The organism is Nitrospiraceae bacterium (genome assembly GCA_021373015.1).
Lineage (GTDB): Bacteria > Nitrospirota > Thermodesulfovibrionia > Thermodesulfovibrionales > UBA1546 > JAJFTJ01.
In genome coordinates this window covers 230,686-274,887 of the sequence record JAJFTJ010000014.1, presented here as the reverse complement: position 1 = coordinate 274,887, position 44,202 = coordinate 230,686, and the positions used below count along the sequence as shown (strand labels likewise).

The window sequence follows — 44,202 nt, the reverse complement described above, 5'->3', positions numbered from 1 at the left end:
AACAAAGAAAAAAATCGGAGGCATGTCGAATCCTTCTCTTGAATCAATAATCATGCTGAAGCCTGACCTCGTGGTCATGACAACAGACGGAAATCCAAAAGAAGTTGAAGAAAAACTTAGAGCTTTGAAAATAAAAATATATGTATTCAGAGCAAGGCAGATATCAGAGCTTGCCGACAACATAAGAGATTTGGGCGCTGCAATCGATATGAAAAAAAAGGCTGATTTGCTTGCAAACAACGTAGAGAAATCACTGAATAAATTTAAACCCAGCGCTGTTTACAAAAAGAAAAAGATTCTGTTTATTGTCTGGCCTGAGCCATTAATCGTTGCAGGACCCGGCACTGCAATGGATGATGCTATAAATATTTTTGGGAATACTAATATTGCGTCAGAAGCAAAGATTTCGTATCCTAAATTTTCTATCGAAGAGATAATGCGAAGAGCACCCGACGTAATAATCATTGGCAAGGGACATTCAGATATGAAAAAGATATCATCAACTCTTATTAAAAAACTGAGCAATGTGCCTGCTGTAAAAAATAATAAAGTGTTTTTTGTGAGCGACAGTCTTTACAGATTTGGACCAAGGATAATCAAAGGCATCGAGGAGATGAGCGAATGTCTAAGATAAAACTGTTTGTTCTCATATCAGTTTTGATAATTATATTTTTGTTAGCTGTATTCGCCTCGCCAAGACTGATAAATCCATTGGGCTCTGATGTTGAAAAAGAGATATTCATCTCAATAAGACTGCCTCGCGCATTTGTGGCAATACTGATGGGAATAGCGCTAGGGGCAGCAGGAGCAATCCTTCAGGGAGTTTTAAGAAACCCTCTGGCAGATCCATATATCCTTGGAATATCCAGCAGTGCATCTCTATTTGCAGCGCTGGGCCTCTTAACAGGACTTTACACATTCGGAAGATTCACAATCCCGCTTACAGCGTTCATTGGCGCTTTGGTCGTGAGCATGATAGTAGGCGCATTGGGCTGGAAAGGAAACAGACTCTGGCCTGACAGACTTCTGCTCGCAGGCATAGGAATAAGTTTTCTCTGCCACGCGCTTCTTATGCTCTTGATGAGTGTCTCATCTGACGAAGGTTTAAGAAGAGCAGTGCTGTGGATATTCGGAGATTTATCGATGGCAGACTGGTCACTGATAAGTTATGGGATTTTATTAATATCAGCCGGACTCATCCTGTCTCTGTCAAGGGCAAAGGCATTAAATGCATTGATACTCGGTGACGAGTTTGCGCACAGCCTTGGATTTTCTGTTAGTAAGGAAAGACTTTTGTTTTTCATAGCAATAGCGCTCATGACTGCAGCCTCTGTATCAATGGGAGGAACAATTGGGTTCATCGGACTTCTTGTCCCGCATATAATGAGAAATTTTTTCGGAGCAGACAGCAGGGTCTTGATACCTGCGTCCGCAATCGCAGGCGGCGCATTCCTCTGTTTTTCGGATTTGATAGGCAGATCCATAATGCCTCCTTCAGAAATACCATCAGGGATAATCACTGCTCTGATTGGTTCGCCTTATTTTCTGTATCTCCTAAGGAGGAAAGATGTCCTCAGCGTATAAAAACAGAATACTCGAGCTTGACAATGTCAGCTTCGGTTATCCTCAAGAAAAAAACAAGATAATTCATAACCTCAGCGTCTCAATAGAGACTGGAGAATTCATCGGGATGTTGGGCGCAAACGGTTCTGGAAAATCAACAATTTTGAAGATTGCAAACGGAATATTAAAACCAACTGAGGGCAGTGTTAATCTCTGGAATAAACCTATACAGACTTATAAAAATAAGGACAGGGCAAAGCTCGTGAGTTATCTGCCGCAGATGCTGGATATTAATCTGCCATTCAGGGTTAAAGAGCTTGTGAGCATGGGGCTTTATCCTTATGACATTGCTCCCTCGCTGAGTGTTGACGATGCACTTGAGATGACAGGAATGAAAAACAAATCAGATCTTTATCTGAAAGATCTAAGCGGAGGCGAGACAAGACGGGTATTCATAGCAATGACACTCCTACAGGGTTCAGGACTTCTGCTTCTTGATGAGCCTCTTGCTAATCTTGACATCAAATATCAGATAGAGGTCATCAGACTTCTCAAGGAACTTCAACAGAACAAAGACATATCAATAATAATGGCATTGCATGATATAAACATGGCTTTTGAGTTCGAAAAAATAATGCTGATTAAAAATGGCGGGATACTGGGATTTAGTTCGCCTGAAAATCTGCTCACAACAGAAATGCTAAAAGAGGCTTTTGATGTTGAACTGAAAATAATGAGGAGGAATAACGATGTATCTTTCATCATGGAGCGGAGGTAAAGACAGCTGCCTTGCATATTACAGGGCATTGCAATCAGGTTATAAGATTGCATCGCTTGTGAATTTCATATCAAGGGAATATCAGAGAGTTCGATTTCACGGGATTGACAGAAAACTTATACATGTCCAGTCAGAACTTCTGGGAATCCCTCTCTGCCAGCAGGAAACTTCTCCTGATAATTACGAACCTGCATTCAAAGATGCAGTTAAAAGTTTTAAACCGCAGGGAATAAAAGGCATGGTCTTTGGTGATATTTATGTGAATGAGCACAAAGAATGGGTTGAAAGGGTCTGTTCAGAACTCGGGATTGAGGCAGTGGAACCTTTATGGAAACAGAATACTGAAAACCTTCTAACAGAATTTATTGACAATGGATTTCAGGCTGTTATCGTGAGCGCAAATGCAGAACTGATAGAGAAAAACTGGGTGGGCAAAACTGTTGACAGATATTTCATAAGATATCTCAAGACTAAGACTGATCTCGATATATGCGGTGAGAGAGGCGAATATCACACTTTTGTTACAAGCGGGCCTGTTTTCAACGGAAGGATCGAGATAACAGATAAGGATGTAATAAAAAAAGACGGTTACTGGCTTCTTGATATCAAGGATTACAAGGTCATGAGATGAAAAAAATAATTTTTATCATCGGCGGCGCAAGAAGCGGGAAGAGCAGGTTTGCCCTGGCAGAGGCTTCAAAGATTAAAGGCAGAAGGCTCTACATTGCAACAGCACAAGCCTTTGATGAAGAAATGAAAGAGAGAATCGAGAAGCATAAAAAACATAGGGGAAAAGATTGGGAAACTTATGAAGAGCCATTAGAGATTACTGAGGTAATCAAAACAACAAAAGGCAAATATGATGTATTCCTTATTGACTGTCTGACGCTCTGGCTTTCAAATCTTCTGATGAATAAAAAAAATACAACTACACAAATAGAAAAATTTATCTCATCTCTTTCTGACGTTAAGTATAGTGTGTTTATCGTTTCAAATGAAGTCGGCATGGGCATAGTTCCTGAAAACAAACTTGCAAGACAATTCAGGGATCTTGCAGGAATCCTCAATCAGAAAATAGCAGCAATTGCAGATGAAGTTTATTTAGTGGCAGCAGGAATGCCAATAAAAATAAAGGACAAAAAATAATGACTGAGACGTTGAAAAAAATTAAACCTGTAAATCCTGATTTCTATGCGCTGGCACAGAAGCATCTCGATAATCTGACAAAACCCAAAGGGAGTCTTGGAAGGCTTGAAGAGTTTGCAAGAAATATCGTAGCAATCACAGAAAATCCAATGCCCTCATTCGATAAAAAAGTGATCTTCACATTTGCAGGCGACCACGGTGTTGCAGATGAAGGCGTCTCTGCTTTTCCAAAAGAAGTAACAAAACAGATGGTTTTTAATTTTCTGAATAGCGGAGCAGGAATCAATGTTCTTGCAAAACACGCAGGCGCTGAAGTGGTTGTTGTTGATATAGGAGTTGATTTTGATTTTGGGAATACAGAAGGTCTTACTCAAAAAAAAGTTGTGATGGGAACAAAAAACATGTGTCTTGGTCCTGCAATGACAAGAGAAGAGGCTGAAAAATGCATTCAGGTTGGAATCTACCTTGCAGAGGAATACGCAGGGAAAAGCTACAAGCTCTTTGGCACCGGAGATATGGGAATAGCAAACACAACGCCTTCTGCTGCAATAGCCTCTGTTCTGACAGGAATAACTGTTCAGGAAGTGACTGGAAAAGGCACTGGCATTGATGATGAGATGTTTAAAAACAAGATTCGTGTGATAGAGAAGGCAATAGCCATAAACAATCCTGATGCGAATGATCCGATTGATCTGCTTTCAAAAATCGGAGGCGCTGAGATAGGAGGGATCGCAGGGCTGATAATAGGAGCAGTAGCGCACAGAATCCCTGTTGTTATTGATGGATTTATCTCAACAGCAGGAGCGTTGATCGCATATTCAATCGAACCAAAGATAAGAGATTATATGTTTGCAGCGCATAATTCAGCAGAGCCCGGTCATAAAGCAATGCTCGAAAAGATTGGATTAAAGCCAATCTTGAATCTCGACATGAGACTCGGCGAAGGCACAGGCGCAGCTCTCGCAATGATGATTCTAGAAGCAGGAATCAAGATTTATAAAGAAATGGCAACATTTGAGAATGCAGGCGTATCTGAAAAAACTTCATCAGAAGGTGTTGAGGTATAAATGATAAGACAGTTTTTACTTGCCCTTCAATTTCTAACAATCATTCCTGTAAACATCAGAGGTGATGTTGATGAGAGAACTATGGCGCAAAGTTCTTCATTCTTCTGTGTTGTTGGAATCATACAGGGAATCCTGCTCGTTGCCTTTGATCTTCTGTTTAGCATAATTTTCTCTACGCATCTTGTAAGCGCACTTATCGTACTTTTGCTTGTGCTGACAAACGGAGGATTTCATCTTGATGGGCTTGCAGATACATTCGATGCGCTGGCAGTTAAAGAAGTGAAAGATAAAGATGCTGACAGACAGAAACGTCTTTCAGTAATGAGAGACAGTTCAGCAGGACCAATAGGCGTAATCTCAATCGTATTTGCAATTTTGATTAAATATCTCTCATTGAACAGCCTGGCAAACTTCGTTCCATTCACATATTACTCAACACTTTTCCTTATGCCTGTTATCTCAAAATGGGCAATGACAGTCTCAATTTACACAGGGAGATCAGCAAGAGAAAACGGACTTGGAAATATTTTTATAAACAGAATAACAAAGAAAGAGATAATGATTTCAACTGTAATAATTTTTATTCTCTTCGCATTAATACTGTTTTTCTTTAAGAGCAGTTTTCCTGCAAATCAATATATGTTTTTTGTGTTTTTGATTGCAATTATATATTTAATATGCAGAGCAGCCACAGTTGTTTTTAATAAAAAATTCGGCGGACTCACAGGAGACACTTTAGGCGCAATAAGCGAGATTACAGAAATAATATTTTTATTGGCGGTGATAGCATGGTCACGACTCTTTATCTGGTAAGACACGGAGAAACACAGGGAGCAGAGCAGAAAAAATATAAAGGCACTATCGACGTGCCGCTGTCTGAACACGGGATTGAACAGATTAAAGAATTATCAGCATTTTTAAAAAAAGAACTTAAAATAAAACTCTCATATGTTTATTGCTCTGACCTTGACCGGGCAGTAAAAAGCGCAGAACTCATCGCAAATCCTCATGGATTAAAATCAATTGCCGTGCAGGATTTAAGAGAAAGAAATTTCGGCATATGGGAAGGAATGAGTTTTGAAGAGATAGAAAAAAAATATCCTGCTGAATTCAAGGCATGGGCGGAAAATCCGCTCAAACACTCTCCTCCGCAGGGAGAAAGCACGTCTGAGGTAAAAGATAGAGTGCTGGGAGCACTGGACAACATTCTTAAAAAACACACAGGTGAGAATATTGCAATTGTAGCGCATGGCGGCGTAAATAGGATAATACTGTGTCATGCATTGGGTATGCCGCTAGAAAATATTTTCAGGATTGAACAGGATTTTGCAGCTCTGAATATAATTGAATTCTGGGACAAGTTCCCTCTTGTGAAAACTATAAATTTTAAGATTTTTATATAAAAAAAGGAGACTTTTTTGAGATTCTCTCTATCAATTATTTTAATCGGATTACTTGTTTCAACAGCAGCAGCAGAAGAAAAGATAAAGTTAAGGGAAGTTGTTGTTACTGCGACACGAATAGAGGAATCAGTCGAGGATGTTGCACAGGACGTCACTGTTGTAACAAAAAAAGAGATTGCGGCTAAAAGCTGCACAAGCGTAACTGATGTAATAGGCGGTGTAATGGGCGTTAATCTTTTTGAATACGGGAACCGCGGCTCTTCTTCAAGCATAAGGCTGAGGGGGTCAACATCAGAGCAGGTTCTTATTTTAATTGACGGGAAGCGTCTTAATAAACCGGGTGATGGTGTGGTTGATCTAAGCACAGTAAACATACCTCTGGAGAATATCGAGAGGATAGAGATATTAAGGGGCGCATCATCAGCATTATACGGCGCTGATGCAATGGGAGGCGTAATAAACATCATAACAAAGATACCTGACGAGCCCATAACAAAACTAATAACATCATATGGAAGATTTGTTACAAAGAACATAAAGTTAAGCACATCGCAGAAAATCAAGGATACTGGATTCTACATATCTGCATTCAAGGACAGATCTGATGGTTTCAGGACAAATTCAAAATATGACCTCGATGGAGTTGATACGAAAATCTCGCATGAATTTTCGAAAGACATCCGGATAGATTTAAATTTTGATTATAGCCATAAAAATGCTGAACAACCCGGTTCAATAACATGGCCTACCCCCGATGCTTCTCAGACCGACGAGAACTTTCAGGCAGGATTGAATTTAAAAATCAAAGACACATTATTAAAGCTCTACCGCCACACCTCAAGGATTCGTTACATAAATCCTGGGAGTGAAGACAACACACACAAAAATTATATTGACGGCATTGACCTCCAGCACACATTATCCATCGGCTCATCAAATCTCTTAACAGCAGGGGTTGAGTTTATCGAAGAAAAGCTTGACAGCACTGACAACATCACTCCTTCAAATTCTGTTGGGAAACACAGCAGAACAAGAAAAGGATTTTTACTGCAGGATGAGATCTCAATATTCGAAAAATCAATTCTCACATTCGGCGCAAGATATGATGAGATAGGTTCTGAGAACAAACTGAGCCCTAAATCGTCTTTGTTAATAAAACTGCCAATGCAGATAAACATAACACTGTCAGCAGGAAAGGGATTCAGGGTTCCGACAATGAATTCTCTTTACTGGCCTGATACTGGATGGGCTGCAGGCAATCCAAATCTCAAGCCTGAAGAATCAACTGAATATGAGGCAGGCATCCAGAAATTTTTTGGAGATGCTGGAAATATAAAACTTGTTGGTTTTGTGAAAAAATCAGAGAACCTGATTGAGTGGCAGGAAGTAACCCCAGGCAGATGGGTTCCTATGAATGTCTCCAAGGCTGAGACAAGAGGCATAGAAGCAGAAGGAAAATTCAAACTCAACAAATACGCAGACATAGGATTGAGCTATATGTATCTCGACCCTGAAAATATAACAACAGGCGAAAAGATCAGGTTCAGCACAAGACACCAGATAAAAGGAAGCACATCTTTGCGCCCATGGAAAGACTTTACATTCTCGATGGAGGGGAGATATGTAAAAAATTATGTTGTTCAGGCAGGAGATGCAAAATGTTATTTTGTGCTTGATGGAAAGATCAGCAAGAAGATAAAAATATACGATAAACTTAAAGGAGAGCTGTTCATCATAGGCAAAAATATCCTCGACAAACAATATCAGACAGTGACTGATTATCCGATGATGCCAAGGCAATTTACAGGCGGATTAGGGTTTGAATTCTGATGGAATTCAGGAAAAGCATCTTTATATCTCTGCTTGTTCACATCATGCTTGTTGGCTCTGCGCTTTCTTTTGCAAGCATGATAGGCAGCATATCGAGAGACAGCAATTCGATAATTACTGTCTCTCTTTTCAGTGAGACTGGAGATACTCTGAATGCACATTCAAAAAAAATGTCTATAGAAAAAAATATTGCCAGAAAAAAAAATGAGACAATATCCTCTCCTGAGAAAGAAACTGCTTTTTTAAACGATTTTTCTGCTCAGGTTCCAGAAGGATACTCAGAAAAAAATAAACCTATATCAGAATATATCCAATCTTCAAAATCAGGCACTACAGCCCATAACATAAGCGCTGCTGCTGTCAACACAGAACAAAACACGACAGGGGAATACATTAAGGGTATTTACAACTCGATACTAAGCGCTATTGAAAAAGCAAAGATATACCCATTCATTGCAAGGAAGAAAAAACTTGAGGGCACTGTTGTGGCAGAATTCATTATTAACAGAAACGGATTCCCTGAGAGGATAGTAATAAAGAAAAGTTCAGGCCATGAACTTCTGGATACTGCAGCAATGAACATAATTAAAAAAGCAGCTCCGCTTCCAAGAACAGAGCAAAATATTTTAGTGCCGATAACATTCTCTCTGACAGATACGAATAAATTACCTTAAAAATTTTTCAGACCCTGATTCCTACATGCAGTCTTTTGTTTATTATCTTAAAAGGCAGCTTCGAAAGAGGCGCTGGCGGAGGACCACCCAGTACTTTTCCTTCGGAATCATATCTGCCGCCGTGACATGGGCAGATAAATTCTTTTTTGCTTTCATACCAATTTACATGACAGCCTAAATGTGAACATACAGGGGAAAATATAACCATGCCTTTCTTTGTAATCGAGATGAATATCTGGATGCTCTGTTCAATATTGTTACTGGTGTAGTTTACTATTATTGGTTTTACGCCTTCTTTTGGAATCTCATCTTCATTAAGCAAATCAAAAAACTTCACTCTGCCTCTAGAAAATTTTGTAGGCAGAAAATAGAATAAAAAAGAGATAAGACTGCCGCCAAGTATGATAAAAAAAATCTTTACTGATTTTTTTAAGAAATCTCTTCTTTCCACTTAAAATTTTCTTATTTTGAATTAAGAAGTTCTCTGAGTTCCTTGCCAACCTTGAAATGAAGAACTCTTTTTGAAGGAACATCTACCGCCTCTCCTGTTTTAGGGTTTCTTGCTTTTCTTGCTCCGCGTGCCTTTAGTCTGAAATTTCCGAATCCTCTTATCTCTACTTTGTCGCCTTTTTGCAGAGCGTCCTTAATGCTGTCAAAAACCGTTTCTATCACAATTTCCGTCTGCTTTCTTGTAAGCCCCTCAACCTTTTCAGCAACCTTATCAATTAGAACTGATCGAGTCATAATAAGACCTCCATAAATTAAGCTAAAACTAAATTAATATCGTATAAAATAAAAATCAAGCATTTATTTGCCGTTATCTGCCCATACCTCTATTGCAATTTCCGGACACATCTGAGCGCACGAAGCGCAGCCGGTGCATTTATCCATATCTTTTGGGAATGCGGAGAAATAACCCATCTTATTAAATTTCTCCTCAATGGCTATAACACCTTTAGGACATGCAATAACACAGAATTTGCATCCCTTGCAGAGTTCTCTGTTTATCGAAATTTTCCCATTCATTATTTATATCTGTCCTTTCATTTATTTACTTTACCAGTCATTGACGATCTCCAAGCAGTTCGCCTGCATGTTTTAATGATACATCTGTTATCTTTCCGCTTAGCATTCTTGCTATCTCAGACTTTCGTTCATTATCTTTGAGTTCTTTTACCCTTACCTGCACCCTGTCTTTTTTCTGCTCTTTCTCAGTCATAAGGTGAAAATCTCCTGCGGATGCAATCTGAGGCAGATGCGTTATACATATAATTTGATGTGTTCTGGCAAGGTCTTTTAATTTTATTGCAACGCTTTCTGCAGTTCTGCCGCCGATACCAGCATCAATCTCATCAAATATCAAAACTGGGATGCTGTCAACATCTGCAAGCACGCTTTTTATAGAAAGCATTACTCTGGAGAGTTCTCCTCCTGAGGCAACTTTTGATAAGGGTTTTAACGGTTCGCCCGGATTTGCCGAGAACAAAAATTCAACAGCGTCAATTCCGCTTGATGTCAATGCCGCCTCCTTTATATCAACCTTGAATCCTGCTTTTTCAAATGCAAGCGCTTTCAGTATTTTTGTAACCGCCTTGCTTATTTCGTCTGCTGTATTTTTTCTTTTCTCAGACAAATCTTTTGCGATGCTTAGAAGCTTGTCTTCTTTTTCCTTCAGTTCTTTTTCCAGAACATCAATTCTCTCATCACTGTTTGTTAAGGTTGAAAGTTCTTTCTCTGCATCATCTTTATACTTTAGTATCTGCTCAGCGTTGTTCCCGTATTTTTTCTCCAGCTTCTTTATGGTCTCAAGCCTTTCATCAACACTCTCAAGTTTTTTCGGATCAAGATTATATTTATCCCTGTAACTTCTGAGAGAAATTGATGCGTCCTCCAGCATTGCAAGCGAAGAATCAAGTGTGCTGAGTGTATCATTAATGCTTGAATCTATCGAAGACATATCCCTGATTTTTGAGGTTACTGAAGATAGTTTTTCGATGCATGCGCCTTCTGATTCATACAGGACAGCATAAGCGCTTTCAGTAAGTTCATTCAATCTGCTCAAGTTTGCAAGTATCGTTCTCTCTTCCTCGAGTGATTCTTTTTCTCCTATTTTAAGGGCTGCTGATTCAATTTCATTTATCTGAAAATTAAGAAGATCAATTTTGTGGGCGCGTTCTTTAACATTTGACTTCAATTCATCCAGTTCTTTTTTGAGTGATTGAACCTCAAAAAACATTGCTTCGATCTGAGACCTTTGATTCTCAAGTTTTCCATAGAAATCAAGAAGTGTTCTCTGGCTCTCTGTTGAGAGAAGACTCTGGTGTTCATGCTGCCCGTGCATATCAACCATTGATCTTCCGAAGTTATAAAGGCTTTGAATGTTTACGATAGTGTCATTTATGTATGCCTTGCTCTTGCCTGTGCTTGAGAGACTTCTCCTGAGAATAACGCCGTCTTCATGCTCTATTCCCATCCCGCTGAGAAGCTGATTATTTGAGATTTCAAAATATGCCTCGACAGCTCCATCGGATTTGCCTGTTCTTATCATGTCTGTCTGGGCTCTTTCGCCAAGAGCAAGCCCAAGTGCATCGATAATTATAGATTTACCAGCGCCTGTCTCTCCTGTAAGCACATTAAGCCCTGCCTCGAATCTTATTGAGAGGTCATCGATAATAGCTAGATTTTTTATCCTGAGTTCCTTAAGCATTGTGCAAAAAAAGAAATTTAAATTAGAAAATGATTTTAAAACTAAAAAGTCTCAAAAGTCACTTATTTTATAAAGCTTGAAAGTTCCCTAGCATTATTAGGCGCATTTCCATTTGTAATATTGTTGAAATAGATCATAACATCCCTTCCATTTTTTACAAACCTATTTATCATTCTTGCATCCTTTTTTAACTGGTCTGTAGTGTAACAGGAACTGCATTTGCCATCAATACCATGCCTTCTTATATACACAAAATCTGCTGTAGCAGGCAGTTCGCAGAGGAAATCAGGCCAGTCAGAGATGCAGAGAGCAACATTGTTTTTTTCAAGAAGAGAAAATATCTTTTTTGTAAGCCAGCTTTTATCCCTGAACTCAACCGCATTTTTAACCTTGTACTCACCCAATGCCTGAATAAAGATAGCCAGCTTATTGGTATCAGCCTTAAAATCAGGCGGAAACTGCCACAGAACAACGCCAAGCTTATCCTTTAAAGCAGTAACTCTTGAAAAGAATACATCAAGAGGTTCAAGCGGTGATTTTAATTTTTTTACGTGTGTTATGAATCTGCTGCCTTTTAAGGAAACTGAGAAATTGCCGGGTGTTTCACTGTGCCACCTTGAGAAAGTCTCTTTTTCAGGAAGTTTATGAAAGGTTGTATCCAGTTCCAAAGTCTGGAATTTCTTGCAATAATATTCTAGCCACTGTTTTTTTGAAAGTTTCTCAGGATAAAACGTCCCTTTCCAGTCATCATTAATAAATCCACAGCAGCCTATCTTCACGTAAGGCATACAATAGTATATCACAATAAGCATCTCGTTACTCATATCTATAATCAGAAAACTGTTGAAAAACAAACATTTCAAGCTTTTTAAGAGAAAACAGGACTCTTGGACATCTCTTTAAAATAGTCAGGTAGAAAAACGAGGTTTTAAAACCTTTTTTGACACCGAAGTGAAAAAATAATTAAAAAAGAGAGGTGCGGCAATTTTGCCGCACCTCTCTTTAAATTAAGATTTGATTGTATTTTTAGTTAAGCGCAGCAGGAACCGGCATGCCGAGCCCCTTGAGTAATTCAGATGTTTTGGTTTTTACAGATTTAACAGCATCAGCCGCTTCTGTTGTCTTTCCGCTCTTATATAATTCCTGAGCGTCTGTCCATGATTTTTTCGCGTCTGCAAGTTCTGTCTTTGCTTTTTCAGCAACAGCCTTCTTTGCCTTGCTCTTGGAGAATATATCTATTCTGCTCTGTACCTGCTCGAATATCTTAGGAAGCCCCGCACTTGCGCTCTCCCATATTTTTGCAAGTTCAGCTTTTTTAGCCTCAGCAATTGCTGTTGCAACTTCTTTTGCCTGAGCCGGGATATCTTTCGCTGCTGCGATTGCTGCCTTAAAATCGCCTTTTGCAATGTTCTCTTTGGCTGAGGCTATTCCTTTTTCTATAGCCGCAAATTTCTCCGGCGCATACTTCACGGCATCTTCCTTGTTGATTCCCTTAACTACATCTTCTGCTGCCTTAAGAGCGTTCATTGCCGGCTCTTTCAAATTAGCGCAGGCAATCATAAGCCCCATACATAAAAAAACTGCTATCAGTGTCGGTATGTGTCTTCTCATTATTAATATCCTCCTTGGATAATTTAAATTTAATAAGCTCACGGAATACGAAGCTTTTGTCCAACTTTAATTAAGTTAGGATCACGTAAGATGTCTTTATTAGCCTCGAATATCTTCATATAAAGTTTTGCATCGCCATAATATTTGGCTGATATCTTCGAAAGCGTATCTCCTTTTTCTACTACATGCCACTGTGTGGCATCCCAATCCTGATTTCCCTGGCTTGATGAACCTTCTTTATCAGACATTTTGTATCCTCCATAGCAAAAAAAATGTTAGTACTTGCAATATGTCGGTTAAACTTCGGCACTATGCCACTGGCCTTCTACCACCTCCCTTTTGCCGAGATTAGGTAAATCCAGAAACTGAGTCAGATACTACCACAATTACTGTCATGAGTTGTATCTAAATCTTTAAAGATTAGTCATCCATCCGAACTTATTGATTTTTATGCTTACCTGTTGAGTCAATAACTCATACATTTACAGGCGAAGGCGTATCCATACTGAAAAAAAGAGGTTCTATCTTTCTTGAACCAACCTTTATCCTGCCTCTTTTATGACAGAGAAAAGCCTTTTCTGTGTAAAACTCTAACAAAGATATTTGGAGCCTGTCAGTAGGACGGAAACGGTAACAGCAGTTTCTGCCTGTCTCAAGAGAGCAGTGAGATTCTCCAATGCATCTTTGCTGGAACTGATGTTCATTAAACAAAACCCGGGTCATGTCTTTAAGTTCTTCTATGGAATAAGGTTTTGTCTCTTTGTGTCTTCCCACATTGCCTGCATTTCTGAAATGAACATATCTGATTGACCTGTCATTTTTTAAGGCAAGTTCTATAAGCTGAGGGATCACATCCTCATTCAGCCCCCTCAAAATTATCGCTGTTAAGGACATGCGTCCCAGCCCTGAGTTAACCATTGCCTTGAATGAATCGAGCTTCAGCTGCATGCAGTCCCTGCCGTTAATCATTTCATATGCATGTCTATTAGCATAACCCCCATCCATTGAGATACCGATAGAAAACCTTACCCCCGATCTTTTTATTTTCATTAAAATATCAAGGAATCCTGGTTCAGTATAGCGAAGTCCATTAGAGATAACATAGATACGGTGGCCGTATTTGAACGCAGTTTTTATAAATTCAGGGAATTCCGGATGAAGAGTCGGTTCACCTCCAGAAAGTTTTATCATAACAGGGAATGGAAGGCTGGAGCAGAGAAGTTCAAAATCCTTAAGCGGCATATCTTCTGGAGATCTTTCAGGATTAAAACAGTAACTGCATTCCATATTGCAGCGTTTTGTAATATCAACATAAAGAGACTCGAATGGATTTTCTTTGAAGCTGTATTCAAGAAGGTTGTTATTTGTTTTTATATCTGACATGTTTTTCTTCTAGGAGATAACAAATTATAATTATTATCAATAATAGTAAGGATTCTTTTTTAAGTCAATCCGTTTTACTTGACTGCTGACATAAAATTAAACATAATGTAACTAGATTCTAACCAACTTTTATTAAACCAATTTTCACTTAGATAACAGGGAGGTTTTATGGCAGGCATCAAGAGGATCGGAGTTATAACAAGCGGAGGAGACTGCGGAGGTCTTAATGCAGTTATAAAGGGCATTGCAAGAGAAGCATATTTTTATGGAATAGAATCAGTTGTTATACCTAATGGATATGCAGGTCTTTATAATCTTATTGGTTTAGAGCAGGTTGTTGTTCTGAATGCAGAAAGGGTGAGCAGGATTGAGGCATCGCTTGCTGGTTCGGAGGCAGGCCACTCAAGAGTAAAGATAAGCAAGATAAAAGACGAAAAAAAATACGAACGCATAAAAGACGGATTAAAAAAATTCGGGATTGATGCCTTGATTATAAGCGGCGGAGACGACACTGGCAGTGTTGTTGTTGATCTGACATCTCAGGGCATACCATGCATCCATGTTCCAAAAACAATGGACCTCGACCTTCAGCCTTATAGCGTTGGAGGAGATTCAGCAATAAACAGAATATCTGTTTTCACAAGAGACATTAAGACAACCGGAATGAGTCATAACAGGATTATTGTTATGGAGGTATTCGGAAGATATGTCGGTCATACTGCTTTTAGAGGCGGACTGGGAGCTGAAGCAGACTGCATTTTGCTTCCTGAAATCCCTGTTGATTTTGATGTTGTATATGAGCACATGAAAACAGTTTTTTTTAACAGAGTGATAAGAAGTGATGTTAAGGCAGGGACATATATCATTGTTGCTGCAGAGGGCATACAGACAGCAAGCGGTGAAATACTCTACGATGAATCTGCAGGCGTAGATGCATTCGGCCACAAAAAGCTTGCAGGCGCAGGAAAATATGTAAAACAGCAGCTTGAAAAGCGTTTGAAAAACGATCCTGTTGTATTAGAGTTCATGAAGAAGACAGGGATGTATGCACCCGGAGTTTATGAGATACCGGAGGTTAGGGAAGTCACGCCCGGACATCTTGTGCGCTCAGGCCAGTCATCATCATTTGACGTAGTTTTTGGCCAGAGGGCTGGAGCTGCGGCAGTGCTTCTGCTTCTTGAAGGAAAACAAGGCAGCACTGTTGTTGATGTCGAAGGTAATAACATTCATTACATCCCGACAACTGAGGCAATAAAAAGAAGAGAGGTTGATATAAAAGAGATTGGGCTCTTCGAAAGCCTCGGCACATGTTTTGGAAGAAAACCGCAAAAATTCGATTACAAACTTATTGAGCAGAAAACAAAAATAATAAGACATCTGTAATTCAGGCCTGATATCTAAGAAAAGATCCTGAAAAGCGCAAAAGTTATCCCTGCTCCCACCAGACCGCCGATTGCAACTTCAAGCTTATTGTGAATTTTTTTTGCAACACGACTCTGAGCTATCAGCAGAGCCAACGCAAAGCAGAGAACCGAGGCAAAGATATTTCCAGTTATATAGGTCACAGACATCCACACAGAAAATGCTATAGCAGCATGACCGCTCGGCATCCCTCCTCTTAGAGGATGTCCTTTCTGAAAATATGTCTTTGTTATCACGACGAGTATCAGGATAATTACAACAGCTATTATGGTTATCTCTTCATTCGAGTGCTTTTTAATATAAAAACCCTTTTCCATTACATTCAGAACATATGGGAAAAGAATTATGTAGCCAATGATTGCAGCGCCAAATGCAGTAACAAATACAGCGCCTGCTGCTATATCCTTTACTACCTTTGCCTTTTCGCTGTGAGCCGGAGAAAGAATATCAACCATTGTCTCGATCGCAGTGTTGAACATCTCTGAAAGAAGAACCGCAATAACAGCAAGTGATATTATCAGAAATTCTGTGCGTGTAACACCAAGGACAAAACTAAGAAGAAGAACTAATACAGCGCTGTAAAAATGATATCTTAGATGTCTCTGTGTTTTAGAGGCATGAAGTATGCCTTCGATTGCAAAGTTCGCGCTCTTTATCCATTTTTTTATCGGCATATTGTTAGTGATTTATATTTTACTATATTAACCTTGTATAACCAAGCTTCTACATGCAAAATTAATTTTTTATGTATATAATAGTTACATCTTAAACACCCGTAAATTCGGAATTAGGAGGATTTATGAAAATAATCGAAGGCGAATTACAGGCAAAAGGATTAAAATTCGCAATCGTTGTAAGCAGATTCAATGACTTTATAACCGGCAAACTTCTTGACGGCGCAATAGATGCCCTTGTTCGTCATGGAGCAAACAAGGATGATATTGATGTTGCAAAAGTGCCTGGCTCATTCGAGATTCCTCTGGCAGCCAAAAGACTTGCATCAAAAGGAACATATAATGCAGTGATATGTCTCGGCGCTGTAATACGAGGCGCAACTCCGCATTTTGAGTATGTTGCATCTGAAGTATCAAAAGGCATCGCACATGTATCCATGGAAACAGGTGTCCCAATAGCATTCGGAGTTATTACATCAGACACCATTGAGCAGGCAGTTGAAAGAGCAGGAACAAAGAGCGGAAATAAGGGCTGGGACGCAGCTATAACAGCAATCGAGATGGCACAACTCCTTAAGAGATTATGAGTCTGGAGCAAAAAATCTTTAGTCTTCAATTTTTATCTAAGCCTTTCTTTATCGTATGAAACGCCGTCTTTCAAGAGAATATGTCCTGCAGTTTCTGTTCCAGAATGATTTTTCTGATAAGAAAGAGGCAAAGAACAGTATGAATCAATTTTTTTCAGACAAGCAGGAAGATACAGAGATAATAAAATTCGCAAAAAAGATAATAAACGGCACACTTGAAAAACAGGATGAGATAGACGATCTCATCAAAAAAACAACAGAACATTGGATTCCGGACAGAATAGCTGTTGTTGACAAAAACATCATGAGATCCGCGATTTACGAACTTCTTTTCTGTGATGACATACCTGCTGCGGTAACTATAAACGAAGCAATAGAGATAGCAAAAAAATATTCTACCTTTGAGTCTGCATCATTCATAAACGGCATCCTTGACAAGATTGCAAAAAAAACAAAAAAAAACAAGGCAGAATAGTGAACTGCGCTGTGATTTCAGATGTCCATGGCAATGAGGAAGCTCTGCGCGCAGTACTCCAGGACATAAAGCTGAGAAAAATAAAAGATATTTTGTTTCTCGGCGATGCTGTTGGTTATGGGGCAAATCCGAATGAATGCGTTAAATTACTGAAAAACAACTGCGAGGAAATTATTGCAGGCAATCATGATTATGCAATATTAGGGCTTACTGATGTCAGTAATTTTAATGATTATGCAAGAGCAGCTGTTGAATGGACATCGTCAGTCATGGGAAAAACTTCTCTCTCATTTTTAAAATCTCTTCCTTTAGTAAAAATCTTGGAAAAAGAAGATATTCTTCTTGTTCATTCAACTCCAAAAGAACCGGGAAACTGGAACTACATTCTCTCAAGATGGGATGCTGAAGTGAATTTTCATCATTTCGAACAAAAAATATGTCTTATCGGCCACAGTCATCAGTCTTCAATAATTGAATATTCCATTCATGGTGAAATGATTACTCGCAGACATACAGCAAGGATTGAAGAAACAAAAAGATATATCATAAACGCAGGAAGTGTCGGGCAGTCCAGGGACGGCGACCCCAGGGCATGCTATGCAATCATTAAGGATGAAAAAGTTGAACTTATCAGAGTAAAATATGACATAAGCACAACACAAAAAAAGATGCTCGATGCAGGATTGCCTTTGCCGTTGATTGAAAGACTTGAAAGAGGAGCATAATTAGGAGGAAATATGATAACCCGTTATACAAGACCTGTAATGGGAAAACTCTGGGAACCTGAAAGCAGATACCAGAAATGGCTTGATGTTGAGATCGCTGCATGCGAGGCATGGGCATCAGAAGCAGGGATACCGATGGATGCTCTTGCACGTATAAAAAACAAGGCAAGGTTTGACGTTAGAAGAATCGACGAGATAGAAAAAGTCGTAAAGCACGATGTGATAGCATTTCTTACGAGTGTTGCAGAGCATGTCGGCTCTGAATCAAGATTCATTCATAAAGGGCTGACCTCTTCTGATATTGTTGACACTGCGCTTTCGCTTCTTATGAGAGAAGCAGCAGACATTATTATCAAAGACATAAAAGCCATGATGCCTGTCTTGAAAAGTCAGGCATTGAAATACAAAAACACTCCTGCAATCGGAAGAAGCCACGGCGTTCATGCAGAGCCAATGACATTCGGACTGAAATTTGCTCTCTGGCATGAAGATATGAAGAGAAATCTTTCGAGGATGCAGCGCGCAAGAGAGATAATTAATATCGGTAAACTATCAGGCGCTGTCGGCACTTTCTCGAACATTCCTCCTTCGATAGAAGAAAAGGTTTGCAAAAAACTCGGACTCAAACCAGAGCCTGTTGCAACACAGATTATACAAAGAGACAGACACGCAGAATATCTGACTGCGCTTGCATTGATAGCAGGCTCTCTTGAAAAAATCGCTGTTGAGATACGGCATCTCCAAAGAACAGAGGTATTAGAGGCAGAAGAGCCTTTTGCAAAAGGACAGAAAGGCTCATCAGCAATGCCGCATAAGAGAAATCCTGTTGGATGCGAGAACATCTCAGGTCTTGCGAGATTAGTGCGTTCAAATGCAATGGCTGCATTGGAAGACATTGCACTCTGGCATGAGCGTGATATCTCACACTCATCGGTCGAGCGCGTAATAATCCCTGACAGCACAATACTGGTTGATTATATGCTCGACAGGATGAAAGGCATACTCGAGGGTCTTCATGTCTATCCCGAGAGAATGAAGAAGAACATGGCAAAAAGTTTTGAGCTTTACAATTCACAGCGCGTGCTTCTAAGCCTGATATCAAAAGGCATGACAAGAGAGAATGCCTATGAGATTGTTCAGAGAAATGCTATGCAGAGCTGGAGGAGCGGGACTGATTTCAAAAAAGTGCTTTCTAAAGATAAGGATGTAAAAAAATATCTTAAGGCAAAAGACCTGAACAAAATCTTCGACCTGAAATATTATCTTAAGAATATTGATTTTATATATAAAAGAGTTTTTGGAAAATAAATTAAACTCGTATTATAATCTCTCACCTTTACTATTTATGGAGGCATACGGTCTTAAATGAGTCTTTTACATCTTTATCGGAAACCTGCTCTTGAAGAAACAAAAAAGAACAGCCTTTTAAAAGCTGTTAAGGAAAATATTTCTGAAACCGCAGAAGATATAGAAACAGAATACTGTTTTAATATCGAGACAATTTCTCCGCTCACAGATGAAGAGACCAATATCCTCAGATGGCTTCTTTCAGAGACCTTCGAACCTGAGAATTTTTCTGATAAAAGTTTTTTAACTTTTAACTCTGTTATTGAAGTCGGCCCTAGAATGAATTTCACGACTGCATGGTCAACAAATGCTGTTTCAGTATGCCAAGCGTGCGGCTTAAAAAAAATCACAAGAATAGAACGCTCAAGAAAATATAGACTTAAAACTGATGCTGCTCTGAGCAAAGAAAATCTAAATAAATTCCTGTATGAGATCCACGATCGAATGACTGAGTGCCAGTATCCTGAACCTCTGAAAACATTCGAGACAGGAATTAAATCAAAGCCTGTTTTCTTAATCCCGATGATAGAACAAGGAATCGATGCTTTAAAGAAAATAAATTTGGAGATGGGACTCGGGCTTGACGACTGGGACTTAAATTATTATTACAACCTTTTTGTGAATGACCTGAAGCGAAATCCTACGAATGTCGAATGCTTTGATTTAAGCCAGTCAAACAGCGAACACTCAAGACACTGGTTTTTCAGAGGGAAACTGATTGTTGGCAACAAAGAGATCAAAGAAACACTCATGCAGATAATCAAGCAAACATTGAAGGCAAATCCTAATAACAGTGTTATTGCATTTAAGGATAACTCGAGCGCTATCAAGGGATATGATATAAAAACAATCATCCCAGAAATTCAGGGGAAGTTTTCAAAATTTAAAGAAGCAAAACTTAAATATCATATTATCTTCACAGCAGAGACGCATAATTTTCCAAGCGGAGTTGCTCCGTTTCCCGGAGCAGAAACAGGAACAGGCGGAAGGATCAGGGATGTTCAGGCAACCGGCAAAGGATCTCTGGTTGTTGCAGGAACCGCTGCATATTGTGTCGGGAATCTTAATCTCCCGGGTTACAGCCTTCCATGGGAAGATATAAGTTTTGAGTATCCAGATAATTTAGCTTCGCCTTTACAGATTGAGCTTCAGGCAAGCAACGGAGCATCTGATTATGGGAATAAATTCGGAGAACCTTTGATTCAAGGATTCACCCGCTCTTTTGGGATGAGACTGCCTGACGGAGAAAGGCGCGAATGGATCAAACCGATAATGTTCACAGCCGGAGTAGGCCAGATAGATGCAAGGCACACAGAGAAAAATGAACCTGAAAAAGGAATGCTAGTTACAAAAATTGGGGGTCCTGCTTACAGGATTGGCATGGGCGGAGGCGCTGCATCGAGCATGATTCAGGGAGAAAACATCGCTGAGCTTGATTTCAATGCTGTTCAGCGCGGAGACGCTGAGATGGAACAAAAAGTAAACAGGGTAATCCGTGCATGTGTTGAGATGGGAGAGAAAAATCCAATTGTAAGCATACATGATCAGGGCGCTGGCGGAAATTGCAATGTAGTAAAAGAGATTATTTATCCTGCAGGCGCAAAGATAGAGGTAAGAAAAATACAATCAGGGGACAACACCCTCTCAGTCCTTGAGCTTTGGGGCGCTGAATATCAGGAACAAAACGCGCTTCTTATAAAACCGGAACATGCAGAACTTTTCGAAGATATATGCAAAAGGGAAAAAGTTCCGTGCGCATTCATAGGACAGATAACAGGCGACGGATACATAATTCTTTATGATGAAACTGACGGAAGCACGCCTGTTAATCTTGACCTGAAAAAAATCCTCGGAGAGATGCCGCAAAAAACATTTAAGCTGGACAGGATCAAGCCGCATCTTGAGCCTTTAAATCTGCCAGAAGGTCTGACTGTCAAATCTGCATTGGACAGGGTGTTGAGGCTTGTGTCTGTTGGCTCAAAGAGATTTCTTACAAATAAAGTGGATAGATGCGTCACAGGGCTTATCGCAAGACAACAGTGCGCAGGGCCTCTACATCTGACTGTTTCTAATGTTGCTGTTATAAGTCAGAGCCATTTTGCAGATGATAAAAATAATTATACAGGCGCAGCAATATCAATAGGCGAGCAGCCAATAAAAACATTAATAGATCCTTCTGCTGCTGCTCGGCTTACAGTGGGCGAGGCATTAACAAACATTGTCTGGGCAAAGATAAGCGCTATTGAAGATATCAAATGCTCGGGCAACTGGATGTGGGCAGCAAAACTTCCAGGCGAAGGAGCCAGACTTTTTGATGCGGCAATTGCCTTAAGAGACATAATGCTCGAATTAGGCATTGCAATCGACGGGGGGAAAGACAGTCTTTCGATGGCAGCAAAAGTCACGGACAAAAATAAAAAAACCGAGATGGTAAAATCTCCGGGCACACTGGTTATCTCAGCATATGCAGCCTGCCCTGATGTAACAAAAGTTATTACTCCTGATATTAAACAGCCCGGCAAGAGCAGGCTGATTTATATTGATTTAGGAAATAACAAAAACAGAATGGGCGGAACCGCGCTTGCTCATGTATATAACCAGATTGGGAATGAATCTCCTGATGTTGATAATTCAAAACTTCTTAAAAATTCATTTAATGCTGTTCAGGAACTGATATCAGAAAATTTGATCCTCTCAGGCCATGACAGAAGCGACGGTGGACTAATAACAACTCTGCTTGAGATGGCTTTTTCTGGAAACTGCGGAGTGGAGATTGATTTAAATGGAAAAGGCAGAGAGCTTGAGATTCTATTCTCAGAAGAACTCGGACTTGTTTTTGAATATCTTTCTGAAGATGAGAAAAAGATTCTGAATATCCTAAAGAATTTTTCTGTGCCTTTTCAGATCATCGGAAAAACTACAGAGAAAAAAAATATTGTCGTAAACATTAATAATAAGATTGTATTAAATGAAGACATGAGAGTTTTAAGAGACATATGGGAAGAGACAAGCTCTCAGCTTGACAGGCTTCAGGCAGATCCTGAATGCGTTGTCGAGGAAAAGAAAAACATCTTTGACAGGACTTCGCCTTCATATAAACTCACTTTCTCTACTGATATAACTCCTGACGCTGTTATGAAAAATAAAACAAAACCTTCTGTTGCAATAATACGCGAGGAAGGCAGCAACAGCGACAGAGAGATGACCTCTGCATTTTATCAAGCAGGTTTTGAAACATGGGATGTGACAATGACAGATTTTCTTGAAGGCAGAGTAAATCTGGATAATTTCAGGGGCATTGCATTTGTCGGCGGATTCAGTTATGCAGATGTCCTCGATTCTGCAAAGGGATGGGCAGGAGTTATCAAGTTCAATAAAAAGATATTTGAACAATTCCAGAAATTTTATGAAAGACCTGACACATTCAGCCTTGGCGTATGCAATGGCTGTCAGTTGATGGCTCTGCTTGGATGGGTGCCGTGGAGCGGGATACAAGACAAAGATCAGCCGCGGTTTATTCATAATATCTCGGGAAGATTCGAATCGAGATTTTCGACAGTAAAAATATTTGAAAGTCCTTCGATAATGCTCAAGGGAATGGAAGGCTCGATATTAGGAATATGGGTTGCTCACGGAGAAGGCAGGGCATATTTTCCTGATGAAAGTTTTCTTAAAAAAGTCGAAAGCAGCGGGCTTGCGCCTGTCAGATATGTTGACGATCAAGGCAATGTAACTAATAAATATCCGTTTAATCCTAACGGCTCATTAAACGGGATTGCAGCGCTCTGTTCTTCTGACGGCCGTCATCTTGCAATAATGCCCCATCCTGAAAGAACATTCTTAAAATGGCAGTGGCCATGGATGCCTGAGGACTGGAAGAAAAAATTAAAAGTATCTCCATGGCTAAGATTATTCCAGAATGCAAGACAGTGGTGCGAAAAATAGATCCTGTATTTTAAAATGTCATGTTTTATAAAATTCTGGCTGATGCAGTTGTCATAATCCATTTTCTCTGGATAATATTTATAATCTTCGGCGTATTCTGGGGAACAAGAAATAAAACCGTAAAAATAATCCATATCTCAGCTCTTGCATTTGCGGTAATAATTCAGGTCTCAGGATGGTACTGTCCGCTCACACATTTAGAAGTCTGGTTAAGAGCTAAACACGATCCTGCGCTTTCTTACACAGGTTCGTTCATAGCTTATTATGCAGAAAAAATAGTTTATATAAATCTTCCGAGAGACCTGATTATAATGCTCACAATATTTTTTGCAGGATTAAATATTTTCTTATATCTGCATAAAATAAAAAAATAAAAATTTTATATTTCAATCTTGACTCGAAGACTTTAATCTGATAATCTTTTCTTCATATGGATTTCGACAGGAAAAAAATTTTGGTTGCCGACGACAGTAAAACCTTCCTGATGTATACCACTTTGTTAGTGAAAAGAATGGGCTTTAATCCAATCTCAGCTGAAAACGGAATAGAAGCAATAAAAATCATGACTTCAATGCTTCCTGATGCTGTGATGCTTGATGTGCATATGCCTGTACTTGATGGAATTAAGACACTCAATCATATCAAGAGTGATTTAAGGACATCGAATATTCCTGTAATAATGATTTCTGTTGAATATGACGAAGATACAATAGCTAAATGTAAAAAATTCGGCTGTAATGATTATCTGACAAAGCCCTTGAAAATAAAACAATTACATTCAACTCTCCAGAACTGCCTTTTCAGTTCAGAAGGGAAACCCAGAAAACATATCAGGGTTTCTTTTAATGAAAAAGTTATAATTAAACATAATAACAATAAGTTCGATTTTGAATCTGAAAATCTTTCAGAAAGAGGTATATTTTTGAGCGGCAAAGAACATCTGCCGGTTGGTTCACATGTTCAGGTTAATTTCCCAATCAAAGACATGGATGCACTGTCGTTAGACGGAATAGTTATATACACAAAATCACTTTCAGGGCAAAATCCTTCAAGGATTCCAAGAGGCATGGCTATTGAATTTAAAGAGCCCAATATTGATGCTGCCGCAATCTTAAAAAATCATGTAACAAAGTTACTGGCTGATGATATTTTGCAGAATCAAGAAGAGCCTTTTTTTGATGCAGGTTGATAACCCTGTAAAAGTCCAGTAAAAATAAATTTTTCTTTTTTGTTTGAATATATACCAAATAAAAACAAAACCAACTTATTTCAGGAACAAAGCCATTTGTTCGAGGTGTTCACCTGGGAAGCAGATAGGATAGTTGTTGTCAAAGCATGCTGAGCAGTAATTTTCAGGGTTAGGCACCAGACTCTTCATGCCTTCGATGCTTAAATAGGAAAGTGTGTCTGCTGTTATAAACTTTCTTATCTCCTCTACATAATGGGATGATGCTATCAGTTCCTGTCTTGTCGGAGTATCAATCCCGTAAAAACACGGACCAATTGTAGGAGGAGAGCTTATTCTTACATGTACTTCTTTTGCGCCTCCCTGCTCCCTTAGCATTTTTACAATTTTTTTACTTGTTGTCCCTCTTACGATCGAATCATCTATAACTACTACTCTTTTTCCTTCAAGAATTTTTCTTACTGGATTTAGTTTTATCTTAACGCCAAAATGTCTGATGCTCTGCTTTGGCTCTATAAATGTTCTTCCTACATAGTGGTTTCTTATGAGGCCAAAATCAAAAGGTATTTTGCTCTCATCCGAAAAACCCAGCGCAGCAGGCACACCTGAGTCCGGCACTGGAATTACAAGGTCTGCATCAACACCGGATTCCCTTGCAAGCTGGGCACCTAACTGCTTTCTAATTTCATTTACATTTTGTCCGCCGAATATATAGCTGTCGGGTCTTGAGAAATATATGAATTCGAATATACATGATGCCTGTCTTGGAGCTGTAAGTACTTTCATTGATTTAAGACCATGCTCATTGCTTATAAGCATCTCTCCGGGTTCTATATCACGGATGTATTTTGCGCCTATAAGATCCAATGCGCATGTCTCTGATGCAACAACATAAGCGCCGTCAACACTGCCGAGGCTTAGAGGCCTAACTCCGTAAGCATCTCTTATTGCAATCAGCTCTTTTTCCCTTATTATTAAAAGGCTGAATGCACCGCAGATCTGTTTTGCCGCCTGAATAGCCCTGTCATAAAAATCATTTCCTTTGGAATGTGCTATCAGGTGGACGATCACCTCGCTGTCTGATGTTGATTGAAATATAGCGCCCTGCCTTTCCAGATCTGCCCTGAGTTCAGCTGCATTCACAAGATTCCCGTTATGTGCGATTGCAAGTGTGCCTAAAGCGAAATTAGCCATTATAGGCTGAACGTTTTTTAGAACACTGCTTCCTGCGGTCGAATATCGGTTATGACCGATTGCAATATTTCCCGGAAGTTTTTTCAGACGCTTCTCACTAAAGATATCTGCTACAAGTCCCATGGCTTTTTCTAGATGAAGCGTTTTCCCGTCAGACGAACAGATGCCTGCGCCTTCCTGTCCCCTGTGCTGCAGAGCGTACAAGCCAAGATACGTCAGATTAGCTGCTTCAGGATGGCCATATACTCCAAAAACACCGCATTCTTCATGAATATCGTACAGCATGCTGTATTTTAACATATAATCGGCTGACACACTTTATTTAAGACTTGTATAATCATTTTATTGCCATGAATCTCTTAAACTTATACAATAAGGTTATAAATGGAAAATATTTAAAATAAAATAACTTTAAAAGGAGGATTCATGACAGCAATTCTTATTATTTTTCTGGCATTAATCGTTTTTTCTCTGCTCTTGATGATAATTATCTTCAACTCGCTGGTGTCTCTGAGAAATCTGGTTCAGAATGCATGGAAACAGATCGATGTTCAGTTAAAAAGAAGGCATGACCTTATCCCGAATCTTGTCTCGACAGTAAAAGGCGCTATGGAGTTCGAGCAGGACACACTAGAAAAAGTTATCAACGCAAGGGCAAAGGCGGTCTCGGCGTCCGGAGTTCAGGATAAGGCTGATGCTGAAAACATGCTCACACAAGCTCTGGGCAGGCTCTTTGCGGTCATGGAGAATTATCCAAATTTAAAATCGAATGAAAACATCCTCAAACTTCAGGAAGAATTAACAACAACCGAAAACAGAATAGGATTCGCGCGCCAGCTATATAATGATCTGGTTGCTCAGTACAGAATCAAGCAGGAAGTATTCCCCAATAATATGATCGTTTCTATTTTAAGCGGGTTTAGCAAAGAAGAATATTTCAAGGCAGAAGAGGCTGACCGCGCAGTGCCGAATACTGACTTGAGCATCCGCAAAAAATAAATTAAATGGCTTTGACATTCTATGATATCGAGAAACAGAAGACATGGAGAATAGGAATATTCTTTGTCGTTCTGTTTTTTATCTACCTTGGGGCAATATTTGCTTTGGCTCTTGCCTTTGTTCCGTTTGCGATGTTCATCAATCCCTCGGGCATGTACAATCTCATTACATCAGGACATATACCTACGATTATAATCTTTGCGTGTATTTTTTCTTCTGTTCACTTTTATTTTTCTGCATCGAATGCTGTTCAGTATGTTAAAAATAATATAGGCGCAATAAATCCAGACCCTTCGGATGAGATACACAAGCAACTCTTAAACATAACCGATGAGATACAGATCGCATCCGGCAATAAAAACAAGATAGAATGCGTTGTTATTCCTACTCTTTCAATGAATGCGCTCTCGGCAGTTGACCTTAAAGGGAACGGCGTAATAGCTATAACAGAAGGTCTTATCTCAAGAGTGTCACGCGCTCAACTAGAGGCTGTGATGGCGCATGAGGCATATCATATACTCTCAGGAGATTGTCAGCAGGCAACGGTTGCAGCCAGTCTCTTCGGAATCCCTTCTGCAGTTATCGAAAAAATACAGACTTTGTCAGAAAACGAGAAGCCTGTAATTGCATCGCCTGCTTTTTTACTTGCATGGATTCTGATAAAACTCGGATATCTTCTTAATCTCTTTATATCAAGACAGAGGGAATACAGGGCTGATGCAGGAGCAGTGAAGATGACAAGAAATCCGCTTGCGCTTGCAGAGGTTCTTCATCTGCTCTCGCGCAGATGGAAAGGCGCGGGATTCATAAGCAATGGGCTTGAGATGCTATGCATAAGCAGTCCTTCGACCAGTCCACTCGATGAATCAGAAGGATTTGTTGCTGATCTCTTATCCACTCATCCTCCTATCAGTAAAAGAATTTCTGTTCTTCTGAATATGGCTCATGCAAATATATCCGAACTTGAAAAGACTAAAAAACCTTCTTTTGAGGATAAGATTAAAAAATCTGCAGGCAGCATGTTTTATGTGCTCGATAACAAATATCAGTGGCAGGGCCCCTTTTCATTGCAAGAAATTTCAGAGCTTCCATGGTTTTCTACTCTTACATGGATAAGCCCTGATGGTGTAACATTGACAAAGGCATCGGATAATGAGGTCTTAAATACAGTATTTAAAGAAAAATTGAGATTAGAGAATAATCCTAAGACAGACTATCAGTGTCCTGTCTGTCATCATAATCTTGTTGAAAAGACATATGATAAAACAACCGTATATCAATGCAGATTCTGCGGCGGCTCTCTGATGGGAGACGAGAAAATATCCCGCATAATCGCCAGAGGAGACGGGTGTTATCCTGATAGAATAAAGCTTATGTCAGACATCCTGCTCAAGGAAAATCAGATGAGAATGATGAAAAAAACAAATAATAAACAGCCTGCAGAACTTCTGAGCTGTCCGAAATGCAGTAAAAAAATGATGCGTTCATTTTACAGCATGGCGTATCTTGTGGAATTAGACAGATGCGCTTTGTGCAGGCTGACATGGTTTGAAGCAGACGAATTAAAGATACTTCAGTGTATGATAGAAAATAAAATGGCCGGCAAGCCGATAAAATATAATTCTTGAATGCGGGGTGAATATGAAAAGAAGAGAATTTTTAAAATTGGCAGCTGCCGCGGGACTAGCATCTTCAGGCATAGGCAGGCTTGTAAATACTGTCGAGGCAGCGCAGATTCCTGATCTTGTCGTTGCCCATGGTTCATCTCCTTCAAATATTACTCGCGCAGCTATCGATACAATGGGTGGAATAAAAAAATTCATATCCAGAGGGGACATTGTGGTTGTAAAGCCTAACATTGCGTGGGACAGACTCCCTGAGCATGCTGCAAATACAAATCCAGAAGTTGTTGCAACAGTCATCCAGATGTGTTTCGAGGCAGGTGCAAAAAAAGTTAAGGTCTTTGACAGGCCGGTCAATGATCCGAGACGCTGTTATGTTCAGAGCGGGATTGGAGATGCATCAAAAAAAGCAGGCGCGGAAGTCTCTTTTGTGGATGAGAGGAAATTTAAAGAAATAACAATAAAAGGCAATGCCCTCAAATCATGGCCTCTATACACAGAGATATTGGAAGCAGACAAAATTATTAACATACCCATAGCAAAACATCACGGTCTTTCAAAACTCACAATGTCCATGAAGAACTGGATGGGAGTGATGGGCGGAAGAAGAAGCAGCATTCACCAGCGGATAGATGAAAGTCTTGCCGACCTCGGGATCATCATAAAACCAACATTAACTATACTTGATGCTGTAAGGATACTTACAGGAAATGGTCCGCAGGGCGGAGATATTGCTGATGTTAAAAAACTCGATACTGTAATTGTCGGAGTAGATCAGGTCGCGGTTGATTCTTATGGAGCAACGCTTTTTGGGATGAAGGGAAGCGACCTCGGTTATCTGAAGATTGCAGATAAGATGGGACTAGGCAGAACAGACATTGAAAGACTCATGATTAAAAAAATAAACATCTAATGAAGAATCTGCGCAGGATAACACAAGGTTTATTTTTACTTGTCTTTATTTTTCTTTTTCTCCAGACAGAATCTAAGGGCAGGGATGAACTTGGCTATCCTGTAAAAATATTCCTCGACTTCGACCCTCTGATATCCATAACAACTTTGTTGTCGAATCATTCTGTTGCCGAAGGTTTTTATCTCTCGATAATCACAATAATCGCAACACTTCTGCTCGGAAGGGTTTTCTGCGGATGGGTCTGTCCTTTGGGCACTTTGAACAACATCATAGGCTCTCTCAAAAAGTATAATCCAAAAACAAAACCTCTTAATTGGCATAAAATTAAATATTATATTCTGATATTTTTAATCACATCATCTGTTTTCACTTTGCAGCTCTCAGGGATTCTGGATCCGCTCTCTCTGCTCATAAGGTCATTTTCAGTGAGCATATATCCGATATTTAATTATTCTGTAAGCGCATTCTTTGACGCTATATATAATCTAAACATCAGCGGACTATCTTCGATTTCAGAACCAGTATTCTCAGTTCTTAAAAAAACCCTGCTCTCATTCCAGCAGCCTTTTTATCTTCAGGCAGCGTTCGTTGGCGGGATATTTATTTTTATTCTTGGTCTTAATCTTTTTGAAAAAAGATTCTGGTGCAGATATTTCTGTCCTCTTGGAGCGCTGCTCGGAATTCTTTCGAGATTTTCCATTCTAAAAAGATCTGTGAGCGAAGGATGCAACTCATGCGGCGCATGCGGCAGTGTGTGTCAGGGCAATGCCTCGCCTGATCAAAAAGAAAAATGGAGGGATGCAGAGTGCTACTACTGTTGGAACTGCGACGATATATGCCCTCAAAATGCAGTGAGCTTTGGATTCAAAGGCAGGAAGGCATCAGCATCAATGGATTTAGGAAGAAGAAGAGTGGTTACATCAATGATTACAGGAATCTCTGTTCTGCCTTTTCTCAGACAGAATCCGTTTTTAAATTCAGGCCATTATAAACAGGATTTAATAAGACCTCCCGGTTCTCTTGAAGAAAAAGATTTTCTTCAAAAATGCGTAAAATGCGGCGAATGTATGAAGGTCTGCATCACAAACGGACTTCAACCGACTTTTTTGGAAGCAGGGTTTGAAGGGATATGGTCTCCGATTCTTGTGCCGCGGATTGGATACTGCGAATACAGATGCACTCTGTGCGGACAGGTCTGCCCAACAGGCGCGATAAAAAAATTGGATTTAAAAGAAAAAGCGAAGATAAAAATAGGTCTTGCTATGATAGACAAAGGCAGATGCCTGCCTCATGCACATGCAACTCCATGCATCGTGTGCGAAGAAGTCTGTCCTACTCCTAAAAAAGCAATATGGTTTGAAAAAACAAAGGTCAGAGACAGAAACAGAAAGGAGATTCTTATTCAACAGCCGAGAGTTGACCTTGATCTCTGCATTGGCTGCGGAATCTGCGAGACAAAGTGTCCTGTTGTTGATAAACCTGCGATATATGTGACAAGCATCGGAGAGTCCCGTTCAAAAGAAAATCAGGTCTTGCTTAAATAATCTTAAAAATGTTTTGAAATAAATTTATTAAGCCCATCGATATAAGTCTTTCCTGATATTACAAAACCTTCATTATGAGTTCCTGATATCTCGAGAAATTCCTTGGGTCCTTTTGCAGCATAAAAAATCTCTAAGCCGTGTTCGAATGGTATCATCTCATCCTGCGGGCTGTGGATAAAAAGCTTGGGAGTGTTTATGTTTTTGACTTTATCTATTGTGGAATATTGAAAACGTGATATGAGTTTTACAGGCAGGTACGGATAAAGCCTTTGCCCCAGTTCAGGTATGGATTTGAATCCTGATTCAATAATCAATGCACCTGCCTTATGCTTTGAGGCAAGTTCAGCAGCAACAGCGCTTCCCAGTGATCTGCCGAAAATAAGAATTTTTTTAGGAGATATACGTTTTGTTTTAACAAGATAATCCCATGCCGCTTCTGCGTCCAAATATGTCCCCTTCTCTGTTGGTCTGCCCCCGCTTTTCCCGTAACCCCTGTAATCAAAAATAAGCACGCTCATTCGCAGATCATGGAATATGAGTATTGAATCGGTCCTGTGCGAGATATTTCCAGCATTGCCGTGACAGAAAAGAACAACTCCCCTTTCATTCTTAGCCGGAATATACCAAGCTGAAATGTTCACTTTGTCGCTTGTTTCTATTGTAAGGTTCTCAAATTTCAGGCCGATATTTTTAGGGTTTTTCGCTATATCTTTAGTTGGGAAATAAACCATATTGTCCTGGAATGCATAAACAAATAATATTAGCAGAAGATAACCTGAAGCAATTCCTATAACAGAAGCTATAAATACTCTTTTAACTTTATTGTTCATAATATTAAATCCATGCTCTGCATCATAAAGCAAGAATATTATATAATAACCAAAGCCGAAGTGGCGGAACTGGCAGACGCGCTAGGTTCAGGGTCTAGTGGTCGCAAGACTGTGCGGGTTCAAATCCCGCCTTCGGCACCAATTTTTATCGCTTCTTTTAAATCAACTGCTCCTGAATAAATCGCTTTTCCGACAATTACTCCCCATAGATTTTTTATTTGTTTGAGGTTTTTAATGTCTTCTAATGACGAAACTCCGCCTGATGCGATGACGGGAATTTGAACATTGTCAACCATTTCCAGCATTGCTTTTATATTCGGGCCTGTGAGCATTCCGTCTCTGGAAATATCTGTGTATATTATTCCTGCTGCTCCTGAGTTCTCAGAATCTCTCGCAAGTTTTTTTGCGTCGAAATCAGTATCCTCGACCCAGCCTTTTACAGCAGCCTTCCCATTTCTTGCGTCTATCCCTACAAGAATTTTACCGTAGTATTTTTTGCAGGCTTCTTTAAAAAGATCAGGATTCTCTATTACTGCAGTGCCTAGTATTATTCTGTTGACGCCGATATTTATCAGTTTGTCGATTTTTTTTATATCCCTGATTCCTCCGCCGACTTCTATATCAAGAGAGACTGCTTTTCTTATTTCTATGATTGCGTCAAGATTTTTCTGACTTCCTGTGAATGCGCCGTCAAGGTCGACAACATGCAGAAGTTTTGCTCCGCAGGACTCCCATAGTCTTGCTGTTTCAGCAGGCGAATTTGAATAAACAGTAACTTCTTCTTTTTTCCCCTGAAGAAGCCTTACGCATTGTCCTTGCTTCAAATCTATTGCAGGAATAACGATCATGGAGTAATATAACATAATATATTACGCATAGATTACTGACACTCAGACTAAATTCTATTAGAGGAAAAATGAAAAATCTAGAAGCAAAATTAAAAAAATATACTGCAGTTGGCATGATTTTATTTGTATTTGCCGCATCAAGCTTAATATGCCCTAACAGCGCATCTTCATTTACCATTCCGGAAAAATTTACATATGACATAACATGGACAGGCATAAAAGCCGGCACATCAACACTCGAAATAACAGAAACAGACGAGCATATCAAGATTATGAGCACTGCAAAATCTGCAGACTGGGTGTCTGTTTTCTACACGGTTGAAGACAGAATAGAAAGCACTCTGTTGAAAAATCCACATATAGCTTTCGGCGCACAGCCTTCTCATTACAGAGTGAAGATACGGGAGGGCAGACACAGAAGAGATAAAGAATTTGTTTTTAGAAACGATATCAGTAAAGTTACTTATATTGATTACATAAACAATGAAAAAATTGTCTACGATCTTCCGTCATTTGCCTTCGACACTCTTGCAAGCTTTTACTATCTTAGAACTCTTCGACTCGAAGTCGGGAAATCCCTTCACGTTACTGTTTTCGACAATAAAAAAGTCTGGAATGTTGAGGTTTTCGTGCTGAAAAAAGAAAAAATAATGACACCGAAGGGAATGGTAGATACTCTCCTCGTAAAGCCCTCTATGCAGTCTGAGGGAATTTTCTTCAAAAAAGGCGATGTCTATATATGGGTTACTGATGACGAAAAGAGAATTCCTGTCAAACTCTCTGCCAAAATAGCGATAGGCTCTGTCACAGCCACAATTACCGGAGGCATGTATTGATCCCACTGTCAGTTGTGATCATTACAAAAAATGAAGAAAAAAATATAGCTGACGCTTTAGAAAGCGTAAGAGATGCCGCGGAGATAGTTATTTTTGATTCATTCAGCACAGATAAAACATTGGAGATATGTAAAAAATACACAGACAAAATTTTTCAAAAAGAATGGCAGGGATACGCAAAGCAAAAACAGTCTGCGGTAGATATTGCTAAGAACAGATGGGTTCTTATACTTGATGCGGATGAGCGAGTTACTGCTGAACTCAAAAATGAGATAAAAAATGCAATAGAAAATGATGGATTTGATGGGTTTTATCTTCCAAGAAAAAATTTTTTCTTGGGCAAGTGGATAAAACACAGCGGCTGGTGGCCTGATTATACCCTCAGAGTTTTCAAAAAAGATTCAGGACATATGGAAGAGCGGGAAGTTCATGAAAAAATAATTTTGAATGGCAGCGCTGCATACCTTAAAAACCATCTTGAGCACTATACTTATACCTCAATCTCGGAGTTTATAAAAAAAATGGATAATTATTCCTCTCTCAGCGCAAGAGAGATGGAAAAAAATGGGGTTTCAGCCGGAATTTTTGATTTGACAATAAAGCCCCTTGCCACATTCATCAAGATGTTTTTTATAAGAATGGGCTTTATGGATGGATTGCATGGATTGATACTTGCAGTATTTTACAGTTATTATACTTTCCTCAAATACGCAAAAACATGGGAAATGAGCAAAAAATAATCGGAGGATTCAGATGCAGATTGGGATAATAGGAACAGGTTACGTAGGTCTTGTTACTGGAGCCTGTTTTGCAGAGTTCGGCTTGAATGTAATTTGTGTAGACAAAGATAAGAAGAAAATACGCACTCTCAAAAAAGGACATATACCATTTTACGAACCAGGACTTGATGATGTTGTTCAGAAAAACATCAAAAACAAAAGATTGAAATTCACAACAAAAATTAAAGAGGCAGTAGAGTCCTCTTCAGTAATATTCATTGCAGTGGGAACTCCTCCAAGAGGAGACGGTTCTGCTGATCTTAGTTATGTTGAAGGAGTTTCCAAGGAAATATCAAAGCATATGAACAGCTATAAGATCATCGTAACAAAGAGCACTGTCCCTGTTGGTACCGGCAGAAAACTCAAAGAAATAGTCTCAAAACACCTCAGCGAAGAAATTGATTTTGATATTGTCTCAAATCCTGAATTTCTCAGGGAAGGCGCGGCAATAGAGGATTTTATGAGGCCCAACAGAGTCATCATAGGCGCACACAGCCATAAGGCAATAGCAGTGATGAAGGATCTTTATAAGCCTCTCTATCTGCTAGAAACACCTTTTGTTATAACTGATATAGAGACAGCTGAATTGATAAAATACGCCTCTAATTCTTTCCTTGCAGCAAAAATCTCATTTATAAACGAGATAGCAAATTTGTGCGAAAAGGTCGGCGCTGATGTTAATACCGTTGCCAAAGGCATGGGGCTTGATCATAGGATTGGTTCCAAGTTTCTTCATGCAGGCCCTGGGTTCGGAGGATCATGTTTTCCAAAAGATGTAAAGGCTCTTCTGAATGCGGGTAAAAAAAATAATGTTGCTATGAATGTTGTCAAGGCAGTTATTAAAACTAATGACATGCAGCGTGATCTCGCAGTTCAGAAGATAAAAAAAGAGCTTAAAAATCTCAAAGGTAAAAAAATTGCAGTGCTTGGAATTGCATTCAAGCCAAATACAGATGACATACGCGAAGCCCCTTCTCTTTTCATAATCGAGAAACTAATCAAGTATGGAGCAAAAGTGACAGCATATGATCCGGCTGCAATAGACAATGCAAAAGAAATAATGCCAGATATTAATTACTGCAAGGGAATTTCAGAAGCAATTAAGGGCGCCGATGCCATCGTAATTGTCACGGAATGGAATGAGTTTAGAAATCTGGACATGGATAAAATAAAGAAACTCCTTAAACAGCCTTATTTCTTTGATCTGAGAAATATCTACGAGCCGGAAAAAATGAAACAGCTCGGCTTCAAGTATTTCTCTACTGGAAGGATATAAAACTGTACGGCTGCCTTAAAGCTTTTAAGCTCTAAGCCTTATAAGTCCAATAGCAAATCTAAATCTGCGTGCTTAAAAATCTAAGCTGTTTTGCAGCCGGCAACCAGATTAAGATTGGCGTCCTGAACTTTATACGCAAGTTTTTCCTTACCGTTGAAGGAAAGTATTCCCCTCTTCATCTCGACCACAGACGGGTTTTTACACTTAAACTTCTCAATAAGGAAATTTGCAGCAGCCTCAGGCTTGATGATGTCTCCGCATGTGAAGATATCAACAGCAGCATAACCATATTCAGGCCATGTGTGAATAGACAAATGCGACTCAGCTATAATTACCATGCCGCTTATTCCAAATGGACTGAATTCATGGAAGGAAACATCAATGATAGTTGCTCTGGCCTTTTTTGCTGCCGAGACCATCGCATTTTTGACTTTCTCGAGGCTTTTGATTATCTCAGGGTCACAATCCTTAAGCTCAACCAATAAGTGTTTGCCTAAAGCATGCAACTCTCTACCTCCCCCCAGTTATTTCTGTTAAGAGAGTACTACGACCCTCTATTAGTCAAATAAATTACAGCAAATTGACCTGCTTGTCAAGAATTTTTTGAGTCGCAGGTTTTTGAAAAGTTTTCAGAAAAACTTTTTTTGCCAAATTTGTCTGATTGAATTTCTTTTTCGATCGCATTAAGCTATATTATAAACAAAATAAAAAAATGCAGCCGGTGAAAATTTAAGGAGAAAACAAGATGCTTGATGTGAAAATTGCCAGAGAAAATCCGGAAAAAGTTATTGAAGCCCTGAAAAAAAGAAATTGTGATTCTTCGATAATAGAAAAATTTCTGACAATAGAAAATGAACGCAGAGCCTTGCTGAAAACAATTGAAGAACAGCGGGAAAAGAGGAACAAACTCTCAGAGGATATTGCAAAACGCAAAAGAGAAAAAAAAGATGCTTCTCAAAATCTCGAAGAAGCAAAAAAAATTGCCGACTTTATATCTGAAAACGAAGCAGTCCTGAAAGTCATGGAAGAAAGATCAACAAATGAACTTCTTCTCATACCGAATATCCCGCACGAAACTGTGCCTGTTGGAAAAGATGAGGATGAGAATGTTGAAATAAGAAAATTCGGTATTCCAAGAGAATTTGATTTCACACCATTGAACCACTGGGATATTGCAGCCATGCTGGATATCATAGATTTTGACAGAGCATCAAAAATCTCAGGTGCAAGATTCAGTTTGATGAAAGGACACGGAGCAAAACTCGAAAGGGCATTGATGAATTTCATGCTTGATATAAATACATCGAAAGGTTACAAGGAAATATTCCCTCCGATATTGGTCAATAAAGAATCGATGACAGGAACAGGCCAGCTGCCGAAATTTGAGATGGAGCTTTTTAAAGTCGTTGATCCAGAGCTTTATCTAATTCCAACAGCGGAAGTTCCAGTAACAAACATTCACAGAGATGAGATTTTAAATGAAACCGACTTGCCGATTTACTATACAGCTTATACTCCGTGTTTCAGACGCGAGGCAGGCTCCTACGGAAAAGATACCAGAGGGTTGATAAGACAGCATCAGTTCAACAAGGTTGAGATAGTGAAATTTGTGAAACCAGAAAATTCTTATGATGAACTTGAGAAACTTACAAATAATGCAGAAGATATACTTCAGAAACTCGGTCTTCCTTACAGGATCATGTCTCTTTGCACAGGAGACATTGGTTTTTCAGCAGCCAAGACTTATGACATTGAAGTATGGCTGCCGGGACAAAACAAATATAGAGAAATCTCTTCTTGCTCGAATTTTGAGGATTTTCAGGCAAGAAGGGCAAATATAAGATTCAAGCGCGAAGGCAAAAAAGGAACTGAGTTTGTTCACACGCTCAATGGTTCAGCTCTAGCAATAGGAAGAACAGTCGTTGCCATCCTCGAAAACTTTCAGCAGAAAGACGGAAGTGTTATTGTGCCGGAGGCGTTGAGAAAGTATATGGGTGTAGAGGTAATAAAATAGTTTTTTTATCTCGGTGAAATTTTATTTATGGTACGAACATCTGTATTGTCCTTCCAAAAAAATTACACACAAGGAAATCGCAAACAACGGTAGGGGATTTTTGGAGGCGGCGAGCGGATTTGAACCGCTGCATAAAGGTTTTGCAGACCTCCCCCTTAGCCACTTGGGTACGCCGCCAATTGGAGCGGGAAACGGGGCTCGAACCCGCGACCCCAACCTTGGCAAGGTTGTGCTCTACCACTGAGCTATTCCCGCATCAAACGTGATAAGTTGAAACTTAATAAGTTAAAAAAGTGAAGGTTTAAAACTAAAAAGTATAACTCTTAACTTATAACTTCCTAATGAGTTATACTAACCAATACTAATGAAAATAAAGGGATTTTGTCAATATGCTCTATCCTGATTTAAAAGAATTTCAGTCATTATGCAAAAAAGGAAACCTGATCCCGGTTTACAGAGAAATACTCGCTGACCTGGACACGCCTGTCACTGCATTCTATAAAATTAACGGTAATCTATCATTTCTTCTTGAGAGTGTTGTCGGAGGTGAGAAATGGGCGAGGTACTCTTTCCTCGGTTCAAATCCATCAAAGATCATAAAAAGCAGCGGCAAAAAAATTGAGATAAAAGAAGCCGGGAAAAAACCGGTAATATTCGAATCAGAAAATCCTATCGATGCGCTGAAAAAAGAGATCTCGATGTATAAGCCTGTTGATCTTCCAGGTCTTCCAAGATTTTCAGGAGGACTTGTAGGATACATAGGTTATGACATGGTCAGATTTTTCGAAAAAATCCCTGATAAAAAAATGATCTCGCTCAATATGCCTGATATGTTTTTCATGCTCGCCGACACAATGCTGATCTTTGATAACCTCAAACAGAAAATAAAAATCGTCTCTAATGTTCACATAGATGATAAAAACCCTGTAAAGGCATACAAGGAAGCTGTCCTGAAAATTGATGCCATTGTTCAAAAAATAAAAAAACCTTTGAAAAATAAGAGTGCAAATACTAAAAGAAAAGTTTTAAAACAAAAAAAATTTAAATCCAATTTTAAGACCAGAAGCGAATTTGAAAAAGCAGTTTTAAAATCTAAGGAATATATTTCATCAGGAGATATTTTTCAGGTTGTTCTTTCACAGAGGTTCGAGCGAGGAATCAGCATCGAGCCTTTTGATATTTACAGGGCTCTGCGAATAATCAATCCCTCTCCGTATATGTATTTTATTAATACTGGAGATACAAAAATAATTGGTTCATCTCCTGAGATATTGGTTAGGCTCGAAGACAAAAAAATAGTGCTCAGGCCTATTGCCGGCACAAGACAAAGAGGAGAGACAGATTCAGAAGACAAGCAGCTCGAGGCTGAACTTAAAAAGGATCCAAAAGAAATTGCAGAGCATATTATGCTTGTTGACCTTGGACGAAATGACGTAGGACGCGTTGCTGAAAAAGGTTCTGTTGAAGTTACTGAGTTAATGGGCATCGAAAAATACAGTCATGTTATGCACATGGTCTCGAATGTTGAAGGGGATCTCGAAAAAGGACTTGATGCATTTGATGTTCTAGAAGCATGTTTTCCTGCAGGCACTGTTACAGGCGCTCCAAAAGTGCGTGCAATGGAGATTATCGAAGAGCTTGAACCAACAAGAAGAGGACCTTATGCAGGTTCAGTTGGATATTTCAGTTATTCAGGCAATATGGACACCTGCATCACAATAAGAACTCTACTTATAAAAGATAAAAAAATATATGTTCAGGCAGGCGCAGGACTTGTTGCTGATTCTGTACCTGAAAAAGAATATAATGAAACTGTTAATAAGGCAATGGGAATGATGAAGGCAGTTGATATGGCGGAAAAAGGACTAATTTAATTTTATGTTATTGATGATTGATAATTATGACTCTTTCACTTACAACCTTGTTCAGTATCTAGGCGAGCTTGGTGCAGACGTAAAAGTTTACAGGAATGACAAAATAACAATAAATGAAATCGAATCGCTGAACCCTGAGAGAATTGTTATTTCTCCCGGGCCCTGCACTCCAAAAGAAGCAGGCATATCTGTCGAGCTTATTAAACATTTTGCGGGAAAGATACCAATTCTCGGTGTCTGCCTCGGTCATCAGTCTATCGGCGCTGCATTTGGAGGAGAAATTATCAGAGCGCCTTTTTTGATGCACGGCAAGACATCAATGATCCATCATGACAAGAAAACAATATTTGAAGGCCTGCAAAATCCATTTCAGGCAACAAGATATCATTCCCTCATTATTAACAAAGAAACGCTTCCTTCATGTCTTGAGATAAGCGCATGGATTGACAATATTATTATGGGCGTAAGACATAAGGATTTTATCGTCGAAGGTGTACAGTTCCATCCAGAATCCATACTTACCAAAGCTGGCAAAGACCTGTTGAAGAATTTTCTGAAACTGAGTTATTAGAAAATAATAAACCTTTTAATACATTTTGCTATTTGCCTACAGACAGAAAACGATTTTCTTCGAAAATCTCAGATTGAATTAGTGTCGTAATAAATTTGCACTATGCCAACTTATTATCTTTATTACTTTTCTTTTTACGGCAAGACTAACGCTCTATCTCCAGCTACCATTTCAAGAATCAACAATTGCCCGTTGCGTTTAATATCAATAACTACCTTGTCTCCCACATTAGAACATATCAAACTACGGTCTTCAAGGTCTAGGGTAGCAAACGAAGTTTTTAAATTTTTACCATTCCATTTTAATATCTGATCACCAACTTTTAATCCAGCTTTTTCAGCAGGAGAATTTTCATACACAATGTCAACAATGCTTATTAGCATTTTTATTTGCTCATTATATTTATATTTGAAACCAATCGCCCCAGAGCATTTAAACCAATCTGCGATTAAATCCTCTGTTATATACTCTGCAAGTTGCTGATGTGGATTGGTAACTCCTTTATGATATGTCCCACTACCAGAATATATTAGATTTCCGTTTTCAACATCTAGTATTCTGAGTGCTATAGAAATATAATTTTCTATCCATTGTTGTCCTTGCTGGGTAAATGGAACGATCATAGAACCACCGCCATACAAAGGCATATTATAATAAGATGTTGTAGAGGTAGTGTGCCTTTGCTGCGTATAATATTGTCCAACTTCTCCAACAACAATAGCCTTAACACCTAATAATTTACCAATCTCAAGCTGTTTAGAGCCTTCTATTAAGCCTGATGTTGCAAGCTTTTGCTCATTTAAAATATCAATCAATCTCGCACGTTCTGCAACTTCAAATCCAGTTTTTGCCAAAACTTGGTTTACTATCCCTTGAACAATCTGTCCAGACTGTGGGGCATTGGGAGCATCGACAAAAGGCAAAACAGCTATTTTTTTATATTTAAGAAAATCCTTTGAATTTGAATACCCACTAATAGTTGGTGTTATCGGTTTTTGCATTGATACACAAGAGTATAAACAAAAGATCAATAGAATAAAAAAAGTCCTTTTCATTGTCTTCTCCTTTTTATAACCTAACCCTCTGTTTTTATTCTCGCTATATAAAACAGCAAATATGCCTTTATTGTCAAGATTGTCAAGCAGAAATATATTCTCTGTCTTTAAAACTGCATTTCTTCCTCTATCTTAGTGCAAATCTTCTAACATTTCTGATATTATTGAAAATACTATTCAGGAGGTAAAAAATGTTCTCTGCAGAAGAAATAAAACGCTACAACCGCCAGATGATGATGGACGGATGGGGAGAAGAGACCCAGAAAAAACTGAAGCAGTCTACAGTGTTTATTGCAGGCGCAGGAGGACTAGGTTCGCCTGTTTCAATATATCTTGCAGTTGCAGGCATAGGGAATATAAGAATATGTGATTTTGATTCGCCAGACTGGTCGAACCTGAACAGACAGATACTGCACAATCACAATCGTATCGGAACCAACAAAGCTGTTTCTGCGAAAAAGACTCTGGAGGAGCTTAATCCAGATATAAAAGTTACTGCGTTTGCAGATAAGATCGTTGCTGAAAATGTAGATGAAATTGTAGGTAATGCTGATTTGATTGTGGACTGTATGGATAATTTCCCTACAAGATATCTGCTCAATGAATCGGCAATAAGAAAAAAAATTCCATTGGTCTTTGGAAGCATATGGGGCATGGAAGGAAGAATGAGTTTCATCAAATCTCCTGAAACACCATGTCTTAAATGCATCTATCCCGAAGCCCCGCCTTCAGAGGTGTTTCCTGTTGTTGGAGCAACACCCGGTGTGATAGGAACTCTTGAAGCGCTTGAGGTCATAAAGTACCTCACAGGGATAGGAGAAAATCTCAAAGGGAAACTCATGGTCTGGAACGGAAATAAATGTGAATTCAAAAACTTCAAGGCATACAAAGATCCAAATTGTCCAGTATGCGGAAGTTTGAGGTAGAATATAAACATGGATATAAAAAAATTCGTTCTTGATAAAGCTACAGCTGCCAAAGAGGGCGCCCGCGCGCTTGCCAGATCATCATCCAGAGAAAAGAACAATGCGCTTTTGAAAATGGCTGATGAACTGAAGAAACACAGTGCAGAGCTTATTAAGGAAAATGAAAAAGACATTGCTCTAGCAGAAGAAAAAGGCATTTCAAAGGCTATGATAGACAGACTAACTCTGAATGAAAAACGCATAAATGAAATGGCACAGGGACTTATAGAAGTTGCAGCGCTTCCTGATCCTGTCGGAGAAATAACAAAAATGAATGAAAGACCTAACGGCATGAAAGTCGGCAGGATGCGCGTGCCCATCGGAGTGATAGGAATAATATACGAATCAAGGCCGAATGTTACCTCGGATGCAACAAGCCTGTGTCTGAAAACAGGGAATGCTGTTGTATTGCGCGGCGGTTCTGAGTCGATAAATTCGAACAGGGCTATTGTAAAAATTCTCAGAGACGCAGCTGAAGCATCCGGTCTTCATAAAGACACAATAACTTTTATTGACATAGCAGACAGAAACGCTGTAATGGAAATGCTCAAGCTTGAAGGAATAATAGATCTGATAATCCCGCGCGGCGGAGAAGGTCTTATACGCACAGTCACAGAGAATGCAAGAATCCCTGTGTTAAAGCACTATAAAGGCATATGTCATGTGTTTGTTGACAGTGATGCTGATTTTAAGATGGCTCGGGCTATCTGCCTTAATGCAAAGGTGCAGAGACCAGGAACATGCAATGCAATGGAAACAATGCTTGTTGATAAAAAAATCGCAAAGGAATTTCTGATACCGATGATCAAGGAATTTAAAAATGTCGGGGTTAAATTAAAAGGATGTACTGAAACAATGAAGATAGACAGCTCGATTATTGAGGCAAACGAAAAAGATTTTCGCACAGAATACCTTGAGCTGACACTGAATATAAAAATAGTAAATGACATTGACGATGCAATGGAACATATTGCAAAGTTCGGCTCGGCGCATTCTGATGCGATCGTTACAAAAAATTATGATAAGGCTATGCGATTCCTTAGAGAGGTTGATTCTTCAGCAGTTCTTGTTAATGCTTCAACAAGATTAAACGACGGCTATCAGTTTGGGCTTGGCGCTGAGATTGGGATAGCAACCGACAAAATTCATGCACGCGGACCAATGGGGCTTGAAGAGCTGACATGCAGAAAGTTCATTGTCTTGGGCAGCGGTCAGCTGCGTGAGTGAAAACTCAGACTGTCCATACAATTATAATTCTTAATTTGAATCAATCAACATATCTGTTAAAAGGGATTTTTAATCTTATCGATGAATAAAATAATCTTACGCAGAACAAGCAGGATACTTGCCGGCCATTCATGGATATTTTCCAATGAACTTGCAGTAAGTCCAAGAAACTATGAGCCCGGTCTAATAGTAGAAGTTCATGACACAAAAAATAATTTTATTGGAATCGGTTATATCAATCCTAATTCGCTCATCTCTGTCAGACTTCTAACAAGAAAAAACGAAGAGATCAATGCTGACTTTTTCAGAAAACGCATTCTTGAAGCAGTGGATTACAGAAAAAGATTCTGCAAAGACAACGATTCATTCAGGGTAATTTTCAGCGAGAGTGATTTTCTGCCGGGGTTGATAGTCGATAAATACAATGATTGTCTTGTCATGCAGTTTCTCACACTCGGGATAGAAAAACTTAGAGATACAATAGTTCCTCTGCTTGATGAAATACTCAAGCCGTCTGTTATCATCTTAAAAAACGACAGCCAGAGCAGAACACTTGAAGGGCTTGAACTAAAAAAAGAGATTGTAAAGGGCTCGCTTGATACACTTCCGATTATACGCGAAGGCAATATACTTCTTGAGGTTAATCCCTTGGCTGGACAAAAAACAGGATTCTTTCTTGACCAGAGAGAAAACAGGCTGGCTCTAAAAGAATTAGTCCCAGGCGGAAAAGGGCTTGATCTTTTCTGTTATTCAGGCGCATGGGGACTCCAGCTTGCGCACAATGGCGCTTCAGTCACATTTGTTGATGATTCAGAAACAGCGATCTCACATGCGCGCTCTAATGCAAAGAGAAACAATTTGGAAAGTAAATGTGATTTTATAAAAGCAGATGTTTTTAATTTTCTGAAAGATTCTATTGCCTCAGGAGTTTTATACGATTTTATCGTGCTAGATCCTCCTGCATTCGTAAAAAGCAGACTTAAGATAAAAGAAGCGTTAAAAGGCTATCATGAGATTAATACCCTTGCAATGAAACTCCTTAAACATGGAGGAATATTAGCAACATCATCCTGTTCATATCATATAGAGAAATCTGTGTTTATAGAAATGCTCAGAAATTCAGCAAAAAATG

Annotated in this window: 45 protein-coding genes, 3 tRNA genes and 2 pseudogenes (1 of these 50 only partly in view); 34 read left to right on the top strand and 16 right to left on the bottom strand. The window is 39.3% G+C overall.

The genetic code is table 11. The annotated features are described in order from the left end of the window. From LLF28_06970 to LLF28_06915, 12 genes and pseudogenes are all read left to right on the top strand, one after another. The coding region (locus LLF28_06970; GenBank protein ID MCE5195175.1) for a helical backbone metal receptor at positions 1–634 on the top strand (634 nt) is incomplete at its 5' end. Further along, positions 622–1,584 (top strand): iron ABC transporter permease, encoded by a 963-nt coding sequence (locus LLF28_06965; GenBank protein ID MCE5195174.1) that lies wholly within the window; start codon positions 622–624, stop codon positions 1,582–1,584. The genes LLF28_06970 and LLF28_06965, both read left to right, overlap by 13 nt. Continuing rightward, entirely contained in the window at positions 1,568–2,341 is a 774-nt protein-coding gene (locus LLF28_06960) for an ABC transporter ATP-binding protein (protein MCE5195173.1), read from the top strand. The genes LLF28_06965 and LLF28_06960 overlap by 17 nt, the downstream gene beginning before the upstream one ends. Continuing rightward, on the top strand, positions 2,313–2,972 hold the full coding sequence (locus LLF28_06955; protein ID MCE5195172.1) for a diphthine--ammonia ligase: 660 nt from the start codon (positions 2,313–2,315) through the stop codon (positions 2,970–2,972). The genes LLF28_06960 and LLF28_06955 overlap by 29 nt, the downstream gene beginning before the upstream one ends. Further along, positions 2,969–3,487, top strand: a complete 519-nt coding sequence (cobU, locus tag LLF28_06950) for a bifunctional adenosylcobinamide kinase/adenosylcobinamide-phosphate guanylyltransferase (protein MCE5195171.1) — start codon at positions 2,969–2,971, stop codon at positions 3,485–3,487. The genes LLF28_06955 and cobU overlap by 4 nt, the downstream gene beginning before the upstream one ends. Further along, positions 3,487–4,554, top strand: coding sequence for a nicotinate-nucleotide--dimethylbenzimidazole phosphoribosyltransferase (gene cobT / locus LLF28_06945; protein ID MCE5195170.1), 1,068 nt, complete (start codon positions 3,487–3,489; stop codon positions 4,552–4,554). Before cobU ends, cobT begins: the two co-directional genes overlap by 1 nt. Further along, a complete protein-coding gene (gene cobS / locus LLF28_06940) occupies positions 4,555–5,367 on the top strand; it encodes an adenosylcobinamide-GDP ribazoletransferase (GenBank protein ID MCE5195169.1) in 813 nt (270 codons plus the stop codon). Further along, positions 5,343–5,957: an alpha-ribazole phosphatase gene (cobC, locus tag LLF28_06935; GenBank protein ID MCE5195168.1), complete on the top strand. Its 615-nt coding sequence runs from the start codon at positions 5,343–5,345 to the stop codon at positions 5,955–5,957. Before cobS ends, cobC begins: the two co-directional genes overlap by 25 nt. Before the next feature lie 15 nt (positions 5,958–5,972). After that, positions 5,973–6,353: pseudogene (locus LLF28_06930) on the top strand (TonB-dependent receptor plug domain-containing protein). Then, positions 6,333–6,431: pseudogene (locus LLF28_06925) on the top strand (TonB-dependent receptor plug domain-containing protein). Before LLF28_06930 ends, LLF28_06925 begins: the two co-directional pseudogenes overlap by 21 nt. After that, positions 6,414–7,787: a TonB-dependent receptor gene (locus LLF28_06920; GenBank protein MCE5195167.1), complete on the top strand. Its 1,374-nt coding sequence runs from the start codon at positions 6,414–6,416 to the stop codon at positions 7,785–7,787. Before LLF28_06925 ends, LLF28_06920 begins: the two are co-directional and overlap by 18 nt. After that, on the top strand, positions 7,787–8,461 hold the full coding sequence (locus tag LLF28_06915) for an energy transducer TonB (GenBank protein MCE5195166.1): 675 nt from the start codon (positions 7,787–7,789) through the stop codon (positions 8,459–8,461). Before LLF28_06920 ends, LLF28_06915 begins: the two co-directional genes overlap by 1 nt. 7 nt (positions 8,462–8,468) lie before the next feature. On the opposite strand, the gene LLF28_06910 is transcribed toward LLF28_06915, so the two are convergent. The 8 genes from LLF28_06910 to LLF28_06875 all read right to left on the bottom strand — a co-directional run bounded on the left by LLF28_06910 (position 8,469) and on the right by LLF28_06875 (position 14,162). After that, positions 8,469–8,912 carry a ubiquinol-cytochrome c reductase iron-sulfur subunit gene (locus tag LLF28_06910; protein ID MCE5195165.1) on the bottom strand — a complete coding sequence of 148 codons (444 nt, stop codon included), beginning with the start codon at positions 8,910–8,912 and terminating at the stop codon, positions 8,469–8,471. An 11-nt stretch (positions 8,913–8,923) separates the two neighbouring features. Then, a complete protein-coding gene (locus LLF28_06905) occupies positions 8,924–9,205 on the bottom strand; it encodes an integration host factor subunit beta (GenBank protein ID MCE5195164.1) in 282 nt (93 codons plus the stop codon). 63 nt (positions 9,206–9,268) lie between these two features. Then, the gene (locus tag LLF28_06900; protein MCE5195163.1) at positions 9,269–9,487 is read right to left on the bottom strand and encodes a ferredoxin family protein; all 219 of its coding nucleotides are present in this window, start codon (positions 9,485–9,487) and stop codon (positions 9,269–9,271) included. Positions 9,488–9,524: 37 nt separating this feature from the next. After that, on the bottom strand, positions 9,525–11,168 hold the full coding sequence (recN, locus tag LLF28_06895; GenBank protein ID MCE5195162.1) for a DNA repair protein RecN: 1,644 nt from the start codon (positions 11,166–11,168) through the stop codon (positions 9,525–9,527). 62 nt (positions 11,169–11,230) lie between these two features. Beyond that, entirely contained in the window at positions 11,231–11,980 is a 750-nt protein-coding gene (locus LLF28_06890) for a DUF72 domain-containing protein (GenBank protein ID MCE5195161.1), read from the bottom strand. Between the two features lie 214 nt (positions 11,981–12,194). Continuing rightward, the gene (locus tag LLF28_06885) at positions 12,195–12,779 is read right to left on the bottom strand and encodes a hypothetical protein (protein MCE5195160.1); all 585 of its coding nucleotides are present in this window, start codon (positions 12,777–12,779) and stop codon (positions 12,195–12,197) included. Positions 12,780–12,817: 38 nt separating this feature from the next. Next, on the bottom strand, positions 12,818–13,027 hold the full coding sequence (locus tag LLF28_06880; protein MCE5195159.1) for a LysM peptidoglycan-binding domain-containing protein: 210 nt from the start codon (positions 13,025–13,027) through the stop codon (positions 12,818–12,820). 226 nt (positions 13,028–13,253) lie between these two features. Then, the gene (locus LLF28_06875) at positions 13,254–14,162 is read right to left on the bottom strand and encodes a radical SAM protein (protein MCE5195158.1); all 909 of its coding nucleotides are present in this window, start codon (positions 14,160–14,162) and stop codon (positions 13,254–13,256) included. A 168-nt stretch (positions 14,163–14,330) separates the two neighbouring features. Between LLF28_06875 and LLF28_06870 the strand changes: the two genes are divergently transcribed. Beyond that, the gene (locus LLF28_06870) at positions 14,331–15,545 is read left to right on the top strand and encodes a 6-phosphofructokinase (protein ID MCE5195157.1); all 1,215 of its coding nucleotides are present in this window, start codon (positions 14,331–14,333) and stop codon (positions 15,543–15,545) included. A gap of 14 nt (positions 15,546–15,559) precedes the next feature. Here LLF28_06870 and LLF28_06865 read toward each other — a convergent pair whose 3' ends face one another. Then, positions 15,560–16,258 carry a diacylglycerol kinase gene (locus LLF28_06865; protein ID MCE5195156.1) on the bottom strand — a complete coding sequence of 233 codons (699 nt, stop codon included), beginning with the start codon at positions 16,256–16,258 and terminating at the stop codon, positions 15,560–15,562. 125 nt (positions 16,259–16,383) lie between these two features. Here LLF28_06865 and ribE point away from each other — a divergent pair, with 125 nt between their 5' ends. From ribE to LLF28_06830, 7 genes are read left to right on the top strand one after another with little or no spacing between them, the layout of a single operon-like run. Next, the gene (gene ribE / locus LLF28_06860) at positions 16,384–16,845 is read left to right on the top strand and encodes a 6,7-dimethyl-8-ribityllumazine synthase (GenBank protein ID MCE5195155.1); all 462 of its coding nucleotides are present in this window, start codon (positions 16,384–16,386) and stop codon (positions 16,843–16,845) included. A 55-nt stretch (positions 16,846–16,900) separates the two neighbouring features. After that, positions 16,901–17,320: a transcription antitermination factor NusB gene (gene nusB / locus LLF28_06855; GenBank protein ID MCE5195154.1), complete on the top strand. Its 420-nt coding sequence runs from the start codon at positions 16,901–16,903 to the stop codon at positions 17,318–17,320. Then, positions 17,320–18,045, top strand: a complete 726-nt coding sequence (locus LLF28_06850) for a metallophosphatase family protein (GenBank protein ID MCE5195153.1) — start codon at positions 17,320–17,322, stop codon at positions 18,043–18,045. The genes nusB and LLF28_06850 overlap by 1 nt, the downstream gene beginning before the upstream one ends. A gap of 12 nt (positions 18,046–18,057) precedes the next feature. Next, positions 18,058–19,353 carry an adenylosuccinate lyase gene (gene purB, locus LLF28_06845; GenBank protein ID MCE5195152.1) on the top strand — a complete coding sequence of 432 codons (1,296 nt, stop codon included), beginning with the start codon at positions 18,058–18,060 and terminating at the stop codon, positions 19,351–19,353. 57 nt (positions 19,354–19,410) lie between these two features. Then, the gene (gene purL, locus LLF28_06840) at positions 19,411–23,337 is read left to right on the top strand and encodes a phosphoribosylformylglycinamidine synthase (protein MCE5195151.1); all 3,927 of its coding nucleotides are present in this window, start codon (positions 19,411–19,413) and stop codon (positions 23,335–23,337) included. A 20-nt stretch (positions 23,338–23,357) separates the two neighbouring features. Next, positions 23,358–23,711 (top strand): DUF2784 domain-containing protein, encoded by a 354-nt coding sequence (locus tag LLF28_06835; protein MCE5195150.1) that lies wholly within the window; start codon positions 23,358–23,360, stop codon positions 23,709–23,711. A gap of 56 nt (positions 23,712–23,767) precedes the next feature. Continuing rightward, positions 23,768–24,526: a response regulator gene (locus LLF28_06830; protein ID MCE5195149.1), complete on the top strand. Its 759-nt coding sequence runs from the start codon at positions 23,768–23,770 to the stop codon at positions 24,524–24,526. A 75-nt stretch (positions 24,527–24,601) separates the two neighbouring features. On the opposite strand, the gene purF is transcribed toward LLF28_06830, so the two are convergent. Next, complete coding sequence (gene purF / locus LLF28_06825) at positions 24,602–26,017, bottom strand: amidophosphoribosyltransferase (GenBank protein ID MCE5195148.1); 1,416 nt, start codon at positions 26,015–26,017, stop codon at positions 24,602–24,604. Between the two features lie 126 nt (positions 26,018–26,143). On the opposite strand from purF, the gene LLF28_06820 reads away from it, so the two are divergent. From LLF28_06820 to LLF28_06805, 4 genes are read left to right on the top strand one after another with little or no spacing between them, the layout of a single operon-like run. Next, on the top strand, positions 26,144–26,716 hold the full coding sequence (locus LLF28_06820) for a LemA family protein (GenBank protein MCE5195147.1): 573 nt from the start codon (positions 26,144–26,146) through the stop codon (positions 26,714–26,716). Between the two features lie 5 nt (positions 26,717–26,721). Next, positions 26,722–28,344 carry a zinc metalloprotease HtpX gene (locus LLF28_06815; GenBank protein ID MCE5195146.1) on the top strand — a complete coding sequence of 541 codons (1,623 nt, stop codon included), beginning with the start codon at positions 26,722–26,724 and terminating at the stop codon, positions 28,342–28,344. 13 nt (positions 28,345–28,357) lie between these two features. Further along, positions 28,358–29,251, top strand: coding sequence for a DUF362 domain-containing protein (locus tag LLF28_06810; protein ID MCE5195145.1), 894 nt, complete (start codon positions 28,358–28,360; stop codon positions 29,249–29,251). Next, positions 29,251–30,795 (top strand): 4Fe-4S binding protein, encoded by a 1,545-nt coding sequence (locus LLF28_06805; GenBank protein MCE5195144.1) that lies wholly within the window; start codon positions 29,251–29,253, stop codon positions 30,793–30,795. Before LLF28_06810 ends, LLF28_06805 begins: the two co-directional genes overlap by 1 nt. A gap of 2 nt (positions 30,796–30,797) precedes the next feature. Here LLF28_06805 and LLF28_06800 read toward each other — a convergent pair whose 3' ends face one another. Beyond that, positions 30,798–31,625 carry an alpha/beta hydrolase gene (locus LLF28_06800; GenBank protein ID MCE5195143.1) on the bottom strand — a complete coding sequence of 276 codons (828 nt, stop codon included), beginning with the start codon at positions 31,623–31,625 and terminating at the stop codon, positions 30,798–30,800. 54 nt (positions 31,626–31,679) lie between these two features. On the opposite strand from LLF28_06800, the gene LLF28_06795 reads away from it, so the two are divergent. Next, positions 31,680–31,766, top strand: a tRNA-Leu gene (locus LLF28_06795). Here the strand turns inward: LLF28_06795 and hisA are convergent. After that, complete coding sequence (hisA, locus tag LLF28_06790; GenBank protein ID MCE5195142.1) at positions 31,745–32,473, bottom strand: 1-(5-phosphoribosyl)-5-[(5-phosphoribosylamino)methylideneamino]imidazole-4-carboxamide isomerase; 729 nt, start codon at positions 32,471–32,473, stop codon at positions 31,745–31,747. The genes LLF28_06795 and hisA overlap by 22 nt on opposite strands. A gap of 68 nt (positions 32,474–32,541) precedes the next feature. On the opposite strand from hisA, the gene LLF28_06785 reads away from it, so the two are divergent. From LLF28_06785 to LLF28_06775, 3 genes are read left to right on the top strand one after another with little or no spacing between them, the layout of a single operon-like run. Continuing rightward, entirely contained in the window at positions 32,542–33,309 is a 768-nt protein-coding gene (locus LLF28_06785) for a DUF3108 domain-containing protein (GenBank protein ID MCE5195141.1), read from the top strand. Further along, a complete protein-coding gene (locus tag LLF28_06780) occupies positions 33,306–34,049 on the top strand; it encodes a glycosyltransferase family 2 protein (protein ID MCE5195140.1) in 744 nt (247 codons plus the stop codon). Before LLF28_06785 ends, LLF28_06780 begins: the two co-directional genes overlap by 4 nt. A gap of 13 nt (positions 34,050–34,062) precedes the next feature. Then, a complete protein-coding gene (locus LLF28_06775; protein ID MCE5195139.1) occupies positions 34,063–35,364 on the top strand; it encodes a UDP-glucose/GDP-mannose dehydrogenase family protein in 1,302 nt (433 codons plus the stop codon). A gap of 80 nt (positions 35,365–35,444) precedes the next feature. On the opposite strand, the gene speD is transcribed toward LLF28_06775, so the two are convergent. Continuing rightward, the gene (gene speD, locus LLF28_06770) at positions 35,445–35,870 is read right to left on the bottom strand and encodes an adenosylmethionine decarboxylase (protein MCE5195138.1); all 426 of its coding nucleotides are present in this window, start codon (positions 35,868–35,870) and stop codon (positions 35,445–35,447) included. A gap of 239 nt (positions 35,871–36,109) precedes the next feature. On the opposite strand from speD, the gene serS reads away from it, so the two are divergent. Continuing rightward, positions 36,110–37,378: a serine--tRNA ligase gene (gene serS / locus LLF28_06765; GenBank protein MCE5195137.1), complete on the top strand. Its 1,269-nt coding sequence runs from the start codon at positions 36,110–36,112 to the stop codon at positions 37,376–37,378. A gap of 101 nt (positions 37,379–37,479) precedes the next feature. Here serS and LLF28_06760 read toward each other — a convergent pair. Next, positions 37,480–37,555 (bottom strand) — tRNA-Cys (locus LLF28_06760). Between the two features lie 3 nt (positions 37,556–37,558). After that, a tRNA-Gly gene (locus LLF28_06755) sits at positions 37,559–37,633 on the bottom strand. Positions 37,634–37,767: 134 nt separating this feature from the next. On the opposite strand from LLF28_06755, the gene trpE reads away from it, so the two are divergent. Together trpE and LLF28_06745 are read left to right on the top strand one after the other, a co-directional pair. Beyond that, positions 37,768–39,252 carry an anthranilate synthase component I gene (gene trpE / locus LLF28_06750; GenBank protein ID MCE5195136.1) on the top strand — a complete coding sequence of 495 codons (1,485 nt, stop codon included), beginning with the start codon at positions 37,768–37,770 and terminating at the stop codon, positions 39,250–39,252. A 4-nt stretch (positions 39,253–39,256) separates the two neighbouring features. Then, positions 39,257–39,823 carry an aminodeoxychorismate/anthranilate synthase component II gene (locus LLF28_06745; protein ID MCE5195135.1) on the top strand — a complete coding sequence of 189 codons (567 nt, stop codon included), beginning with the start codon at positions 39,257–39,259 and terminating at the stop codon, positions 39,821–39,823. A 134-nt stretch (positions 39,824–39,957) separates the two neighbouring features. Here the strand turns inward: LLF28_06745 and LLF28_06740 are convergent, their stop codons facing one another. Next, on the bottom strand, positions 39,958–40,878 hold the full coding sequence (locus LLF28_06740) for a PDZ domain-containing protein (protein ID MCE5195134.1): 921 nt from the start codon (positions 40,876–40,878) through the stop codon (positions 39,958–39,960). Positions 40,879–41,069: 191 nt separating this feature from the next. On the opposite strand from LLF28_06740, the gene LLF28_06735 reads away from it, so the two are divergent. The 3 genes from LLF28_06735 to LLF28_06725 all read left to right on the top strand — a co-directional run. Beyond that, positions 41,070–41,804, top strand: coding sequence for a HesA/MoeB/ThiF family protein (locus LLF28_06735; protein MCE5195133.1), 735 nt, complete (start codon positions 41,070–41,072; stop codon positions 41,802–41,804). A 9-nt stretch (positions 41,805–41,813) separates the two neighbouring features. Further along, complete coding sequence (locus LLF28_06730) at positions 41,814–43,070, top strand: glutamate-5-semialdehyde dehydrogenase (protein ID MCE5195132.1); 1,257 nt, start codon at positions 41,814–41,816, stop codon at positions 43,068–43,070. An 81-nt stretch (positions 43,071–43,151) separates the two neighbouring features. Continuing rightward, positions 43,152–44,202 carry the 5' portion of a class I SAM-dependent rRNA methyltransferase gene (locus tag LLF28_06725; protein MCE5195131.1) on the top strand. It continues 110 nt past the right edge of the window, so only the first 1,051 of its 1,161 coding nucleotides appear in the window; the start codon lies at positions 43,152–43,154; its stop codon lies off the right edge, out of view.

What these genes read in the sequence shown, in the direction of transcription:
- LLF28_06960 (MCE5195173.1), top strand. Translation starts at nt 1,568, where the DNA reads ATGTCCTCAGCGTATAAAAACAGAATACTCGAGCTTGACAATGTCAGC.
- LLF28_06805 (MCE5195144.1), top strand. Translation starts at nt 29,251, where the DNA reads ATGAAGAATCTGCGCAGGATAACACAAGGTTTATTTTTACTTGTCTTT.
- LLF28_06800 (MCE5195143.1), bottom strand. Translation starts at nt 31,625, where the DNA reads ATGAACAATAAAGTTAAAAGAGTATTTATAGCTTCTGTTATAGGAATT.
- LLF28_06745 (MCE5195135.1), top strand. Translation starts at nt 39,257, where the DNA reads ATGTTATTGATGATTGATAATTATGACTCTTTCACTTACAACCTTGTT.
- hisA (MCE5195142.1), bottom strand. Translation starts at nt 32,473, where the DNA reads ATGATCGTTATTCCTGCAATAGATTTGAAGCAAGGACAATGCGTAAGG.
- LLF28_06865 (MCE5195156.1), bottom strand. Translation starts at nt 16,258, where the DNA reads ATGCCGATAAAAAAATGGATAAAGAGCGCGAACTTTGCAATCGAAGGC.
- LLF28_06870 (MCE5195157.1), top strand. Translation starts at nt 14,331, where the DNA reads ATGGCAGGCATCAAGAGGATCGGAGTTATAACAAGCGGAGGAGACTGC.
- LLF28_06775 (MCE5195139.1), top strand. Translation starts at nt 34,063, where the DNA reads ATGCAGATTGGGATAATAGGAACAGGTTACGTAGGTCTTGTTACTGGA.
- recN (MCE5195162.1), bottom strand. Translation starts at nt 11,168, where the DNA reads ATGCTTAAGGAACTCAGGATAAAAAATCTAGCTATTATCGATGACCTC.
- nusB (MCE5195154.1), top strand. Translation starts at nt 16,901, where the DNA reads ATGAAACGCCGTCTTTCAAGAGAATATGTCCTGCAGTTTCTGTTCCAG.
- cobS (MCE5195169.1), top strand. Translation starts at nt 4,555, where the DNA reads ATGATAAGACAGTTTTTACTTGCCCTTCAATTTCTAACAATCATTCCT.
- LLF28_06890 (MCE5195161.1), bottom strand. Translation starts at nt 11,980, where the DNA reads ATGCTTATTGTGATATACTATTGTATGCCTTACGTGAAGATAGGCTGC.
- trpE (MCE5195136.1), top strand. Translation starts at nt 37,768, where the DNA reads ATGCTCTATCCTGATTTAAAAGAATTTCAGTCATTATGCAAAAAAGGA.
- LLF28_06815 (MCE5195146.1), top strand. Translation starts at nt 26,722, where the DNA reads ATGGCTTTGACATTCTATGATATCGAGAAACAGAAGACATGGAGAATA.
- ribE (MCE5195155.1), top strand. Translation starts at nt 16,384, where the DNA reads ATGAAAATAATCGAAGGCGAATTACAGGCAAAAGGATTAAAATTCGCA.
- LLF28_06915 (MCE5195166.1), top strand. Translation starts at nt 7,787, where the DNA reads ATGGAATTCAGGAAAAGCATCTTTATATCTCTGCTTGTTCACATCATG.
- LLF28_06885 (MCE5195160.1), bottom strand. Translation starts at nt 12,779, where the DNA reads ATGAGAAGACACATACCGACACTGATAGCAGTTTTTTTATGTATGGGG.
- LLF28_06880 (MCE5195159.1), bottom strand. Translation starts at nt 13,027, where the DNA reads ATGTCTGATAAAGAAGGTTCATCAAGCCAGGGAAATCAGGATTGGGAT.
- LLF28_06905 (MCE5195164.1), bottom strand. Translation starts at nt 9,205, where the DNA reads ATGACTCGATCAGTTCTAATTGATAAGGTTGCTGAAAAGGTTGAGGGG.
- LLF28_06965 (MCE5195174.1), top strand. Translation starts at nt 622, where the DNA reads ATGTCTAAGATAAAACTGTTTGTTCTCATATCAGTTTTGATAATTATA.
- serS (MCE5195137.1), top strand. Translation starts at nt 36,110, where the DNA reads ATGCTTGATGTGAAAATTGCCAGAGAAAATCCGGAAAAAGTTATTGAA.
- LLF28_06785 (MCE5195141.1), top strand. Translation starts at nt 32,542, where the DNA reads ATGAAAAATCTAGAAGCAAAATTAAAAAAATATACTGCAGTTGGCATG.
- cobU (MCE5195171.1), top strand. Translation starts at nt 2,969, where the DNA reads ATGAAAAAAATAATTTTTATCATCGGCGGCGCAAGAAGCGGGAAGAGC.
- purB (MCE5195152.1), top strand. Translation starts at nt 18,058, where the DNA reads ATGATAACCCGTTATACAAGACCTGTAATGGGAAAACTCTGGGAACCT.
- cobC (MCE5195168.1), top strand. Translation starts at nt 5,343, where the DNA reads ATGGTCACGACTCTTTATCTGGTAAGACACGGAGAAACACAGGGAGCA.
- LLF28_06955 (MCE5195172.1), top strand. Translation starts at nt 2,313, where the DNA reads ATGTATCTTTCATCATGGAGCGGAGGTAAAGACAGCTGCCTTGCATAT.
- LLF28_06830 (MCE5195149.1), top strand. Translation starts at nt 23,768, where the DNA reads ATGGATTTCGACAGGAAAAAAATTTTGGTTGCCGACGACAGTAAAACC.
- LLF28_06730 (MCE5195132.1), top strand. Translation starts at nt 41,814, where the DNA reads ATGGATATAAAAAAATTCGTTCTTGATAAAGCTACAGCTGCCAAAGAG.
- LLF28_06735 (MCE5195133.1), top strand. Translation starts at nt 41,070, where the DNA reads ATGTTCTCTGCAGAAGAAATAAAACGCTACAACCGCCAGATGATGATG.
- purL (MCE5195151.1), top strand. Translation starts at nt 19,411, where the DNA reads ATGAGTCTTTTACATCTTTATCGGAAACCTGCTCTTGAAGAAACAAAA.
- LLF28_06820 (MCE5195147.1), top strand. Translation starts at nt 26,144, where the DNA reads ATGACAGCAATTCTTATTATTTTTCTGGCATTAATCGTTTTTTCTCTG.
- LLF28_06810 (MCE5195145.1), top strand. Translation starts at nt 28,358, where the DNA reads ATGAAAAGAAGAGAATTTTTAAAATTGGCAGCTGCCGCGGGACTAGCA.
- LLF28_06740 (MCE5195134.1), bottom strand. Translation starts at nt 40,878, where the DNA reads ATGAAAAGGACTTTTTTTATTCTATTGATCTTTTGTTTATACTCTTGT.
- cobT (MCE5195170.1), top strand. Translation starts at nt 3,487, where the DNA reads ATGACTGAGACGTTGAAAAAAATTAAACCTGTAAATCCTGATTTCTAT.
- LLF28_06835 (MCE5195150.1), top strand. Translation starts at nt 23,358, where the DNA reads ATGTTTTATAAAATTCTGGCTGATGCAGTTGTCATAATCCATTTTCTC.
- LLF28_06900 (MCE5195163.1), bottom strand. Translation starts at nt 9,487, where the DNA reads ATGAATGGGAAAATTTCGATAAACAGAGAACTCTGCAAGGGATGCAAA.
- purF (MCE5195148.1), bottom strand. Translation starts at nt 26,017, where the DNA reads ATGTTAAAATACAGCATGCTGTACGATATTCATGAAGAATGCGGTGTT.
- LLF28_06875 (MCE5195158.1), bottom strand. Translation starts at nt 14,162, where the DNA reads ATGTCAGATATAAAAACAAATAACAACCTTCTTGAATACAGCTTCAAA.